This is a genomic window from Arthrobacter sp. J156 (assembly GCF_056172865.1).
Window position 1 is genome coordinate 1,930,905 of the sequence record NZ_CM149650.1, and the last position, 56,505, is coordinate 1,987,409.

Sequence of the window (56,505 nt, forward strand, 5' to 3'; positions counted from 1 at the left end):
GCGGCCTGGGCGCCGGTTCCGGTGCCCCCGGCGGGCTCGGGACGCCGCTCGACGGAGACAAGCTGCGCCTGGCCTCGCGCGCTGCCGGCTCCCGGCTGCTGCCGCGGGCGCTGAAGTCCATGTTCACGGCGGACACGACCGCCTCGGACCTCGTCGCACACGCCGCCCAGGCGCAGGCCCCCGTCACGACGGGACGGCGCATCGCCGTCGTCTCGACGCGCGGCGGCGCCGGCAAGACCACCGCGGCCGCCCTGCTGGGGCGCGTCTACGCGGCCGTCCGCCAGGACACGGCCGCCGTGCTCGACCTCGACCCGGGGCACGGGAGCCTGGCGCTGCGGCTCGGGACCACCGGCGGGGCGGCCGTCGACACGCTCGTCGAGCACGCCACGGGCGGCCGGCTGCCCACGGCCGCGGACCTCTCCGGGCTCCTCGCCCACGCCGCCCCGAACCTCGCCGCGAGCGGACCCCGCGGCGGACTGCTCGGCGGTGCGGCGACGCCGCCCGCGTCGCTGCGCGAGGCCTGTGCGGCCGTGTCCCGCTACTTCCCCGTCACCCTGCTCGACTGCCCGGCGGGCCTCGCCGCACCGGAGACGCAATCGGCCCTGGCCGACGGCCACGCCGCCGTCTTCGTCGTGCCCGCCACGCTGGCCGGGCTCGACGACGCGTTCACCCAGCTCGCCGCCTGGCGCCAGACACCGCAATTGGCGCGGATCCCGCTCAGCGTGCTCGTGCTGCAGGCGGACAAGGCCTCGCCCCTGCGGGCGCTGGACCAGGCCGGGCGGATCTCCCGGCTCGGCTTCGACGCCTTCGCGATCGGCTACGACGCCCACCTGGCCGGCGGTTCGCTCCTGTCCCTGCCGCTCCTCGCGCCGGAGCACCGCGCCGCCGCCGCGGCGCTCGCGGGACGGGTGCTGGAGCAGGCCAACGGGAGGCGCTGAGTCCATGGCGCAGAAGATCATCCACCGTCCCGCCCGCACGTCGCCGCCGCTGCGCGGCTTCCGGCCCTTCACGATCGACGGGCCGCCGGCCGTCGAGGGCGATCCGCCCGGGCTCAACCTCGCTTCGATCGTCCCGATGCTCGGCGGGGCCGTGTCCATGACCGTCATGATGACGTTCCGCAACTCGCCCTTCGCCGCGGTCGGGGCCATGATGATGATCCTCACCGTCGTCATCGCGGTCTTCATGATGTTCAGCCAGCGCGGCAAGCAGCAGAAGACGCGGTCCCAGCTGCGCGACAACTACATGCGCTACCTCGAACGCACGCGCGTCGCCCTGCGCGCCGACGAGCAGGAGGCCGTCCGCGTCGCCGGGATCTCCAGCCCGCCGCCGCAGGCCCTCTTCGACATCGTCCGCACGCCCATGCGGCTCTGGGAACGCCGGCGCGGCAATGAGGACTTCCTCGTGGTCCGTGTCGGCTCGGGAGAGCGCCCGTGCCGGGACATCGCCGTCGCCGACACCTCCGGCTCCACGCAGCAGCAGGACGCCTTTATGGCGGCCGAGGCCGAGATCCTGCGCCGCCGCTACGCCACGAGCCCCGAGCTTCCCCTCACGGTGCCGCTCGACAACGCCGGAAACGTCAGCGTCGTCGGCTCCCGCGGGTTCGTCCTCGCCGTCGCCCGCAACGTCCTCGCCTCCGCGGCCGCGTTCCACTCGCCCGAGGACCTCGGGATCGCCCTGGCCGTCCCGGAGGACCGCCGCGGGGACTGGGAATGGGCGTCCTGGCTGCCGCACCTCGCGGACCAGGCCAACGTCGCCCCGACCGGCCCCGTCCGGCGCGTCGCGGCCGACATGAACGGTCTCGGCGACATCCTCGCCGCCGACCTGCTCCAGCGCGCCAAGATCGCGGTCGAGTCCCGCAAGATCGACGCCTCGCTCGGCCAGGTCCTCTCCCGGCTGCTCGTCGTCTCCGACTCCCACGGCGGCCAGGCCCAGGAGCTGCCCGTCGCCGACACCTCGATCGAGCCGGCCCGCATCGGCGTGAGCGTCCTGCACCTCGTCCACGAGCGCGGACAGGAGCCCTCCGAGGTCTCCGTGCGGATCAGCGAGACCCCCACCGGCTTCGAGATCCAGAACTACCGCCGCGACCCGGTCAACCCGGAGACGACCTCCGGCGCCCTCGACGAGCTCTCCCCCGCCACCGCGGCGGCCCTGGCCCGCGAGCTCGCGCCGCTGCGCCTCTCCGCCGACTCCCTCGAGCACGGGGGCTCCGGCGAGGGCTCGCAGTCCTTCCTCGAGATGCTCGGCCTCTCCCCGAAGCTGGACCGCGCCGACATCGAACGCACGTGGCGCCCCCGCAACGAGTCGGAGTTCCTGCGCGTCCCGCTCGGGCCCGACGACCGCGGCAAGCCGACCGTGCTGGACCTGAAGGAGTCCGCCCAGTTCGGCATGGGACCGCACGGGCTCTGCATCGGCGCGACGGGCTCCGGCAAGTCGGAGATGCTCCGCTCGCTCGTGTTCGGGCTCCTCGCCACCCACTCCCCCGACGTCCTGGCCATGGTGCTCGTGGACTTCAAGGGCGGCGCGACGTTCGCGCCGTTCGAAGGCGCCCCTCAGGTCACCGGCATCATCACGAACCTCTCCGACGACCTCTCGCTCGTCGAACGCGTCTACGCGAGCCTCAACGGCGAGATCCTACGCCGCCAGGAGGTGCTCAAGGCCGCCGGCAACATCGCCAACATCACCGACTACCAGGTGCACCGCAACGAACGCCTGGCCCGCGGCGAGGAGATGGACCCGCTGCCCCACCTCGTGGTCATCATCGACGAATTCGGCGAGCTGCTCACCGCCCGGCCGGACTTCATCGACCTGTTCCTCTCGATCGGCCGGATCGGCCGCTCCATCGGCGTGCACCTGCTCCTGAGCAGCCAGCGCGTCGAGGGCGGCAAGCTGCGCGGCCTCGAGACCTACCTCTCCTACCGGATCGGCCTGCGCACGCTCTCCGAGGGCGAGTCGCGGACCGTCCTGGACACGGGAGACGCCTTCCACCTGCCGCCCGTGCCCGGCTACGGCTACCTCAAGGTGGACACGACCGTCTACACGCGTTTCAAGTCCGGATACGTCTCCGGCGCCCTCGAAGCCGAGGAGACGCCCGAGGAACGAGCCGCCGTGCAGGAGGCGCCCGACGTCGTCCCCGTCCCGTTCTACGCCCTCGAGGCCGAGCCCACGTCCGAAGGCGCCGCGCCGAAGCCCGCGAAGAACGCTCCCGCCCGCCGCACGACGGGCCCCACCGTGATGTCCACGCTCATGGACACGCTGCGCACCTTCCCGCGCTCCGTCCAGGAGATCTGGCTCCCGCCCCTGCCGGCCGCGCTCTCCCTCGACGCCGCCGTCGGCGCCGTCCACCCCGGCGAGCACGGGCTGCGGCTCGAGCACGGCGGGCGGCTGCGCGTGCCGATCGGCCTCCTCGACGACCCCGCCAAGCAGTGGCAGGGGCTGTGGGAGATCGACTTCACCTCCGGCGGCGGCAACCTCCTGGTGGTCGGCGGCCCGCAGTCCGGCCGCTCCACCGTACTGCGCACGCTCGTCGCCTCGATCGCCCTCACGCACACGCCGCAGGAGGCCGCCGTCTACTGCGTGGACCTGCTCGGCTCCGGCCTGCTGCCGCTCGGCGGGCTGCCCCACGTCGGCGGCACCGCGATCCGCACCAACCGCGAGGTCGTCCGCCGCACCGTCGAGGAGCTCGTCGGCATGCTCCTGGTCCGCGAGCGGATCTTCGAGCAGCACCAGATCGACTCGCTCACCACGATGCGGCGCCTGCACGCCGCGGGCCGCCTGCCCGAGCTGCCGAGCGCCGACGTCTTCCTCGTCATCGACGGCTACGGCCAGATCGCCGACGACTTCAACGAGATCCAGGACGGCGTCTACGCCCTCATCATGCGTGGCGGCGGCTACGGCATCCACGTCGTGACGACCCTGAACCGCATGGCCGAGGTTCGGATGGCCCAGCAGGGCTTCTTCGGGAACAAGATCGAGATGGCCCTCTCCGAGCCCTCCGACTCCACGATCGACCGCAAGGTCGCCGCCGGCGTCAGCCCCGAGGCCCCCGGGCGCGGCCTCTCCGACCGCAAGCTCATCGGCCACGTCGCCCTGCCCCGCATCGACGGGGCCTCCACCACCGAGGACATGTCGGAGGGCCTGCGGGAGCTCGTCGCCCAGGTCTCCGAATCCACGCGCGGCGAGGCCATGCGTGTGCGCGTCCTCCCCGGCGCGGTGGGCTTCGACGCCGCCCCACCCTCCCCCGCCCCGGGCGTCTTCCCCCTCGGCCTGCGCGAGGTCGACCTCGGCCCGCAGCTGCTGGACACGACGGCGAAGGAACGGCACCTGATCGTCCTCGGCGACGAGGAGAGCGGCAAGTCCAACATCCTGCGCAACTACATCGAGCTCATGGTCGGCCAGCACAGCGCCGACGACCTCCTCTTCGCGGTCTACGACCCGCGCAAGGGCCTCGACAACGTCGTCCCCGACGACTACCTCGGTGGCTACGCGGGCAGCGCCGCCGTCGCCGAGCAGCTCTCCGCCGCCCTCGTGAAGGAGCTCCAGTTGCGCACCACGGGTGGGGACGGGAAGGAGAAGCCCGGGACCGCGCGGCTCGTGATCGTGGTCGACGACTACGACATCCTCACGGCCTCCGGCGGTTCCCCCATGGGCCGCCTCACGAACTACCTGCCGATGGCCTCGGAGCTGAACCTCAACGTGCTCCTGACCCGCAAGGTCCGCGGTGCGAGCCGCGGGATGTACGAGTCGTTCTTCTCCACGCTGCGCGACTCCGGTTCCTCCGCGCTCATCATGTCCGGCGACCGCTCCGAGGGCGGGCTGATCAACAACATCCGCGCCCGCGCCCTGCCCCCCGGGCGCGGGCAGCTCGTGCAGGTCGGCAAGCCGCTGCAGACCATCCAGAGCTACCTCAACCGGGGCACGGAATAGCCGTCGTCGGGGCGGCGTTGTAGCCGGTATGCCCAGCCCCCTCCCCGCCTCCGCGACGCCCTCCCCCGGGACCGCGGCCCCGGCGTCGTCCTCCCCCGGATCCCCGCGCGGCACGGGAGGCGACGCGGCCGCCGAACGCAGCGCGGGCCTGCTCTTCGGGCTCGGCGCCTACGGCCTCTGGGGGCTGCTGCCGCTGTACTTCCTGACGATCGCCACGGCCTCGCCCGCCGAGATCGTGGCCAACCGCGTCCTCTGGTCGCTCGTCTTCTGCGCCCTCCTGCTCACGCTCACGCGCGCCTGGGCGGACCTCGGCGTGCTGCTGCGCGACAAGGCGTCCATGCTGCGCCTGTCCGCGGCCGCCGTGCTGATCGCCGTGAACTGGCTGACCTACACCTTCGCTGTGCTGGGCGGGCACGCGGTCGAGGCCTCGCTCGGCTACTTCATCACCCCCCTGGTCTCCACCGCGCTCGGCGTGGTCCTGCTCAAGGAGCGGCTCAACCGGCTGCAGTGGACCGCGATGGGGTTCGGCCTCGCGGCCGTGCTCGTGCTGACGTTCGCGTACGGCTCCGTGCCCGTGATCGCCCTGGTGCTGGCCTTCTCGTTCGGGCTCTACGGCTTCGTGAAGAACCGCGTGGGCCGCACCGCGAGCGCCGTGACCGGCCTGACCGTCGAAACCCTGGTCCTGACCCTCCCGGCCCTCGGGTTCATGGCGTTCCTGCTGGCCCAGGGCGGCGCCACGCTCGTCAGCACGGGGCCCGCGCACTTCTGGCTCATGGCGGCCAGCGGCATCATCACGGCCGTGCCGCTGCTGTTCTTCGGCGCCGCGGCACGCCGGCTGCCCCTGACGCTCATCGGGACGCTGCAGTACCTCGCGCCCGTGCTGCAGTTCATCCTGGCCCTGACCGTCTTCGGCGAGCACATGCCGCTCGAGCGCTGGATCGGGTTCGGGCTCGTCTGGGTCGCGATCGTACTGCTCACGGCCGACCTCGCCCGCCGGGCGGGCAGCGGGCGGGCGGAGCGCCGGGCGGCGAGGAAGCTCGCCGCTCCGGCGCCGCAGGCCTGACTACTCCCCGCGCGGCACGACCATCATGGGGACCGGGAGGGCGCGCAGCATCCGGTTGGCCGTGGCCCCGAGGAAGAGCCGGCGCTTCTGCGCGAGCCGGCTGGAGCCGATGACCACGAGGTCCGTGTCCTCCCAGTCGAGCTCCTGGATCGCCTCCTCGTCGTTGCGCCCCTGCCCCACGGTGATCTCCGTCGCGACCCCCTCCGGGAGCGTCCTGGCGGCCTCGACGAGCACCGAGTTGGCGTGCTTGAGGGCCGCGTTGACGTCTTCGCCGTGGCGCGAGGCCGCGGCGTCGAGCGCCACGAGGGAGACGAGCCGCAGGGGGCGGTGGTGCTGGGCCGTCGAGGCGAGCGCCGTGCTCAGCACGGCCTCCCAGCCCTCGCGTTCCCCCACGCCGGCCGTGAGGCGGCTGAACGCGTTGGTGTTGCGGTAGCCGCGTGGGGCGAGCACCACGGGGACGGGGCTGGAGTGCAGGAGGGCGTTGGCGACGGAGCCGATCGTGAAACGGCCGAGGACTCCCGTCCGCGAGGCGCCGACGACGATCCGCGTGGAGCCGAACTCCTCGGCGGCGTCGATCAGGGCCGCGGCGGGCGAGTCCCCTCCCCGGACGTGGAAGCGCACCGGGACGTCGTCCGGAACGGTCTCCAGGACGGTGTTCTTGGCGTTGAGGGCGCGCTGCTCCCCGGATCCGACGCGGCTTCCACGGGCGTGCTCGGAGAGCGCGGGCGAGTCCGGCGGCACGACGTAGACGACGTCGAGGCCGGTCTTCAGGGTCCTGGCCCCGGCGATCCCCAGGGCGAGCGCCTCGGCGCCGCGGTCGTCCGGTCGGTAGCCAACAAGGTAACTCATGCGGTGGGCCTCCTGGGCGGCTGGGCGGCGGCTCCGTTGCCGCCGACGCTGGTGGTGGCTCAGACTTTACAGCCTGTTTCCCGCGGGCGCTCCCCCTCCAACGCACGACGCCGGGGCGCGCCCCCGGGGGTTGCTAGACGTGGGCGCGGATGGCCTGCTCGAGGACGTCGAAGGCGTCGGCGAGGAGCTCGTCGCCGATCACGAGCGGCGGCAACAGGCGCACGACGTTGCCGTAGGTGCCGCACGTGAGGATCAGGACGCCCTGCGCGAGGCAGTCGGCGGCGATCTTCCTGGTCGCGTCGGCGTCCGGCTCGGTCCCTCCGGCCTTGACGAACTCGAGGGCCAGCATGGCGCCGCGCCCGCGCACCTCGCCGAGCCCGGCCAGCTCCTCCTGCAGCGGACGGAAGCGCGCGTAGAACGCCTCCTCGATCTCACGGGCGCGCCCGGCGAGGTCCTGCGCCGCCATGAAGTCGATCGCGGCGAGCGCGCCGGCGACCGCGACGGGGTTGCCGCCGTAGGTGCCGCCGAGGCCGCCCGGGTGGACGGCGTCGAGCAGCTCGGCGCGGCCGGTCACGGCGGAGAGCGGCATGCCGCCGGCGATGCCCTTGGCGAGCGTCATCAGGTCCGGCACCACGCCCTCGTGGTCCACCGCGAACCAGGCGCCCGTGCGGCAGAAGCCGGACTGGACCTCGTCGGCGATGAAGACGATCCCCTGCTCCTTCGCCCATTCGGCGATGCGGGGCAGGAAGCCGGCGGCCGGGACGATGAAGCCGCCCTCGCCCTGGATCGGCTCGATGATGATCGCGGCGATCTGGTCCCCGCCGATCTGCTTCTCCATCGACAGGATGGCGCGCTCGGCGGCCTCCTTGCCGGAGATCGAGGGGTTCTCCTCGCGGTACGGGTAGCTCATCGGCATCCGGTAAATCTCCGGGGCCGTCGGTCCCATGCCGCGCTTGTAGGGGGCGGCCTTGGCCGTGAGCCCCATGGTGAGGTTGGTCCGGCCGTGGTACGCGTGGTCGAACGCGACGACGGCCGTGCGGCCCGTCGCGAGGCGGGCGATCTTCACGGCGTTCTCGACGGCTTCCGCACCAGAGTTGAAGAGCACCGTCTTCTTCGCGTGGGTGCCCGGGGTCAGCTCGGCGATCTTCTCGGCGAGCTCCACGTAGCCCTCGTACGGGGTGACCATAAAGCACGTGTGGGTGAAGCGGGCGGCCTGCGCGGCGACGGCCCCGGCGACCTCCTGGTTGCCGGCGCCGACCGTCGTGACGGCGATGCCGGATCCGAGGTCGGTGAACGAGTTGCCGTCGACGTCGACGATCACGCCGCCGTCCGCGTCCGCGGCGTAGACGGGGGCCGTGGAGGCGACGCCGGCGGCGACGACCCGGGCGCGGCGTTCGGCGAGCGCCTGCGACTTCGGCCCGGGGAACGCCCCGTTGATGCTGCGCTTCTGCTCGAGGCGGTACTGGATGTCCACGACGGTTCCTTTCGGTGGGGGCGTATCTCCGGGCGACGCGGCCGCCCTGGTTCTCCCGGCGACACTACTGCCCGCCCTGTGGCCGGCGCCACGGGGCGCCGCACAACGGAGCCCCGCGCCCGCGGTGCAGCTGCACAGCGGAGGCGGGGCCCCGGCGTCGTCCCCTGCGGCATCCCCCTCCGGGGAATCGTCGTTTCGACCGAGCCTCGACAACCCTGCGCTGGAGAGTGATGCGTGGGGGTGGGCGGGCGGCTAGAGTTCCGGGGCGGTCTCCCCCGGCATGTCCTCGTCGACCTCGGGGTGCCGCGAGAGGTTGTACAGGGCGACGCCGAGGCCGCCCCACAGCGTGAGCATGGAGACGATCATCATCGTGATGGCGATGCCGGTCATCGGGCTTCCTCCTTGTCCTCGGCGGCCCGGATGGCCTCGTATTCGGGATCGTGCTTGTCCTTGGAGCCGGAACCCCACGGGATCAGGGTCAGCAGGACGGCGAGGACCACGAGGCCGATCGACATGCCCCAGCCGAAGGTGTTCAGCATCCACGCCGGGTACCCCGCGTAGGGCTCCGAGACCTTCGCGATGATCTCGTTGACCAGGATGTAGGCGAGGACCACGGGCACCACGCCGGCGACGAGGACCATCCACGTCGTGCGCATCTTCACGGACGAGATCCGGTTCAGGTGCCCGGAGAGCATCGGCAGCTTGCGCAGCACCCACGCCAGGACGACGACCGCGACGAGCGCCCCGGCCAGGATGCCGAACTGGTTCACGAACGCGTCGGAGATGTCCAGGACGAACAACCCCGTCGTGGTCGGTAAGAGGACCAGCGAGATCAGCGCGACCGGGACCGAGACGGCCAGCGACGCCTTCACGCGCGCCCAGCCGAGCTTGTCCTGGACCGCCGCCACGATGACCTCGAGGATCGAGATGAGCGAGGTCAGGCCCGCGAAGACGAGGGAGCCGAAGAACAGCACGCCGATGAGCGAGCCGAGCGGCGCCTGGGAGACGAGCGTCGGGAACGCGATGAAGGCCAGACCGATGCCCGCGACCGCCGTGTCCTCGACCGTGCTGCCCGCCGTGAAGGCCATGAAGCCGATCGCGGCGAAGACGCCGATGCCGGCGAGGATCTCGAAGCCGGAGTTGGAGAACGCCACGACCATGCCGGAGCCCGTCAGGTCGGTCTTGCGCTTGAGGTAGGAGGAGTAGGTGATCATGATGCCGAAGGCCACGGAGAGGGAGAAGAAGATGTGTCCGTAGGCCGCGGCCCACACGCCCGGATGCGCCAGCGCCTCCCAGTCCGGCGTGAAGAAGGCGTTGAGTCCGTCCATCGCGCCCGGAAGGGTGAGCGAGGTGGCCACGAGGACCAGGAACATCACGAGCAGCATCGGCATGAAGATCACGTTGGCGCGGGAGATGCCCTTGCGCACGCCGGCAACCATGATGACGATCGTCAGGATCCACACGGCGAGCAGTGGATAGACGACGCCGGGGACGAAGTCGAAGCCGAGCGCGGGCTCCTCCGGGGCCTGCAGGTACTCGCCGAAGAAGAACGCCTCGGCGTCGTCGCCCCACGCCTTCGTCACCGAGAACCACGTGTACATCGCCGCCCAGCCGATGATCACGGCGTAGTAGATGGCGATCACGCAGCAGACGAGGACCTGCCACCAGCCCAGGACCTCGGCGCCGCGGTTGAGCCGGCGGTAGGCCAGCGGGGCGGAGCCGCGGAACTTGTGGCCCACGGCGTAGTCCAGGAAGAGGAGCGGGATGCCCGCGGAGAGCAGGGCCGCGAGATACGGGATCAGGAACGCCCCGCCGCCGTTCTCGTAGGCGACGTAGGGGAAGCGCCAGATGTTCCCGAGTCCCACGGCGGAGCCGATGGCGGAGATGATGAAGAGTTTGCGCGAGGAGAAGGTCTCACGGGCCGGGCCGGTCTTTCCGCCGGTCGTCCCTTGTGGTGCGGTGCTCATGACCCCACACGGTAGCCCTGTGTAGGGCTTGTCACAACGACGGCGGGCCGGTGCCGTCACAATGCCCTATCGGTTCATTGCGGATGGGGCGGATGCACAAGCGGCGCCCTACGATGGCCCCATGCCCCTGACCCTGCACCGCCTCCTCGCAGCGCCCGGCCTCGGGCTCCGCGCCCTCACGGACCCGGGCGCCCGCGGCGGCGACGCCGTCCAGTGGGCCGCCGTGACCGAGCTCGAGGACCCCACCCCCTTCCTCGGCGGCGGCGAGGTGCTGCTCACCACGGGCCTGCGCCAACGCACCGCGGCCGCCCAGGAGGCGTTCGTCGACCGCATCGCCGCGGCCGGCGTCCTGGCCCTCGGCTACGGGACCGGGCTGACGCACGCGAAGGTCCCGCCCGGCGTCGTCCGGCGCGCGGCCGGGCACGGCCTGCCGGTGTTCGAGGTCCCGTACGCGACCCCGTTCGTGGCGATCACGCGGATGGTCGCCGAGGCGCTCGCCGCGGACCACGTGGGCCGCGTCGAGCGGCTGCTGCGCGACCACCAGCAGTTCGCCGCGGCCCTCCTCGGCGGCGGCCTCGACGCGCTCCTCGGCGCCCTGGCGGAGCGGATCGGCACCCCGCCCGCCCTCGACCTGCACGGCGCCCGCATCCACGGGCCCGGCCGCGCGCCGGAACCGCCCGGGCCCGGCTGGCTGCCCCTGCCGATCGCGACCGGGCTGCCCGACCGCTGCACGCTCTGGATCCCGGACGACGGGGCCGGCGAGGGGCCGCTCGGCTACGCCCGCTCCCTCATCGGCCTCGAGCTCGCCAACCGGGCGCGGCTGCGCGAGTCGCGGCGCGAGGCCGCCGGGCAGGTCCTCGCGGACCTCGTCCACGCGGGCACGGGGGCGCGCGGGAGCGGGAGCGGGGACGCCGAGCTGCGCCTGCAGTCCGTCGGGGTCGCCGCGGCGGGGCGCCACGCCGTCGTCCTCGTCGAGGCGGCCGAGGCCCGCGCCCTGCGCACCCTGCCGCTGCCACCCGGGCTCGGGCCCGCCGTCGGGGCCCTCATCGACGGCCGGCTCGCCGTGCTCCTGGAAGCCGACGACGCCGGGGCCGCCGCGGCCGCGACCGCCGCCTACCTCGACGGGGCCGGGATCGCCGCGCGGGTCGGATACGGGGGCGGGTACGGGCAGGCGTCGGGCCTGCGCTGGAGCTACTTCGAGGCCGCCGAGGCGCTGCGCCACGGGGAGCGGCTCAACCGACCCTCCCGCTTGTCCCTGACGTCGCTGCTGCTCTCGGCGCGCGACGTCCCGATCCACGACCTCGCCGCGGAGGCCATCGGGCCGCTCGAGCGCTTCGACGCCGAACACGGGGCCGGACTCGTCGAGACCCTCACGGGCTACCTCGAGGCCAACGGCAGCGTCGGCGCCGTCGCCGCGGCGCTCGGACTGCACCGCAACACCGTCCGCTACCGGATCCAGCAGATCGCCGAGCTCAGCGGCTACGACCCGACCCAGACCGCGGACCGCGTGCAGCTCTGGCTCGCCCTGTCCGCCCGGGAGCTCTCGTGAACGCCCCCGCCGGCCTCCTGGGCTTCGCCGGGCCCGCGGTGTTCCCCGGCCTCGCGGCCCTGCCCGACATCGGCGGCCTCGCCTTGTGGCTGGACCTGATCGGGATCTTCGCGTTCGCCGTGTCCGGCTCGCTGCTCGCGGCGCGCAAGGGCTTCGACATCGTCGGCTCGCTCGTGCTCGCCAACCTCGCCGGGCTCGGCGGCGGGGTGGTGCGCGACCTCGTGATCGGCCAGGGCGTGCCGACGTCGTTCACGTCGATCGTGTACCTCGCACCGCCCCTGCTCGCCGCGGCCGCCGTGTACCTGGTCTCCTCGCGGCTGAACCGGATCAACCGCTGGATCCTGCACTTCGACGCGGCCGGACTGGCCCTGTTCTGCATCACCGGCACCGAGAAGGCCCTGGCGGCCGGGCTGCCGCCCGTCTCCGCGGCGCTGCTCGGCGTCGCCACCGCATGCGGCGGCGGACTCCTGCGCGACGTCGCCGCCAACGAGGTCCCGCGGCTGTTCGACCACCGCGACATCTACGCCCTGCCGGCCTTCCTCGGGGCCGGGCTGACCGCCTTGGCGGGCACGCTGGGAGTGCTCACCCTCGGCACGGGGGTGGGCATCGGCGTCGTCGTGTACGCCCTGCGCGCCCTGGCCATGCGCTACCGCTGGCGTGCCCCGCTCGCCGCCCGCGGGTGGGCGCGTCCGGGGAGGTCCCGGGACGGCTAGGATTTGAGGCATGGCTGAGATGTTCCTGGAGAAGTTCCGTTCGCTGGTCCCGCAATACCTCGACGACGCGTGGGTCCCCGAGGACGGCCTCACCGGGGAGGAGCTCGACGAGGCGCTCGACGACGCCGGCGTCGACATCCCGCAGGCGCTGCGCGAGTTCTACCTGGCGCTCGGCGGCTGCGAGGACCTCATGGAGGCCTACTACTACTTCTGGGACCCCGAGGAGCTCGAGGTCGAGGACGGCTACCTCCTGTTCATGGAGGACGAGGACGAGAACTTCGTCTGGGGCATCCGCGAGGACCAGGTCGACGTCCCCGACCCCATCGTCCACCGGCGGCACAACGCGCGCGGGACGTGGAAGAGCGAGGAGGGGACGTTCAGCGAGTACGTGCTGGACATGTTCTCGTGGGTCTTCGAGGAACTCGAGCCCGAACTCGGGGACTGACGCGTGGCCGGGGCGCCGGGCGGGCCGCCGCACCCCGCCGCGGGAGGGTGGCCGAGCCACGCGCCCGCGGCGTACGACTGCCCGTTCTGCGAGCTGCTCGCGGGCGGGATCCGCTCGGCGTCGAACCTCTGCGAGCCCGGGGACCTCGTCTACCGTGACGAGGAGGTCGCCGTCATCATGGCGTGCGACGGCTTCGGGGCCCACGGAGGCCACGCGATGGTGATCCCGGTGGCGCATCTGGAGACGCTCTACGAGCTGCCCGATTCCGTCGCCTCGGCGATCATGCTCGCGACGCGGCGCGTGGCCGTGGCGATGAAGCTGGCCTGGAATCCGGACGGGACCTCGACCCGGCAGCATAACGAGCCGGCCGGCAACCAGCACGTGTGGCACTACCACCAGCACGTCTTCCCGCGCTACCACGGCGACGAGCTCTACCGCCAGTTGCGGCACCGCGTTCCAGTGGAGGTGCGGGCGCGCAAGGCGGACGAGCTCCGAGAGGCCCTCACCCGCATCCCCTCACCCCCAGCGCACTTTTAGCTTCAAACATCTGCCCGGGCGCAGGTCAGGGGCCTTTAGCCCGGGCTAAACCGCGCGGGAACGCCGAAAGGTGCGCGACTTCGCCGCCCCCGCGACCGGCCCCTCACCACCGGCCCCGGACCGGGCCAGACGCCGCCGTCGTCCACAGGCCCGGTGGTTCCGGGAGCCCGGCAGGGCACCACGGGCCACGCTGGACGCATGCTCAAACGCCCCAGCCTCCTGACGGTCCTGGGCGCCCGCGGCGGCGCGTCCCGGATCTCCGAACTCGTCAAGGCCGGGATCGAGCGCGCCGACATCGCGGCCGCCCTCGCCGCCGGCCTGGTCGACAAGCCGCGGCGCGGCGTCGTTGCCCTCCCCGGCATGGACCCGCACCGGATCGCGCTCCTGGCCGGCGACTGCCTACTCGACTGCGTCTCGGCCGCCGCGGACCACGGGCTCTGGGTCCTGCGCGAGCCGGACGTGCCCCACGTCTGGTCGGCCCGCGGACGCTTCCCCGACGGCGTCCGCGGCCATCGCGCGGCCCTGCGCGTCCCGCCGTCGTCCTCCCGCCGCGTCTCCGTGCACGACGCCGTGCTGCACGCCCTGCGCTGCCTGCCGCCGCTCGAGGCGCTCGTCGTCGCGGAGTCGGCCGTCGCGCTGGGCAAGGTGCCCCGGCCGTGGCTGGAGGCCCAGCTCCCGGGGAAACGCAACGGCAGGGCCCGCGGGATCGTCGAACGGATCACGCCCGCCTCGGGGTCGCCGCTGGAGACCGTCGCCCGCGAGGTGCTGCTGGCCGCGGGGTTCCGCGTCGAGGTGCAGGCGTCGGTCGCGGGCGTGGGATACGTCGACCTGCTCGTCGAGGGGCGGGTCATCGTCGAGCTGGACGGCTTCGCCTTCCATGCCCTCGACCGGGCCGCGTTCCGCAACGACCGGCGGCGGAACAACGCGGCGATGGCCTCGGGGCTGCCGACCCTGCGCTTCACCTACGAGGACGTGCTGGACGATCCGGCCGGCCTCGTGGCCGCGGTGCTGGCGTGCCTCCGTGCGGCGCGCTGAACGTTGCCGCGCACCTTTCGGCGTTCCTGCGCACGTTTCGCGCGCCGGGAGCGCCCTGACGTGGGCGCCGGCGATCACGTGAAGCTTAAAGTGCGCTGGGGAGGGGACGACGGCGGGGCCCGGCTAGGCTTCGCGCGTCACCACGGCGTCGGCGAAGGCCGCGAGCGAGGCCTTGACGGGCCCGTCCGGCACGGGATCGAGCGCGGCGCGGGCGGCGTCGGACCACTCGCGGGCGACGGCCCAGGCGCGGTTGGTCACGGGGTGCGCCGCGAGCGCCGCGACCGCCTCCGCGAGCGCCTCGTCCGAGGCGAGGTCGCCGTCGACGAGCTCGAGCACCGCCGCCGCGGAGGCGTCCCCGCGCTCGGCGTCGGCCCGCAGGAGCAACACGGGAAGCGTCGGCACGCCCTCGCGCAGGTCGGTGCCCGGCGTCTTGCCCGAGCGCACCTGCGCGCCGGTGACGTCGATGACGTCGTCGGCCAGCTGGAACGCGACGCCGACCTTCTCGCCGTAGTCCCGCAGGACCTCGCGCAGCTCCGGCGCGCCGCCGAAGAGGGCGCCGAAGACGCCGGCTGTGGCCAGGAGCGAGGCGGTCTTGTCGGCGATGACCTGCAGGTAGTGCTCCACGGGGTCGTTGCCGTCGCGCGGGCCGATGGTCTCCTGCAGCTGGCCCAGGCAGAGCCGCTCGAAGGTGCGCGACTGGATCCGCACGGCCTCCGGGCCCAGCTCGGCCCCGATGATGGAGGCCCGCGCGAAGATCAGGTCCCCGGCGAGGATGGCCACGGAATTGCCCCAGACCTCGTGGGCCGTGGGCGCCCCACGGCGGTAGGGCGCGGAGTCCATGACGTCGTCGTGGTAGAGCGTCGCCAGGTGGGTCAGTTCGCACACGGCGGCGGCCTTGACGACCTCGGGCGTGACGCCGTCGCCGAGGAGGGAGGCGAGGATGACCAAGAGCGGTCGGATCCGCTTGCCGCCGGCCTCGACGAGGTGGCGGCTCGTGGCGTCGATGAGCGGATCGGAGTTCGCGACGGCGTCGCGGAGGAGCTTCTCGACGCGGGCCATGCCCTCGGAGATCGCCGGGCCGAACGCAGGGTCCTCGGCGACGGCGCGGAAGCCGGGCGGCAGCTTGATGCCGGCGGCCAGCGCCGCGGTCTCGAGGTTCAGGTCGACCGACTCCGGCACTCCGTGGCCTGCGGTGGTCCAGTTGCTCTGCGATTCAGTCACGGTGTCGGCTTACTTGTCGTCGGGGGCTCTCGGTGGCCTCGTGGCGCCTTCTGATTGCTGGTGGGAGGGGCCAGGCGTTCCAGTACATGGATCACTCTATCCTCAAACCCGCGGCCGTCTTCGTCCGTCAGATTGGCCAGCATCCGCACCACGAAGCGCATCAGGACGGGCACGCTCATGCCAGTGCGGAGGGCGAGCTTCATGATGGCGGGGTTGCCGATGAGGCGGGCGAAGACGCGTCCGAGCGTGAAGTGGCTCCCCCACTTTCCGCGTACGAGCGCCGCGTAGGAGGCGTAGAGCTCGTCGCGGGCGGCCTGCGTGGTGCCGCGGTTGCCGGAGTGCGCCTCGGCGATGAGCTCGGCGGCGTAGCGCGCGGACTCCATCGCGTAGCTGATGCCTTCGCCGTTGAAGGGCGAGACCATGCCGGCGGCGTCGCCGAGCAGGAGCAGGCCGGGCGAGTAGTGCGGGGTGCGGTTGAAGCCCATGGGCAGGGCGGCGCCGCGGATCTGCCCGACCTGGTTCTCCTCGGTGAAGCCCCATTCGGCGGGCATGCCGGCGGTCCAGTCGCGCAGGACCTGCCGGTAGTCGAGCTTGCCGAATTGCTGGGAGGAGTTCAGGATGCCCAGTCCCACGTTGGACGTTCCGTCGCCGACGCCGAAGACCCAGCCGTAGCCGGGCAGCGGGTTGCCGTTGCGGTCGGGCAGCTCGAGCCAGCCCTCCATCCAGTCGTCCTCGTGGCGCGGGGAGGTGAAGTAGGTGCGGTAGGCGACGCCGAGCGGGCGGTCGTCCCGCTTCTCGTAGCCGAGGCTGAGCGCGGTGCGCGTCGAATTGCCGTCGGCGGCGAGGACGACGTCGGCGTGGAAGTCCCGCGTCTGGCCCGTCTTCCGGCCGCGTTCGTCGAGCACCGCAGCGCGGGCCCCGGTGACCCGTCCGGTGGCGTCGCGGAGGGCCTCGGTGACGGAGTGCCGCTCGAGGAGCGTGGCGCCGCCGGCCTCGGCGTGCCGGGCGAGGGCCTCGTCGAAGCCGTAGCGGGTGCGGATGAGCCCGTAGTCGGGGAAGTCGCCGAGCTCGGGCCACGGCAGTTCGAGCGTGCGGCCACCGGCGACGAGCCGCAGGCCGCGGTTGCGCCGCCACCCGTCGGCGGGCTCGTGGGGCAGGCCGAGGAGCCGCATTTCGCGGACGGCGCGGGGCGTGAGCCCGTCGCCGCAGACCTTTTCCCGGGGGAAGGCGGTCTTCTCGAGGACGGTGACCTCGATCCCGGTCTGGGCGAGGTGGCGTGCGGCGGTGGACCCGGCGGGGCCCGCGCCGACAATCAGGACAGACACGTCAGTCGTTCAACTCCGGTCAGTGGACGCGGCGCGAGGCGTTGCGGCGCAGGTAGGCGGAGGCCTGTTCGCGGCGCTCGGCGTCGGCGCCCGCATCGAGGGGCTTGACGGCGCGGTGCACGGCGACGATGCCTCCGGACAGGTTGCGGTACCGGCACTCGTCCCAGCCGGCCTCGTCGATCCACGCGGCGAGGTGGTCCTGGTCCGGCCAGGCGCGGATGGACTCGGCGAGGTAGACGTAGGCGGCGGGGTTGGAGGCGACCTTGGTCGCGATCGTCGGCAGGGCGCGCATGAGGTACTCGGTGTAGACGGTGCGCCAGGGGGCGAAGGTCGGGTGGGAGAACTCGGCGATCACGAGCGTCCCGCCGGGCTTGGTCACGCGGAGCATCTCGCGCAGGGCCTGCTGCGGGTCGTTGACGTTGCGCAGGCCGAAGCTGATGGTCGCGGCGTCGAACGTCTCGTCCGCGAAGGGCAGGGCGGTCGCGTCCCCGGCGACGAAGTCGATGTCGGGGCGGCGGCGCTTGCCAACCTGCAGCATGCCGAGGGAGAAGTCGCAGGCGACGACGTGCACGCCGGCGTCGGCGTAGGGCTCGGACGAGGTCCCGGTGCCGGCCGCGAGGTCGAGCACCTTCTGTCCGGGCTCGGCCCCGACGGCGTCCACCACGATCCGCCTCCAGCGGCGGGTCTGCCCGACCGACAGGATGTCGTTGACGACGTCGTAGCGTGGCGCGACGTCGTCGAACATGGCTTGGACTTCTTCGGGGCGCTTCTGCAGCGATGCTCGGCTCACGCCTGCCATTGTCTCAAACTCCTGCCCCGACGGGAAAAGCCCCTCCGCCGCGGAGTAGGCTGGTGGCACCATGACGACTGATTTCCCGGGTCCTCCCCTGCCGTCGGCCCTGCCTGCGACGGCGCCGCCGGTCGCCGTCCCGACGTTGCGGAGCCTCACGTTCCGCCGCCCCGCGATGGCCGATCACGGTCTCCTGGACTACGTGGTCCGGGACGATTCCCTGGTCTGGGGCCGCCGCGGTGACGGGATGGTGGGCTTCGGCGAGGCGGCCCGCTTCACGTCCTCCGGGCCGGAGCGCTTCGCGCGGGCCCGCGCCTGGTGGGCGGCCGCCTCCGCCGCCGCCTCCGTCGAGGACGGACTCGGCCTCCCGGGCGCGGGTCCCGTGGCCTTCGCCTCCTTCGCCTTCTCCTTCACGAGCTCGCGCGCCTCGCGGCTCGTGGTTCCCGAGATCGTCGTCGGCCGCCGGGACGATGTGAGCTGGCTGACCCTGACGACGGCGGACGCGGACGCCGAGCTGTCCGTCCAGGCCGCCGAGGAGCGCCTCGCGGTGCTGCTCGACGACGTCTCCGAGGAGCGCGAGTTCTCCTCCGGCGGCGGGCGGCTCGTGCCGGGCCAGGTCTCGGAGGCGGCATACAAGGAGCACGTGGCGGCGGGCGTCGCGGCGATCGCCGCGGGGCGGCTGACCAAGCTCGTCCTGGCCCGTGACGCGGTGGCGGAGCTCGACGCGCCGATCGCCGTGGCCCAGGTGCTGCGCGAGCTGGCGCTGCGCTACGCGGACTGCTGGACGTATTCGGTGGACGGCGTCATCGGGTCGACGCCGGAGATGCTGGTCAAGGTGGAGGGCGACACGGCCCGCGCGCGCGTGCTGGCCGGGACGCTGGACCGGGCGGGCGCGCCGGCGGACCCGGGCTACGCGCTCCGGATGCTGGCCGGGGACGAGAAGCAGCGCCACGAGCACCGGCTCGCGATCGATTCACTGACGGCGCAGCTCGGCCCGCTTGTGGACGGCATGGACGCCCCGGTCGAGCCGTTCGTCCTCCAGCTGCCGAACGTCTGGCACCTGGCTTCCGACGTCGAGGCGCACTTGCGCCGGGACGACGCCGGGGCCTCGCCGTCGGCGCTCGACCTCGCCGAGGTGCTGCATCCGACTGCGGCGGTGTGCGGGACGCCCACGAAGGCCGCGGGGGCGCTGATCCGGGAGCTCGAGGGCATGGACCGCGGCCCCTACGCCGGTCCCGTGGGATGGGTCGACGCGCGCGGCAACGGCGAGTTCGGGATCGCCCTGCGCGGTGGCGTGGTCGAGGACCCGAGGACCGTGCGCCTGTACGCGGGCTGCGGCGTCGTGGAGGCCTCGGACCCGGACGCCGAGCTCGCCGAGTCGTGGGCGAAGATGCGCCCGATGCGGGAGGCCCTCGACCTCTGAGCTCCGCGGCCGGTCCGGACGCGGGCCCGGGCCGTCGTGAAACAGTTGTTTACTATTAGACCACCCCTGTAGCCTGTGACGAACATCTCAAGCGGGTGCTGCGCACCGGCTAGAATTGCCCTGCTGTTACAGCCTTGATCCGTTCCATCCCCACGAAGGACAGACGATTTCCATGCAGATCACTCCCCGCTTCACCCGGGCCCTGGCCGTCGCCGCCATCGCCGGCCTCTCCCTGACGGCTTGCGGCGGAGGCGCCGACGAGCCGGCCGCGACCGGCGAGGGCGGCGTCACGCTCCTGAACGCCGGCAAGCTCACCGTGTGCTCGGACATCCCCTACGAGCCGTTCGAGTTCGTCCGCGCCGGCGAGAACGTCGGCTTCGACATGGACATCATCGCCGAGGTCGCCAAGGACCTCGACGCCGAGCTCGACGTCATCGACGACTCCTTCGAGGGCATCCAGTCCGGCCTCTCGCTGAGCAAGTGCGACCTCTCCATCTCCTCGATCTCGATCACCGAGGAGCGCAAGGCCAACATGGACTTCTCCGATCCCTACATGGACGACGACCTGACCCTCATCGCCAAGGACGGCTCCGGCATCACCGACCTCGAGTCCGCCAAGGGCAAGAAGGTCGGTGTCCAGTCCGCCACGACGGGCGCCAAGCACGCCGCGGACAACGGGCTCGACGCCGTGCAGTTCGAGGACGCGGGCCTGCAGGTCCAGGCCCTCAAGGCCGGGACCGTCGACGCCGTCCTGGGCAACGCCTCCGTCCTGGCCTACCAGATCAAGGACGACGCCCAGTTCCAGCGCGTCGAGGACTTCGCCACGGGCGAGCAGCTCGGCATTTCCATCAAGAAGGGCAACACGGCCCTGCTGGAGTCCGTGAACGCGACCCTGGCGCGCATCACGGACGACGGCACGCTCGAGGAGTTCAGCACCACCTGGTTCGGCGAGACCACCGAGTAGTCCCGACCACCGGCGCCGCCCGGCACCCGCGGGTGCCGGGCGGCGCGACACCTCGGCCCAGGCGGCACCGGCACGGCGCCGGGCGCCGCCGACCTGACCGAAAGGCTCACCCCATGGCCCTGACTACCCGTCAACGCGAGCGCACCAGCAAGGCGGTCCAGCTCGGCGTCTTCGTCGTCGTGATCGCCGTCCTGGCCTTCACGATGAACTGGAGGGTCGTCGGCGAGTCGTTCTTCAACTTCCCCCGCATCGCCCCGATGTTCCCGGACATCTTCGTGATCGGCCTGAAGAACACCATCTTCTACACCGTCATCTCCTTCGCCTTCGGGCTCACGCTGGGCCTGGTCCTGGCGCTCATGAAGATGGCGAGCTTCGCCCCGTACCGCTGGATCGCCACCGCGTACATCGAGTTCTTCCGCGGCGTCCCCGCCCTGCTCGTCTTCATCACCTTCGGCCTCGGCGTCCCCGCCGCCTTCCCGGGCACCAACTGGCCCATCCCCGTCGTCGTCATGGTCTCCCTCGGCCTCGTCGCCGCGGCCTACATCGCGGAGACGCTGCGCGCCGGCCTCCAGGCCGTGCCCAAGGGGCAGTACGAGGCCGCGCGCTCGCTCGGCATGCCGGGGTGGCGGGCCATGGTGACCATCATCATCCCGCAGGCCTTCAAGATCGTCCTGCCGCCCCTGACCAACGAGATCATCCTGGTCACGAAGGACACCTCGCTCATCTACGTCCTGGGCCTGCTCGCGAGCCAGTACGAGCTCACGAAGTTCGGCCGCGACGGGATCGCCAGCCTCGGCGCGGGCATCACGCCGCTCGTCGTCGCGGGCGCGATGTACCTCGTGATCACCATCCCGCTGAGCCTGCTGGCCAGGAAGTTCGAAGCGCGCTCCTCGCGCACCAAGCGATAGGCAGGACCACCATGACCACGACCCACACCCATGCGGCCGGCGTCTCCATCACCGGGCTGCACAAGTCCTACGGTTCCAACGAGGTGCTCAAGGGCATCGACCTCAACGTGGAGCCGGGCGAGGTGGTGTGCCTGATCGGCCCGTCCGGTTCCGGCAAATCCACCCTGCTGCGCTGCGTCAACCTGCTCGAGCAGCCCAACGGAGGCTCCATCCACGTCGGCGGCTTCGAGGCCACGGGCGAGGACGTGGACCTGGATGGCATGCGCCGGAAGGTCGGCATGGTCTTCCAGCAGTTCAACCTCTTCCCCCACCTGACCGTGCTGCAGAACTGCACCGTCTCCCCCGTCAAGGTCCTCAAGCGGCCCAAGGCGGAGGCGGAGGCCACGGCCCGGAAGAACCTGGAGGGCGTCGGCCTCGGCGACTTCGGCGCCCGCTACCCGGACCAGCTCTCCGGCGGACAGCAGCAGCGCGTCGCGATCGCCCGCGCCCTGAGCATGGACCCGCAGCTGATGCTCTTCGACGAGCCGACCTCGGCGCTGGACCCCGAGACCGTGGGCGAGGTGCTGGCCATCATGCGCCGGCTCGCCAAGGAGGGCATGACGATGCTCGTGGTCACCCACGAGATGGCGTTCGCCCGCGAGGTCGCAGACCGCGTGGTGTTCATGGACGGCGGCGTCGTCGTCGAGGAGGGGCCGGCGGCCGAGGTCATCGGCAACCCCCAGCAGCCCCGCACGCAGGACTTCCTCAAGCGCGTCCTGGACCCCACCCACGTGGACATCAGGGAGTAGTCCCGGTCCCAGAATCATCAGCGGAGCCTTCCACTACTTCCGGACGCATCCGGAGCAGTGGCGCGCGCGTCTTCACTGGCTCCGTCTCATGGGGCTCGACAGCGTCGAGAGCTACGTCGCCTGGAACCTGCACGAGCCACGACCAGGGGAGTTCGACTTCACGGGCTTCGGCGACCTCGAGCGCTTCCTCCGCGAGGCACACGAGGAGGGCCTCGGCGTCGTCTTCCGCCCCGGCCCCTACATCTGCGCCGAATGGGACAACGGCGGCCTGCCGTCCTGGCTGACGGGGAAGCCGGGGATCCGGATCCGCACCGCCGATCCCGCCTTCCTCGAGGCGGTCGACGCCTGGTTCGACGAGCTGATCCCGCGGATCCTGCCGCACCTGGCCAGCCGCGGCGGCCCCTTCACGATGGTCCAGGTCGAGAACGAGTACGGCTCGTTCGGCAGCGACGCCCGTTACCTGGAGCATCTGCGCGACGGCCTGCTGGCGAGGGGAGTCGACGTCCCGCTGTTCACCTCCGACGGCCCGGCGGACCACATGCTGACGGGCGGGATGGTCGACGGCGCCGCGGCCACCGTGAACTTCGGTTCGCGCGGCGGATCCGTGAACTTCTACATGGCCCACGGCGGCACCAATTTCGGCACGGGCGCCGGAGCCAACTACGATCCCCCGGCGGCCCTTTCCGGCGGACGCTACGAGCCCACCGTCACCTCCTACGACTACGACGCGGCCCTCGACGAGCGCGGCGCGCCGACTGGGAAGTTCCACGCCTTCCGCGACGTCATCGCGCGCTTCCGGGCGGTCCCCGCGCTCGAGGACTTCGACGAACCGCTCCTGCCGGCCGCCGCCACGGCGCCGGCGGGCGCGCTGGTGCCGCTCGCCGACGTGCTCGACGCCGTGGACTCCGGCACGCTGCGGCCCCGACTGGCCACCGGCCACGCCGCGACCGTGGCCTCCCCCTACCCCCTGGGCTTCGAGGAGCTCGGCCTCGACCACGGGATCGTCCGCTACCGTTCCACCCTGCCCGGGCCGCGGCGCGAGTACGACCTGACGATCGACGGCCTCGCCGACCGCGCCCAGCTGCTCGTCGGCGGCGTCCCCGCCCACGTGTTCGAGCGCAACGACCAGGAGCCGTACCCGCTGGCCGTGCCGGCGGAGGGGCTCGAGATCGAGCTCGTCGTCGAATCGATGGGCCGCGTCAACTACGGCCGCCTGACGGGCGAGCGCAAGGGCATCACGGGCGCCGTCCTGCACGAGCGCCAGGAGGTCCACGGCTGGACGATGACGCCGTTGCCGCTTCCGGAGCTGCCCGATCTGGACGCCGTCCGCGGGTCCGCCGCCCCAGGCCGGGACGTGCCGGCCACCGCCGCCTTCCATTCCTTCCACTTCACGGCGGATTCCCCCGCGGACACCTTCCTCGACACCTGGGGCTGGGGCAAGGGCTACGCGTGGGTCAACGGCTTCTGCCTGGGCCGCTACTGGAACGCCGGGCCGCACGAGACCCTCTACGTCCCCTCCCCCGTGGTCCGGGCCGGTGGGAACGAGGTCGTGCTGCTCGAGCTCGACGCCGCCGGGCCGGCCCCGGCGCTCGTGGAGTCCGCGCGGCTCGGCGCGGTCGAGCCGGCGGGAGCCTAGCCCGCCACTTCGGCCGACCGCGCGGCGAGCGCCGCTTCGGCGGCTGCGCGGGCCGCCTCCGCGAGGCGCTCGTGGAGCGCGGGCAGCCCCGCGCGGTCGATCCGCACATCGAGGATCCGGCGCCGCGGCCCGGCCCCGCCGCGCCCGCGCAGGGCGCGCCCGAGCTCGGCCCGCGTCTGGATCCTCTCGTAGCCGAGCCCGTATGCGGCGGCCAGTCCCTCGATCCGGACGTCGTGCGGGGTCGCGAACAGCCGTTCGACGGCGTCGCCGTAGCGCCCGGAGGCCCCGACCCCGCCGTGCTCGAGCAGCGAGAAGATCGCTCCCCCGGCGTCGTTGAGGACCACGATGTCCAGTTCCGGCTCGGGCTCCCCGCGGCCGATCAGCAGCCCGCCGGCGTCGTGCACGAACGTCACGTCGCCCAGCAGGACGGTGGCCGGGCCGCCCGTGGCGAGCGCGATCCCCGTGGCCGTCGCGAGCATCCCGTCGATCCCGGCGAGGCCGCGGTTGGCGTGGACGCGGGCCCCGGGAGCCGCGGCGGGCGTGCCGAGCAGGTCGGCGTCGCGCACGGGGTTCGAAGAGCCCAGGACGAGCGTTCCCCGCGCGGTCTCCCAGACCCCGCGGGCCAGTTCCGGTCCGCTCAGCGGCGCGTCCTCGAGCACGGCGTCCATCTCGCGCAGCGCGGCCGCGGCGGCCTCCTGCCACAGCCCGAGCCACCCCTCGGCTCCCCGGCCGGCGAAGAGCGCCAGGTCGGCCGGGTCCTCGATGAGGCGCTCGGGACGCCGGCCGGGCTCGAACCAGGCCGCGGGCTCGGGCAGGTAGAGCGCGCTCTGCTGGGCGGAGCCGGCCAGCAGCCGGGCGACGGGGCGGCTGAGCGTCGGGCGCCCGAACACCACGACGCGCTCGATCGCCCCGGCGAGCACGGGCAGCAGCAGGCGGTAGGGGCCGATCGCGTTCGGCCCGAAGCGGGCGTTGGAGCTCGGCTCGGCCAGGAGCGGCAGCCCGTGGCGGCGCGCGAAGGCCTCGGCCTCGGGTCCCGCCCCGTGCCCCGCGACGACGACGGTGCGGCGCTCGGCGAGCGCGGGCGCGCCGCCCCCGTCCGGGTTCCCGCCGGCCGGGTCCGACGCCGGATCCCCCTCCGCGGACACGGCTGCCCCGGGGCGGGGCGCCTGCCCGTGATCCGACGCCGGCTCCCCGCCTCCCGGCCCGGCCCCCACGGGGGGCGGGGCGACGACGGCGGGCGCGGCCCCGGCGTCGTCCTGGCTCCGGGCCGCGCCGGAGCCGGGCGCGAGGCGGTCCCCCGGCCCGGGGACGAGGGGGTCGCGGAAGGCGAGGTTGAGGTGGACGGGGCCGCGCGCGGTCGTGTGCAGCGCGACGCCCGCGGGCTGGAACGCTCCGTCGCCGGCGGCCTGCTCGGCGATGCCGTCCGCGGCGAGCAGCACACGGCGGACCGCGGACTCGGGGGCCTCGCCGGCCTCGAGCGACGCCTCCGCCCGCACGAACGCCGCGAAGAGCCCGGGCTGGATGGTGGTCTGGTTGGCGCCCGTACCGCGCAGCTCCTCCGGGCGGTCCGCCGTGAGGACCACGAGCGGGACCCCGGCGTGGTGGGCCTCCATGACGGCCGGCAGCAGTTCGCCGGCCGCGGTGCCGGACGTCGTGCCGACCGCGGCGGGCCGGCCCGTGGCGAGGGCGAGGCCGAGGGCCGTGAAGGCCGCGTCGCGCTCGTCGATGCGCACGTGGAGCACGAGCCGGCCGGCGGCCTCGGCCTCCGCGGCGGCATAGGCGAGCGGGGCGCTGCGCGAGCCGGGGCTGAGCACGAGGTGCCGCAGGCCGGCGTCGTGCAGCCCGGCCAGGACGCGGCGGGCCGTCTCGATCGACGTCGGGCCCGTGTGCCCGGCGGGGACCGGGTTCTCTGCTGCTGTGCTCATGCCGTCCATCCTAGGCTCGTCCTCCCCGGCGCCCTCCGCGCCCGCCACGCCCCGCCCCTGGCGCAACACCCTCCAGGGAATCGTCGGTCCCAGCGCTGGGAACAGCAGTTCCGTGGGTTGTGTTGCGGTCGGGCGGGGCGGGCGAGTGAGGTGGGGCGGGCGAGTGAGGTGGGGCGGGCGGGTTTGGCGTCAGCTGCGGCCGTTGTCCTTGCCGTTGCCGTGGCCGCGGCCCGTGCGGGAGCGTCCGCGGTCGACGTCCCGGCGCTTCCGCCGGTCCTTCGGCCGGCCCTTGCCCTTCCCGCCGGAATCGCGCGTGCTGAAGACCTGGACCACGGAGGGGCGCGGGGCGTAGGCGTCGCCGCGGCGGACCGCATCCGGGGACTCGGCGAAGTCCGGGAAGAGCGAATACGGCTCGGCGAACGTCCCGCCCTCGCCCGGGTGCTGGACCGCGACGAACACGGAGTCGTCCTGATCGTGGATGACCGGCCCGCACGTCTCCGCGCCGGCCGGCACGGCCAGGAACTGCTCGACCCGTCCGCGCCCGCGTCCCTCGAGGGTGACCTTGTGCAGGGCGTCGCAATAGCCGATCGTCCCGGGCTGTCCGTCGGTCGAGATCCAGAGGTTGCCCTTCGAATCGAAGGCCAGGTTGTCCGGGCAGGAGATCGGCGAGACCTTCCCGCGCGGGTACCCGGAGAAGTACGTCGTCGGGTCCTTGGCCGGGTCGCCGGCCACGAACAGGATGTTCCAGGCGAAGTCGAGCGAGGCGGCGTCGTTGCGCCGCTCGGTCAGCTCGATCACGTGGCCGTCCCGGTTGGCCGTGCGCGGATTGGCCTCGTCCACGGGCGCGTTCGCGCCGACGCCGCGGCCCGTGTTGTTGGTCAGCGCGATGTAGAGCCTGCCGGTCACCGGGTTCGGCTCGACGTCCTCCGGGCGGTCCATCTTGGTCGCCCCGATCTGGTCGGCGGCGAGCCGCGTGTAGACGAGGACCTCCTCCACGCCCATGCCGGGCACCTTGGACCGGCCGTTGACCACGAGCGGAAGCCACCGTCCCGAGCCGTCGAAGGCGCCGTCGGACGGGACGCCGGCCCCGCCGTCGATCTCCGCCGCCGGGGAATCCCCCGTGAAGCGGGCCACGTAGAGGTCGCCCTCGGAGAGCAGCGTCATGTTGTGCCGCTTGTTGCCCGGCTTGTACTTGCCCTTCGAGATGAACTTGTAGACGTAGTCGAAGCGCTCGTCGTCCCCCGAGTACGCCACGACGCGGCCGTCGCGGGCGATCCGGATGTTCGCGCCCTCGTGCTTGAAACGGCCGAGCGCCGTGTGCTTCACGGGCGTCGAGGTGGGATCCTGCGGGTCGATCTCCACGATCCAGCCGAAGCGGTTGACCTCGTTCTCGAAGCCCGGGTTCTGCGCCGAGAAGCGCGGGTCGACGTGCTCCCAGCCGCGCTCGGTGGCACCGGCGGAGATCCCGTAGCGGGCATCGGACGCGCTGCCCGTGCCCTGGAAGTACTGGTTGAAGTTCTCCTCGCCGGACAGCACGGTGCCCCACGGCGTCGTGCCGCCGGCGCAGTTGTTCAGGGTGCCCAGGACGCGGCGCCCGCTCGGGTCGGCCGCGGTGCGCAGCAGTTCCGAGCCCGCGGCGGGTCCGTCGACGCGGAACGGCGTGCTGCCCGTGATGCGGCGGTTGCGCCGGCCCCCGCGCACGTAGGACCACGGGGCGCCCGCCTTCTTCCGCACGACCTCGACCACCGAGAAGCCGTGGGCGGCGATCGCGATGCGCCGGACCTCGTCCGGGTTCGCGGCGGCCCAGTCGGCGTCGAACATGATCTCCTCATTGGTGTACTCGTGGTTGCACACGAGCACGCCGGCGCGGCCGGAGCGGTCCGCGAGGATGTTCAGGTAGTCGTTGTTGTAGCCGAACTGTCCGGCCTGCGCGGCGGCGGACTGGCGGTTGACGTCGAAGTCCGGGGTGCGCTTGAAGAGCGGATCGCCCCAGCGGATCACGGGGGCCCAGTCGTAGCCCTTCGGCACGGTCACGGTGTCGACGGTCCGCTCGACCGGCGCGATGGCCGTGAAGCCGAGCCTTCCCCGGCCCTGGCCGAAGCCCCCGAAGTCCGCGGCGGCCTCCGGGGCGGACGCCAGCTCGGTCCCGATGACGACGGCGGACGCGGCCACCGCGCCGGCGCCCAGGAGGGCACGGCGGGACAGGGCGACGTCGACGACGTCCCGGAAGTAGCTGTTTCCGCTGGTGTTGCAGACGTCCTTCGCGCAGGCGTTGCCGCACTTGAAGTGGCAGGTCGCCGCGGAACGGTTGCCCCGCGTGTGGCCGGACATCGGTAGGAGCTTCAGGTCGCTTGGCATGGTGTCCTCCTGGTTGGTGGTTTCCCCCGGGGGCCACACTGCCAGCGGCGTCGAACGGCTCAGTGCCCTGGCGGTGAACTCCCGGGGGCCGCTTCCTTCACCAACAATTCATGGCAGCGGCGTAACCTGTTCAGCCACCACGCGGTGCGCCCGGCGGGGGCGGCATGGCGCTCCAGGAGCTCCGGGTCCGCATCGACGGTGCGCAGGTCGAGGACGCCGCCGCGCGCCGTGTAGGGTTCGGCGGCGACGTCGGCCGCGAACAGCGAGACGGTCCCGAGCCCGCACGCGTACGGCAGCGTGGGCAGGGCGGCGGCGAGGGCCGCGCCGGCCCGCGTGCCCACGGAGGTGTCGAGCGCCGAGGAGACGACGGCGGGCAGCCCCGCCTGTTCCACGACGGCGAGCGCCCGCCGGATCCCGCCGAGCGGGGGCACCTTGACGACGATCAGGTCCGCGGCGCCGGCCCGGGCCACCGCGAGCGGATCCGCCTCCTTCCGCACGGACTCGTCGGCCGCGATGCCCACGTCGAGGCCGCGGCGCGCCATCTCCTCCCGCAGCCGCGCGAGCCCGTCGATCCCGGCGACGGGCTGCTCCGCGTACTGCAGGCCGTAGGGGGCGAGCGCCTCGAGCGCGGCGAGCGCCTCCTCGTGGCTCCAGGCCGCGTTCGCGTCGATCCGCAGGGCCGCGCCCGGCAGGAGCCGGCGCACCTCGGCGACGCGTCCGACGTCGTCCTGCAGGGACTGGCCCGCCTCGGCGACCTTGACCTTGACCGTGTGCGCCGCGTCGAAGGAGGAGAGGACGCGTTCGACGCCGGGCACGGCCACCGCGGGCACGGTCGCGTTGACGGGGACCTCCGTCCGCACGGGGGCCGGGAAGCCCTCCCATCCGGCCTCGAGGGCCGCCGCGAGCCACGCGGCCGCCTCGGCGTGGCCGTATTCGGTGAACGGGGAGAACTCCGCCCAGCCCGCGGGTCCGTCGAGGAGCACGGCCTCGCGGACCTCGACGCCGCGGAAGCGCACCCGCAGGGGCAGGGCCACGACGTGGGCGCGGGCCAGGACGTCCTCGAGCGGGGGGATCGGTGCCATGGGCTTCACTGTAGCCCGCCGTTCCAGCGCTTCCACAGCCTCGTGTGGGACGCTGGTGGCGATGAAAACGCAGAGGATGCCGCGCGTGGGCGGCCGCGGAACGCCGGTGCTGAGGCCCATCTGGTGGATTCTGGGAATGCTGGCCGTCGCCGGGGTTTTTAGCGCCGCCTACTGGGGGTTCGTCCTCACGGCCACGGGACAGCGGGCCGACGAGCTCGCCCTGCGCGGGGCGGCCTACCTCGACGCCGACCTGGCCCGCCGCCCGGCGCTGGCCCTGCTCGGCGACCTCCCGGCCGCCGCCGCGATCCTGCTCGCCGTCGCCGTGCTCGCCGCGGCGATCGCCCGCCGCGACCTCGTGGTCCCGGCGATCGCCCTGGCCGGTTTCGGGGCCGCGGTAGCCAGCACGCAGCTGCTCAAGCACGTGGTCCTGGAGCGCCCGGACAAGAACATCTCCGAGGCGTCCATGAACTCCTTCCCCTCCGGGCACACGACGTTCGCCGCCGCGGCCATGGTCGCCGTCTTCCTGCTGTGCTCCCCGCGGTGGCGCCCGCTCGCCGCCGTGTTCGGCGGCTTCTACGCGGCCGCGGCCGGCGGTGCGACGTTCGTCCTGGGCTGGCACCGCCCCGCCGACATCCTCGCCGCCTACCTCGTCGCCGCCTTCTGGGGGCTGCTGGCCGGACTCGTGATCGTGCTCCGCGAACCGGGCTGGAACACGTGGAACGGTCCGGGGAGCCACTGGGCCGCCGCACGGGCCTGGACCACGCTCCTCTGGGTGCCGGGCGTGCTCGGGATCGCCGGCGCCATCGTCGTCTACTGGCGCGTCTCCGCCGCGCTCGCGCCCGGCAGCGAGGGAAGCCTCCTGGGCCACCTCCTGGCCGGCGTCCTGTTCATCGTGGGCGCCGCGTCGTTCCTGTTCGCCCTCGGATCGGCGTTCTTCTCCTGGCAGACCTCGGCGCGGCGCTAGCGGCCGCGCCGCATGGACGCGGACGGGAACGACGCCGGGGCCCCGCCTACCGCCGTCGGGCCGCCGCGGGCGGGGGCGTGCGCGGGATGAAGTAGCCGAACAGCCCCGCTCCCACGAAGGACAGCGCCGCGACCGCCCACACCCCGGCCGCGAGCGAGGCGAGCCCCGTCACCACGGACAGCACGACGGGCCCCGCCATGACCCCGATGTCCGCGAGCAGGCGCCACAGGCCCAGGAACTGCGGGCGGCCCGCGGCCGGGGAGTGGTCCGCGCCGAGCGTCATGACGATCCCCGAGCCGATCCCGTTGCCGAAGCCGAGCAGCATCGCCACGAGCAGCAGCGACGCCGTTCCCGCCGTGAACGGCAGGAGGGTCAGCGCGACGCCCATGACCGCCAGGCACGGAACGGCCACCCAGACGCGCCCCTTGACGTCCATGACCTTCCCCGCCGGGTAGAACACGAGCATGTCGACGGCGCCGGAGAGGCCGTAGACGAGGGCCGTCGTGGCCGGATCCAGGCCCAGCTGCTCCGCCCACAGCGGGATCACCGCCTGGCGGGTGGCCCGCACCGCGGCGATCACGACCACGCCGAGCCCCAGCGTGCACAGGGTCCTGGCATGGCCGGCTGCGATCGAGCGGATCGTCGGCCGCGCCGGCACTTCCGCCGGGCGGCCCTCGCCGCTCCCGTCCCCCTGCCACTCCCCCGCGCCGGTGGCGGCCGCCGCGGAGGGGGCCACGGCGTCGTACCCGCTGCCCGGCAGCTCCGGGACCCGCACCGACGCCGCCGCGGCGAGCGCCATCGCCGCGAGGCCCACCCAGTAGGCGCCCGGCAGGCCGAGCCACGTCATGGCGGCAGCGCCGGCGAACGGGCCGATGAACACGCCGATGCGCATCGTGCCGCCGAGCATCGACATGGCGCGGGCGCGGTGGCTGACCGGGACGGCCTCGGCGAGGTAGCTCTGCCGGGCCAGGTTGAAGACGGAACCGGCCATGCCGATCATGAGGATGCCCGCCGCGAAGAGCGCCAGCCCGGGCGCCGCGGAGCCGTCCGACGCCGGGGCCCCGCCCGCGCCGGCGACGCCGCCTCCCAGCGCCGGCGCCACGAGCGCCGCCGCCATCCCGAGCGCCGCCCACGCGGCCGCTCCGATCATCGCCGCGCGCTCCCCGAAACGGGCCGTGACGAGGGCCGCCGGGACGTTGGTCATCAGCGAGCCGATGCCGATGAGCGTGATCACGAGCGCCGCGGTCGCGACCGAGGCCCCCAGCCCGCGCGCCGAGAGCGCGACGACCGGCAGGACCGAGCCCATGCCCACCGCGTACAGCAGCGACGGCGCGTAGACCGTCGGGCCGAGCCTCGCGAGGCTGAATCCGCCCTCCGTCACGCCGCCGGGCCCCGCGGGCCGTGCCGCCGGCTCACCGCTGGATGCTGTGGGTGCGGGACGGCCCCGTGTCCTTCATGCGCAGGATCAGGTGTCGCGACTGGATCGGGCCGTACGGCAGCACCGGGATGGCCTTCGTGTAGTCGGTGGAGGACTCGTGGATGGCCGTCGAGCACGTCTTGATGGCCTGGCGCAGCTTGTGGAACTGGGTCCGCACGAAGTCCGGGTCGACGACGTCGCCGTGGCCCGGGACGATGACGGTATAGAGCTCGTCGATCGCGATGATCTTGCCCAGGACCTTCTGCCACTCGTACGGATAGGAGTCCTCGAACGAGGGATGGGCGCCCTCCTCCACGAGGTCGCCGGCGTAGAGGACCTTGCCCGAGCCGACCAGCAGGTCGCCGGAGGTGTGGCCGCGGCCCAGGTGGAAGAGCGTGACCGTGTGGCCGCCGAGGTCGAGGTCCACCGGGGCCTCCTCGACGAGGCGGTCCGGGACGTGCAGCCCCGTGTGCTCTCCCTCGCCCGCAGCCATGGCCGGATCGGCCGCCCGGACCAGGACACGCTGGCGTTCACCGTCGTCCCGCATGGACGCCGCCGCCGCCGCATGCGCCCAGAACTCCTCGACGCCGTGGGCGGCGAAATACGCGTTGCCGTAGAAGTGGTCCGCGTGGGCGTGCGTGTTCACGACCGTCAGCGGCAGCTCGGTGACCTCGCGGACGGCGTCGAGGATGCGCGCGGCCTCCAGCGGCCCGGAGCCGGTGTCGACGAGGACGGCCCGCTCGTCGCCGAGGACCAGCCCGACGTTCATGGCGAAGCCGGGCAGCCGCATCACGTAGCTGCGGTCCCCGACGCGGCGCCACGAGTCCGCGCCCGCCCCGCCGGGCCCTGCCGCGGAGTCCGCGTCCGTCGTCGTCCGGTCCGCGGAAGCCGCTCCGCGGGCGTCGTTGCCGTTCTGCTGCGTCATGGCCTGCCTTTCACGCCGGGGACGCCCGCGGGCGTCCACACTCCTGGCTCCAGCTTACTGATGCGCGGCGGCGTGCGGCCACGGGGCACCGCGGCCGGGGCCTCGGGCGCCGGCCGGGGGGCCGGGCCCCTCAGACGACCTTGATCTCGCCGTAGGGGACGTGCTCGTCGACGAGCGCCTGGGCGTGGTGCGAGCCGAGCCCGCGGACCAGGACCCCGAACTCGTGTTCGTGGACGGATTCCACGAACGCCGGGCGCAGGGCGTGCGCTGTGTGCTCGTCGAGGCTCGCCAGGTACTGCTCGTAGGCGGCGGGTAGTGGTTCCATGGCCCAAGGGTAGGTCCGCACCGCACCCGGCACACTGTGGGGATCCCACAACCGGGGGCCGCCCGCTTTGGCCCCCGCCGCCGCCCCTCTCACCCCTCCCAGCGCACCTTTAACGCCTCCTGCGCACCTTTGGCCGGCCCGGAGGCCCCTGACAAGGGACGCAGGGATTACTTGAAGCAAAAAGTGCGCAGGGGGGTGGGGGTTAGAGCTCCGCGAGCAGGCCTGCCGGGTTCTCGATCGCGTCGGCCACGAAGCGCAGGAAGCCTCCCGCGGTGCCGCCGTCACACACCCGGTGGTCGAACGTGAGCGTCAGCTCGGTGACCTTGCGGACCGCGAGCTGCCCGTCCACGACCCACGGCTTGTCGATGATCCGCCCGACGCCGAGGATCGCGGCCTCGGGGTAGTTGATGATCGCCGCGGAGCCGTCGACCCCGAACACGCCGTAGTTGTTGAGGGTAAACGTGCCGGAGGTGAGGTCCTGCGGGCTCGCCTTGCCGTCCCGGGCCAGGGCCGTGAGCCGCTTGAGCTCGGCGTCGATCCCCCGGGCGCTCAAGGTGTGCGCGTCGCGGATGGACGGGACCATCAGCCCGCGGTCGGTCTGCGCCGCGAAGCCCAGGTTCACGCCGTCGAAGGAGACGATCTCCTGGCTGCCGTCCGCCGCCGTCTCGACGCGCGTATTGAGCTCGGGGTGCCGGGCAAGCCCGGCGAGCGCGAAGCGGGCGATGAACGCGAGCAGCCCGGGCGTGCCGTGCGGGTCGGCCTTCTTCAGCCCGGCCCGCAGGCGCAGCAGCTCGGTCGCGTCGACGTCGACCCAGACGGTCGCCTCGGGGATCTCGGCGCGCGAACGCGTCATGGCGGCGGCGATCGTCTTGCGCACGCCCTTGACGGGGGTGCGGGCGGCGATGCCGAGGCCGGACTTCGCGTCCCGTTCGGCGCCGGAGGGTACGACGCCGGAGCCCAGCCGCGCGCCCGGCCCCGCCGGGGTGCCGCTGGAGAGGGCGCCGGAAGGGACCGCGCCGGCCGCCGGTGCGGCCGGGGAGCCTGCGGGGGCGCCGGGCGCCGCGGCACCGTCGAGGGCCGCCTGGACGTCGGCACGCAGGATCAGCCCGTCGGGCCCGGAACCGGCGAGCGAGCCGAGGTCGACCCCGTGCTCGCGGGCCAGGCGGCGCACGAGCGGGTTCACGACGAGCGGCGCGCGCCGGGCCGGTCCGGCCACCGGAGCGGCCGGCACCGCGGGGGCAGCGGGGCCCACCGATGCGCCGGGCCGCGCCTTGGGCCGGCGCTTGCGGGCGCTGGACCCGGAGCCGCCGGGGGTTCCGTAGCCGATCAGCACGTTGCCGGAGCCGGACTCGGCGGGCTCCTCGACGGGAACGGCGGGCGGCTGGGCGCCGGCACGTTCCTCCTCGCGGTAGGACTGCGCGGTCTCGGCCGGGGCCGAGCCGTTGCCGGACGGGGCGCCGCCGGTGGCGCCGGAGCCGTCCTCGACCGAGATGAGCGGCTTGCCCACGTCCATGGTGTCGCCCGCGGCGCCGAAGAGCTCGTGGACGGTCCCGGCGAAGGGGCTGGGCACCTCGACCATCGACTTGGCGGTCTCCACCTCGGCGATCGGCTGGTCCACGGCCACGGTGTCGCCGACGGCCACGAGCCAGTTCACGAGCTCGGCCTCGGTCAGGCCCTCGCCCAGGTCGGGCAGCAGGAAGGTCTTCACGGCCATCTCTAGTCCTCCCACTGCAGTTCGTCGACGGCGTCGAGGATGCGGTCCACGCTGGGCAGGAAGTAGTGCTCCAGCTTGGGCGCCGGGAACGGGACGTCGAACCCGGTCACGCGCAGCACGGGGGCGGCGAGCGAGTGGAAGCAGCGCTCCTGCACGCGGGCCGTGATCTCGCTCGCGACGGAGGCGAAGCCCGGCGTCTCGGCGATGACGACGGCGCGGCCCGTCTTGCGCACGGACGCGCAGACGGTCTCGTCGTCGAAGGGGACGATCGAGCGCACGTCGACGACCTCGAGCGAGCGCCCCTCCTCGGCGGCCGCGGCCGCGGCGGCGAGGGCGGTCGGCACGGACGGGCCGTACGCGATCAGTGTCGCGTCCGAGCCGGTGCGCGCGATCGCCGCGCGGCCCTCGGCCCGGTGCGTCCCGGCGTCGTACTCCGCGCGCAGCGCGTCCAGGTCCAGGGTCTCCTTGGACCAGTACATCTTCTTCGGCTCGAAGAAGACCACGGGGTCGTCGGAATCGATCGCCTCGCGCAGCATCCGGTAGGCGTCGGCGACCGTCGCGGGCGTGTAGACCTTCAGGCCCGGGGTGTGGGCGTAGTAGGACTCGGAGGAGTCGCAGTGGTGCTCGACGCCGCCGATGCCGCCCGCGTACGGGATGCGGATGACGAGGGGAAGCTTCACGGCGCCGCGCGTGCGGTTGTGCATCTTGGCGACGTGGCTGAAGATCTGCTCGAGCGCGGGGTAGGCGAAGGCGTCGAACTGCATCTCGATCACGGGGCGCATGCCGTTCATGGCCATGCCGATCGCCATGCCGGCGATCCCGGACTCGGCGAGCGGGGTGTCGAAGCAGCGCTGCTCGCCGAAGCGGGCGGTCAGGCCGTCGGTGATGCGGAAGACACCGCCGAGGGTGCCGATGTCCTCGCCGAAGAGGACGACGCCGGCATCGGCCTCGAGCGCGTCGGCGAGGGCCGTGTTCAGGGCCTTGGCGAAGGTCGTGGGCTGCGGGGCCGCGGCGGCGTCGCGGGCCGCCGCGCGGGCGGTCGCGGCGCTGACGTTGCCGTTGGCCTCGGAGGACGTGGTCACGGTGGTCACTGGGCTGCCTCCTCGCGGCTCAGTTCCTCGGCGAGCTTCGCGGACTGCTCGGCCAGCTGGGGAGTGGGGGTGGTGAAGACGTGGCGGAAGAGGTCCAGCGGATCGACCTGGACGTCCTCGTTGAGCCCGTCACGCAGCTGCGTGGCGACGTCCTCCGCGGCGGCGGCGATGCGCTCCTCGTCCTCGGCGGCCAGGAGGTCCCGGTCCCGCAGGTAGGACTTCATGCGGGAGAGCGGGTCCTTGGCGATCCATTCCTGGACCTCGGCGTCCTCGCGGTAGCGCGTCGCGTCGTCGGCGTTGGTGTGGGCCTGCATCCGGTAGGTGTGCGCCTCGACGAGGAGCGGGCCGGATCCGGAGCGGGCCAGGGACACGGCCCGGCCGAGGACGGCCAGGAGCGCCACGAGGTCGTTGCCGTCCACGCGCTCCCCCGCCATGCCGTAGCCGACGGCCTTGTGCGCGAGCGACGGAGCGACCGACTGGTGCGCGAGCGGGACCGAGATGGCGTACTGGTTGTTCTGCACGAAGAAGACGACGGGCAGGTGGAAGACGGCCGCGAAGTTCAGGGCCTCGTGGAAATCGCCCTCGCTCGTGGCGCCGTCACCGCACATGGCCAGGACGACGGTGTCCTCGCCGCGCAGCTTGGCGGCGTGCGCGACGCCGACGGCGTGGAGCAGCTGCGTGGTCAGCGGCGTGCACTGGATGCCGACCTTGTACTGCTTCGGGTCGTAGCCGCCGTGCCAGTCGCCGCGGAAGAGCGTCATGGTCTCCACGGGGTCCACGCCCTTGGCCATGACGGCGACGGAGTCGCGGTAGGTGGGGAACATCCAGTCGCCCTCGCCCAGGCAGAGGGCGGCGGCGACCTGGCAGGCCTCCTGGCCGTGGCTGGAGGGGTAGACGGCCATGCGGCCCTGGCGGACCAGCGCCGAGTTCTGGTCGTTGACGCGGCGGCCGATCACGAGCTGTTCGTAGGCCGCGCGGAGCTCCTCGGCCCCGGGCAGCGGATACTCGTGGCCGGGAGCCGTGCCCTGGTCCTCGACGGGGCGCAGCCGGCCGGCCTCGTCCACCATCTGGATCTGCCCGCGGGCCGGCAGGAGGTAGTCCTCCACCGTGATCCCGAAGTTGCGGCAGGCCTCGTCCACCACGGTTCCGGCCTCCCGGCCGGCTCCGCCCGCGGCGTGGCCGTCGTCCGTGTGCGTCACTGCACTCCCCTGTCCTCGTTGGGCGCCGCGGCCCCGCCTGTGGCGCGGGACACATTCTGCGGCAAGTCTCCCACCAATTATGCGAACGGAGATCGGTTCGTATCCAGCGGAGCCGTGAACCGTGGAATCTTGGCCATGGACTCCCGCAAGGTGTGGACGAATTGCTAATGTGAGACGCGCAACATCCGTTTTCGTCACCCGGGCCGGACGCCGCGACCCGGCCACCCGTCCCCGTCCGAGACCCGAGGAGGAACCATGGACGCCCAACCCGTCCCGCTGGACGACGTCGACCAGCGCATCATCGCCGAACTGACCCGCGACGGCCGCCAGTCGGTGACCGCCGTGGCCCAGAAGGTCCACATCTCCCGCGCCCACGCCTACTCGCGCATCAACCGGCTGCAGGAGGAGCGCGTCATCACGCGCTTCACGGCGGTGGTGGATCCCGTCCGGGCCGGCCTGCGCGCCTCCGCCTACGTGACCCTGAAGCTGCGCCAGCACTCGTGGCGCGAGATGCGCGAGCGCCTCGCGGCGATCCCCGAGGTCCACCACATCGGCCTCGTGGGCGGGAACTTCGACGTCATCCTGCTCGTGCGCGCCAAGGACAACGTGGACCTGCGCCGCGTCATCTTCGACCAGCTGCAGTCGATGCAGGGCGTCCTGGACACACAGACGTTCCTGGTCTTCGAGGACGTCGACACGCGCTGACACCCCCTCCGATATCTGCCTCACCACGACAGGCCCAGCCTGGCTCGACGGCGACCAGGCCAACGTCCGCCGCGATAGGCCTCCACGCGACGGGCCCCGCCCCGCGACATACCCCATGCCCAGTTCACGTCCCCATCCCCGGTCCGCGAGACCACCCAGTTCACGTCATCTCGGCGAGACAGCCGCCGGGCGACGACTTCACGAGGTCTACCCCGTGAACTCGCCAATCAACCGCGCCCTCACCCACAAGACGTGAACTGGGCCCGCGGGCGGCCATGGAACGCAGAATCCGGCTCGGCCCCGGCCACGCGCTAAAGCGACAACACGACGAGACGCGGTTCAGCCCTTGAAGACCGGGCGGCGCTTCTCCTGGAAGGCCTTGAACCCCTCGGCGTAGTCCTGGGTCGCGCAGAGCGCGGCCTGGGCCGCGTTCTCCTGCGCCATCGACTCCCAGAGCCCCAGGCGCTGGTCGCGGATCCCGGCGACGAGCTCCTTCGAAGCCCGGAAGGCCCCCGTGGCCCCGCCGGCCACGCGGGCGACGATCGCGCGCGTGGATTCGAGCAGCTCCTCGGCGGGCATCGCGCGGCTGAAGAGGCCCGCGGCGACGGCTTCCGTGCCGCTGATCAGGTCCGCCGTGTAGATGAGGTCCAGGGTCCGGTGGGTCCCGAGCCGCTCGGTGAAGAGCCAGTGCCCGCCGGAGTCCAGGGTCGCCCCCAGGTTGGCGAACGGGGAGCCGATCTTGGCGTTCCCGGCGACGTAGACGACGTCGCTCGCGATCGCCAGGCCCAGCCCGACGCCGAGGCACGCGCCCTGCACGGCCGCGAACGTGGGCGCGGGGAACGCGGCCATCTTCTGCAGCAGGGGCTGCACGAGCCCGCCGAGGTAGCCCTGCACGTCGTCGTCCGCCGGGACGACGCCGGAGATGTCCCGCCCGGCGCAGAAGCCCCGCCCCTCCCCGCGCAGCAGCAGCGCGCGGACCTCGCCGCGCCCCGCGGCGGCCGCGGCGTCGTCGTACGCCGTCGAGAGGTCCGCGAGGGCCTCCGGGCCGAGGGCGTTCATCTTCTCCGGCGCGTTCAGCACCACTTCGGCCACGCCGGCTGAGATCGTCAGCTCGATCATGTCTTCTCCCCTTGGTCCCGCCCGCTCAGGCGTCGAAGTCGACGGACACGGCGTCCGAGGTCGGGTGCGACTGGCAGGTCAGCACGTAGCCGCGCTCGACCTCGTCCGGTTCCAGCGCGTAGTTCTCCATCATCTGGACGCTCCCGGAGACGACCTTGGCCCGGCACGTCCCGCAGACGCCGCCGGCGCACGCGAACGGCACGTCGGGACGGACCCGCAGGGCGGCGTTGAGGATCGTCTCGCGGGCCGAGACGGGGCTCTTGACCTGCCCCTGGAGCCCGTCGAGACGGAAGCCGATCTCGTAGTTCTCCCCGCCGTCGTCCTCCGCCACCGGGCGGCCGATGTGCCCCTCGGGCTTGCTCGGACGTCCCGTCGTGAAGAGCTCGTAACGGACCTTCTCCGCCGCCACCCCCTGGTCGGAGAGCGTGTCGCGGACCAGCTGGACCAGCTCGAACGGGCCGCAGAGGAACCATTCGTCGACCTGCTCGGTGCGGATGACGTTCTCGAGCAGCGTCGTGAGCTTCTCCGCGTCGATCCGGCCCGAGAGCAGCGGCGAGATGCGCTGCTCGCGGGAGAGCACGTGGTGCAGGGCGAACCGGACGGGATAGCGGTCCTTGAGGTCCGCGAGCTCCTCGAGGAACATGACGTCCATCGCGGCCTTGTTGGCGTAGACCAGGTCGAAGCGCACGCGCTCGTTGGCGGCCAGCACGGTGCGGGCGATCGCGAGGACCGGCGTGATGCCGGAGCCGGCGGCGACGGCCACGAAGGTGTCCTCGGTGTCCGTGTCGATCGATTCCGGATCGTTCAGGCCGGTCATCTTGTGCTTGGAGATGAAGGCGCCGGCGGGGCTCATGACGTCCATCGAGTCGCCGGCCTTGAGCTCCTCGTTGGCCCAGGTGGAGAAGAGGCCGCCGAGGTCGCGCTTGATGGCCACCTTGATCTCGCCCGGCCGCGGCTCGGCGCAGATGGAGTAGCTGCGGCGGACCTCGTGGAGCGCGCCCTCGGCGTCGGGCAGCTCCTTGCGCAGCGCCACGTACTGGCCGGGGAGGTAGTCGTATTCCCCCTCCAGCCCTGCGGGCACCGCGAAGGTCACCTCGATGGCGTCGGCGGTCAGGCGCCGCACCTCGGCGACCTGGAGGGTGTGGAAGGCGGCACGACGGCGGCTGGCCGCCTCGGGCGCGGTGGTTTCGGTCATGAGAGCACCTTGAAGTAGTCGAAGGGCTCCAGGCACTCCTTGCACTGGTACAGCGCCTTGCAGGAGGTGGAGCCGAAGCGGGAGAGTTCCTGGGTCTTCAGCGAATGGCAGCGGGGGCACTTGACGGCCAGGCCGAGCGTCACCGGGCCGCGGTGGCCCGTGCCGGTGGGCGGGGCGATCCCGTACTCGGCGAGCCTGGCCTTGCCCTCCTCGCTCATCCAGTCCGTGGACCAGGCCGGGGAGAGCACCTGCTCGACCCTGATCCGGTCGTGGCCGGCCGCGGCGAAGGCCGTGCCGAGGTCCTGGCGGATGGCGTCCATGGCCGGGCACCCCGAGTAGGTGGGGGTGATCACGACGACGACGGCCCCGTCGTCGTCGAGCCGCACCCCGCGCAGGATCCCGAGGTCCTCGATGCTCAGCACGGGGATCTCCGGGTCCGTCACCTGGGCGGCGATGCGCCGCAGCCCGTCGAGGTCCACGCTCGTGGTCTCAGCCATGGCCGCCGCCTACCAGCTGGCGCCGGGGTGCTTGCGCGCGAGCACCTGCATCTCGGCCAGCAGGTAGCCGAGGTGCTCGGAGTGCTCGCCCTGGCGGCCGCGGCACCATGCCGGCCCCGCGGTGGGCAGTGCGAGTCCGGCCTGCTCGAGGACCGCGGCAAAGCGTGCGTCCCAGGCGTCCTTGAGGCCGGAGGGGCGGACCGCGGCATCGCCGAGCTCGTCGTGCAGCGGCTCGTCGAGGAACAGCTCGCCGGCGTAGGGCCAGAGGTCCTCGAGGGCGTTGCGCATGCGGCGCGCGGACTCCTCGGTCCCCTGGCCGAGGCGCACCGTCCACATCTCGGAGTGGTCCAGATGGTAGTCGACCTCCTTGACGGCCTTGGCGGCGATCGCGGCCAGGGTGGCGTCGGAGGAGTCCAGCAGCGCCGTGTAGAGCAGGTGCTGGTAGATGGAGACCATGAGCTGGCGCACGATCGTCACGGCGAAGTCGCCGTTGGGCTGCTCGACGAGGTGGACGGAGCGGAACTCGTCCTCCTCGCGCCAATAGGCGAGGTCGTCCTCCGTCTTGCCCCAGGCCAGGCCGGCGTAGGAAAGGAACGAGCGGGCGTGGCCGAGCTGGTCGAGGGCGATGTTGCCGAGGGCGATGTCCTCCTCGAGCTCGGGCCCGCGGGAGATCCAGTGGCTCAGCCGCTGGGCCAGGATCAGCGCGTCGTCGCCGAGCCGCACGGCGTAGCGCGCGACGGCGTCGGAGGGCTTCTCCTGCTGGATCTGGATGTCCTCGGGGCGCAGGGCGTTGCCCGGGGTGACGCGGGTCGCGGACGCCATGGAGTCGCCGAAGCTGTCGAGGCTGTGGTCTGCCCCGTGCCCGGAGGCGTGGGTGGTCTCGTGCGCGCTCACAGGTGCTTCACGCCTTCGCTCTTGGTGTAGTACGTCGCGTGGCGGTAGTCCTTGCCCTGCGGCGACTCGAAGAACGCGCCCTTCGCGTCGGGATCGGAGGACACGATGTCCTCCGAGCGCACGACCCAGAGGGACACGCCCTCGTTGCGGCGCGTGTAGAGGTCGCGCGCGTTGCGCACGGCGAGCTCGGCGTCGGGGGCGTGGAGGGAGCCGGCGTGGACGTGGGACAGCCCGCGCGAGGAGCGCACGAAGACCTCCCAGAGGGGCCAGGGGCCGTTGCCGTTCTGCTGTTCGGCCATGCTCAGGCCACCTCTTCCTTGCGTGCGGCCTTGGCGGCGTAGGCGGCGGCCGCCTCGCGCACCCAGGCACCGTTCTCGTGGGCTTCCCGGCGGCGCTGCATGCGCTGGGCGTTGCACGGCCCGTTGCCGGCGATGACGGCCTTGAACTCGTCCCAGTTCAGCTCCTTGTGGATCCACTGGCCCGTCTCCTCGTCGAAGCGCAGCTCGGGATCGGGCAGGGTCAGGCCGAGGACCTTGACCTGCTCGGCGATCATGCCGACGAAGCGCTGGCGCAGGTCGTCGTTGGAGAAGCGCTTGATGTTCCAGGCCATGGACTGCTGGGAGTTCGGGGAGTCGCCGTCCGGCGGGCCGAACATCATCAGGGAGGGCTCGTAGAAGCGGTTCACGGCGTCCTGGGCCATCTTCTTCTGCGCCTCGGTGCCGTGGGCGAGCTCGAGCAGGATCTCGAAGCCCTGGCGCTGGTGGAACGACTCCTCCTTGCAGACGCGCACCATCGCGCGTCCGTAGGGTCCGTAGGAGGCGCGGCAGAGCGGGACCTGGTTGGCGATCGCGGCGCCGTCGACGAGCCAGCCGATCGCGCCCATGTCCGCCCAGGAACGGGCCGGGTAGTTGAAGATCGAGGAGTACTTCGCCTTGCCCGTGAGCAGCTGCTCGTTGAGGACGTGGCGCGGGGTGCCGAGGGTCTCGGCGGCCGAGTACAGGTAGAGCCCGTGGCCGGCCTCGTCCTGCACCTTGGCCATGAGGATGGCCTTGCGCTTCAGGCTCGGGGCGCGGGTGATCCAGTTGGCCTCCGGCTGCATGCCGATGATCTCGGAGTGCGCGTGCTGGGAGATCTGCCGCGTGAGCGTCTTGCGGTAGCCCTCGGGCATCCAGTCGCGCGGCTCGATCCGAGAGTCCTGGGCGATGATCTCGTCGAAGCGCGCCTGGCCGGCCTGCTCCTCGGGCGAGGGCACCGCCGCAAGGTGCCCTCCGGCGTCGTTCTGTGCAGCCATGCTGCCCACCTCACTGTGCTTGGTCCATGGGACGGGTTCGAATTACTGACCGTTCGTTCAGGATATGCAAAGGATGTGGCGTGCGTCAATCGCGCGGCCGGGTTCAGACCCCGGTCTCCGCGGGCAACCGCCCCGAGCGCACGGCCTCCCCCAGCGCGGCGTGGTCCGCCTCGGCGAGGTCCGCGTAGCGCCGCGCCCAGCGGGCGACGGACTCCTCGTAGACGCTGGAGGAGCCCAGGTAGCCGGCGATGAACGCGGCCCCCGGGCTCTGGATGTGGGCGCGGGCCAGCAGGGCGCCGCACACCGCCCCGTACTCCTCGGACTCGCCCGCGGTCAGCCGCTCGAGCGCGAAGGAGCCCTTCATGTCGCGGAACTGGCGGATGTAGTAGTCCCGCCGGCGCCCGTCCTCCCCGGCCACTCCCGCGACCCAGCCGAGCATCGGATCCGATTGCGCCTGCAGGATCCGCTGCGCCGCGACCACGCGCCTCCCCTGGCCGAGGGTCGTGATCTGGCGCTCCACGGCCCACGGGACGTCGGCGACGCGGCCGTGCGTCTGCAGCACGGAGGCGCCGGCCTCCTTGGCCTGCAGGAACAGCGGCTCGCCCTGCGGACCGCGCAGCAGGACGATGAAGCACCGCGTCCCGACGCTGCCCACGCCCACGATCCGCAGCGCGTAGTCGACGAGCTCGTACTGGGCCAGCAGCAGGGCGACGTCCGGGCGCAGCACGGCGCGGTAGTCGCGGAAGAGCCCCTCCATGCGTTCCATGTCCCGCACCCGGGGGTGGCGCACGAGAGGCGGCTGGTCGACGATCCGCTCCCGGCCGCCGTCGGATGCCGTCGCGAGCTTCGCCAGGACCTGTTCCGACGTCCGCCCGCGCGCCTTCCGTGCGGCGGGCCGGGCCATCTTCGGCAGGGCATCGGCCTCGACCTGGAAGTAGTAGCGCTCGAGCGCGCCGAGCGAGGCCAGACGGCCGAGCGAGGTCCGGTAGCTGCGCGCCGCCGCCTCGGCGGCCTCGCGGCAGCGGCCCTCGGAGTGCCCGTTGTTGCGCCCGCTGAGCCACAGGCTGGCCGCGAGCCGCTTGACGTCCCACTCCCACGGCCCCGGATAGGCCTCGTCGAAGTCGTTGAGGTCGAACACGAGGCGGCGCTCGGGCGAGGCGAAGAGGCCGAAGTTGGCCGCGTGGGCGTCGCCGCAGGCCACGACGTGGAAGCCGGTCGCGGTGTCGCGGGCCAGGTCGTGCGCCATGACGGCGGCGGAACCGCGGTAGTACGCGAACGGGGTCTCGAGCATGCGCCCGATCCGGATCGGCACGAGCTCCGGATCGCGCGTGGCGTGCTGGGCCTCGAGGATCTCGACGGGGTCCCGGGGCGGGACGCCGAAGGCGACGTGGGCGCGGCGCGGGACGAGGGCCCGGGCGGCCTTTCCCGCGGCCCGGTCGTCCTCGGCCGCGAAGGCCCTACTGGGCAAGGACCTTCGCCTTCTCCGCCTGGAACTCCCCGTCCTCGAAGCGCTGCTGCTGGCGGCGCTCCACGCGCCCCACGACGGCGCCCGCGACGGCCGCCCTGCCCGCAGTCCTGAAGAGTCCCATGGCTTGTCCCCTCGCCTGATCGACGACCGGCGCCCGTCCCCCTCCTGGCCGGATGAGTCAACCGTAGACCCGGCCCGGGGCCGAGTCCATGGCCCGGGACATTCCCGCGCGCGGCGCATCCGTGGCCCGCAACACGGCCGTGGGGTACGCTCCACCGCATGGAATTGTTCGAGAACGAAGCCCTGGAAACCTGGCTCGCAGACAGCGGCGACGCGCTGTGGACCTACGTCATGATCCCGGTGATCCTCGCCGTCGGACTGTCCTTCACCGTCAGGACCGGAGTCGTGCAGTTCCGCATGATCCCCAACATGCTCAAGACGCTCACCGACAAGGCCCTCGTCGACGAGGACGGCAACAAGAAATCGATCTCCGCATTCCAGGCCTTCACGGTCTCGGCGGCGTCCCGCGTCGGCGTCGGCAACGTGGCCGGTGTCGCCACGGCCATCGCCGTCGGCGGACCCGGCGCGGTGTTCTGGATGTGGACCATGGCCTTCATCGGCGGCGCTTCGAGCTTCATCGAGTCGACCCTCGGCCAGCTCTACAAAGTCCGGACAAAGGACGGATACCGCGGCGGACCCGCCTACTACATGGAGCGCGGCCTCAAGGCCCGCTGGATGGGCATCCTCTTCGCCATCATCCTCATCGTCTGCTTCCCGTTCGCCTTCAGCTCGCTGCAGGCCAATACGATCGCGCAGTCCGTCTCCGGCGCCATGGGCCAGGAGGCCAACGCCTCGATCGCGATCGTCGTCGGCCTCGCACTGGCCGTGTTGACGGCCCTCGTGGTCTTCGGAGGCATCCGCCGCATCGCGACCGTCACCGAATCCCTGGTTCCCTCAATGGCCGTCCTGTACATCCTCCTGGGCCTCGTGATCGTCGGCGTCAACGTCCAAGAGCTGCCCCGTGTCGTCGGCCTGATCTTCACCGAGGCCTTCAACTTCCAGTCGGCCATCGGCGGCGGGCTCGGAACGGTCATCCTCCAGGGCATCAAGCGCGGCATGTTCTCCAACGAGGCCGGTCTCGGCTCCGCGCCGAACGCAGGCGCGACCGCCTCGGTGACCCACCCGGTCAAGCAGGGACTGGTCCAGACCCTCGGCGTCTACTTCGACACCTTCATCGTCTGCTCCGTTACCGCGTTCATCATCCTGGTCTCCGTCCCCGATCCGGTCGGGGAATCACGGGGCATCGCCCTGACACAGACCGCCGTCACCTCCTCGCTCGGAAACTGGGCTTCCATCCTCCTCGCGGTCATCATCTTCCTGCTCGCCTTCAGTTCCATCATCGGCAACTACTACTACGGCGAATCGAACGTGGGCTTCATGACGGACAATCCGACCGTCATGGGCGTCTACCGGTCACTGGCCACGGCCGCCGTGTTCATCGGATCGATCGCCACCGTCAATGCGATCTGGAACTTTGCCGACGGCATCATGGGCCTCATGGCGCTCGTGAACCTCATCGCCATCTCACTGCTCGCGAAACCGGCCCTGAAGCTGCTCAAGCACTACATGGCCCAGTACCGGGACGGGAAGGACCCCGTCTTCGTCGCGAGCGACCTGCCGGAACTGCACGGCGTCGAGTGCTGGGAACGCGAGGACGTCACGACCCACGCAGTCCCCATCGTCAAGCCGCGGCGCGGCTAGCGCCTGCTCCGCCGTTCCGCCAGCAGGCCCCGTCCCCTGCCGGAACCGGGCAGCTCCGCTAGATCCACCCCTGCTCCCACGCCTGTTCCACGGCCTCCTGCCGCGTGGCCGCGCCGAGCTTGGACATGGCCGAGGAGACGTGGTTCCGCACCGTCCCGGCCGCGAGGTGCAGGCGGCCCGAGACCTCCTGCACGGTCCCTCCACGGCGGACCTCCCGCAGCACGTCCAGCTCGCGGGCCGTGAGCGGGCAGGCCTCGCCCGAGAGCGCGCTCGCGGCGATGTCCGGGTCCACGTAGCGGCGGCCCGCCGCGACGTCGCGGATGACGACGGCGAGGCGCCCGGCCGGCGTCGACTTGGGGACGAAACCGGAGACCCTGCTCGCGAGCGCCCGGCGCAGCACGCCGGGTCGGGCGTGGCGCGTGACGATCACGGTGCGCGTCGCGACGCTCCGGGCGATCTCCTCCGCGGCGTAGATCCCGTCGGTCGGCGGCATCTCCAGATCCAGCACGCACACGTCGGGGCGGAGCTCGCGGGCCAGCCGGACGGCATCGGCCCCGTTGTCCGTGCTCGCGACGACCTCGATGTCCTCCTCGAGCCCCAGGAGCGCTTCGAGCGCGCCGCGGATCAGGTGCTCGTCGTCGGCGAGGAGGATCCTGATCATGCCGCCTCCTCCCCGCCCGCCGGGCCGGCCGGGAGGAGGGCCCGGACGGTGAACGACCCGCCGTCGGCGGCGGCCTCGAAGCGGCCGCCGCGCTCCTCGAAGCGCCGCGCGAGCCCGCTCAGCCCGGTCCCGGGCGCCGCCCCCTGCCCGGCCGGAGCGTTCCCCACTGGAGCGTTCCCCGCCGACCCCGCCCCCGGCGGGTCCGCGTCCGACGGCGTGGGCCGGGCTACGCCGTCGTTCGCGATCTCGAGGAGCCAGCCGCCCGCTTCCGGACGCAGCGCGATGGAGGCCCGGGAGGCGTCGGCGTGGCGGAGGATGTTGGTCGTGGCCTCGCGCACCACGAGCCCGAGCAGCTTCTGCTCGGCCGTACCGAGGCCCCGCGACTCGACCGAGTCCGCGCACCGGATCCCGGCGGCCGCGAGCACGTCGGCGGCGTTGCGCACCTCGTCGGCGAAGCTGATCTGCCGGTAGCCGTAGACGAGGGCGCGCGTGTCCTCGAGCGCCGTGCGGGCGAGTTCCTGGGCCTGCTCGATCTGCTGCCGCGCCTCGTCCGGCCGCGTCGGGAGCAGTCGCGCGGCGAGCTCCGTCTTCAGCGCGATGACCTGCAGGTGGTGGCCCTGGATGTCGTGCAGGTCCGCGGCGAAGCGCAGCCGCTCGCGCGCCACGGCGAGCTGGGAGGACTCGTGGCGGCTGGCCTCGAGCCGGACCACGACCTGCCACCACCAGACGCTGCCGATGACCATGAGCGGGACGAACAGGGCGTAGACGCCCATCATGACGAGCGAGCGGTCCTCCGGAAGCCGCACGGCCGCCGGCCCCGCCACGAGCCCCGCCAACGGCGCGTGGACCACGAGCAGCCCGAGGCCGACGACGAGGAGCAGGTACCGGGCGCGGGGCGCGAGCAGCGCGGCCGCGCAGCAGCAGGCGAGCCACCAGGGGATCGCCGCGAAGAGCGCGAGCGGCGCGTGGAACAGCCCCAGGATCCAGAGGGCGGCCGGCGGCAGGAAGAGCGCCGCGACGGGCCACGAGCCGGGCAGCCCCTGGCCGAGGCCCGCCCGCAGGAACCAGCAGAAGCGGACCGTGGTGAGCGTCGAGAGGATCAGCAGGACGGCGGCGGCCCAGACGGGCCCGTCGCCGGAGGCGCCCGCGGCATCCGCTCCGAGGAGCGCCAGAAGCGTGAGGGAGTTCGCGACGGCCACGAGGAACACGATCGAGACGAGCGTGTAGATCCACGTCGCCCGCACGCCGCGGACCGGTTCCGAGGCGGGATGCCCGGCGGCGGCCGGCGCGGTGTCCTTGAGCGCGTTCATGCCCTCCAGCCTAGGACCATGACGGTTGTCATGCCCGGGCCGTGACGGCACCCCCGACGGGCGGTGACTCCCGGGCACTGGCCGCGGCGGGTCGGCGCTTGGGAGGCTGGAAGCACCAGCCCGGGCCGCACGGCCCGCCCCGCCGGCGCCGAGCCGGCGCCGCCCGCTCCAGGCCTGACGGCCGTGAAAGGAACCCCCGATGATCGAATGGCTCCAGACCCTCGCCGACGGCACCTCCCCGGCCCTGCAGTGGCTCGTGATCATGTTCGCCGGCGCCATCCCGTTCGTCGAGTCCTACTTCGGCTCCGTCCTCGGTGTGCTGGCCGGCGTCTCCGTCCCGCTCGCGATCGCCGCCGCGGTGGTCGGCAACTGGCTCTCGATGTTCCTGCTCGTGGCCTTCGGCGACAAGATCAACGCGCGCCGCAAGCCCAAGGAGCCCACGCGGCGCCAGGAGCGGTTCCGGGCGATGTTCAACAAGTACGGCGTGGCGGGCGTGAGCCTGCTCGGCCAGACGATCCTGCCGAGCCAGATCACCTCGCTCGCCATGGTCGCCCTCGGCACGCCGCGCCAGGCCGTCGTCTTCTGGCAGACCATCTCGATCATCCTGTGGGGCACCGCGTTCGGCCTGCTCGCCGCGGGCGGCGTGAACCTGATGCAGGGCTGACGCGGGCCGGGAGGGCGCTCAGCCGCCGGGCGCCGGGACCGGGGCAGTGATCCGCTCCGGCAGCCGGTAGTCGGCCTGCCGCACCATGCGCAGCCCGCCGGGCCCGCGCATGGCGGAGGCGCCCGCGGAGTCGAACTCGAAGGACAGCTCCTCGCCGTACCCTCCGAAGCCGTTGGGGTCCTGCGAGCGCAGCGTCGAGCCGTCGACGAACTCGAGCGGCAGGATGTGCTCCGGGTCCAGCGGCGCGGCGAGCGGCAGCGCGTAGAGCCGGCCGCCCAGCAGGACGACGTCCTGCACGCCCCACAGCCCCGCGAAGCGGCCCGTGAACCTCTCCAGCGCCTCGGCGGGGACGTCGGAGTACGACGCCGGGGCCTCCTTGAGCGCGAGCGCCGCCAGGGCGAACACCGCCTCGCCCCACGGAGCGGCCGGCCCGTCGACGGCGTTGGCCAGGACGCTGAGAACGATCCCGGTTCCCGGGCACGCCCACGTGCGCGTGATGTGGCCGGGGTAGCCGCCGCTGTGGCCGAAGGTCGGCGTGCCGTGGACGTCCTGGAGGATCAGCCCCAGCCCGTAGCCGCGGCCGGGCAGCCCCGAGTCCTCGACGCGGCGGCGCATTCGCCGCTTCGAGCGTTCGGAGAGCAGGGGACGCCGACCCGGGCCGGCGTCCGGGCCGGCGCCAGCGGCTCCCGCCGTTTCCACGCCTCCGGAGCCCTCCGCGGCGGGGTCCGACGCAGGCAGGAGCGCGGAGAAGAAGCGGACGAGGTCCGCGGCGGTCGAGTAGAAGCCGGTGGCCGCGTCGAGCGCGCCCGTGTCGACGTGGTCCACGGGCACGCGCTGCCCGAGCGCGTAGGGCTCGCCGGCCGCGGCGAGCGAGGCGTATCCCGTGGCGAGGCCGCCGTGGTCCGGTCCGCGCGCGGAGCGTGGATCCAGGTCCGGCCCGGTGTCGGCGAGTCCGAGTCGGTCCACGATGTGCTCGCGGACGTAGGAGCGGTAGTCCGTGCCGGAGGCGGCGGCGATGGCGAGCCCCAGGAGCCCGTAGCCGATGTTGGTGTACTTGAAGTGCTCGTACTCCCCCGCGATCCGCCCCGCCGCCGCGGCCGCGACGAGCGCGGCCCGGTCCGGGAAGGCGCGGTGCAGTTGCCAGAAGTCTGCGTCCGCGCCGTCGCGGACGATCCCCGTGGAGTGGGAGAGCAGGTCCCCGAGCAGGAGCCCGCCCGCGTCCGTCCCGGCGAGCTCCGGCACGTGCTCCGCGACGGCGTCGTCGAGCCGGAGGGCCCCGGCCTCGACGAGCTGCAGGACGGCGACGGCCGTGAAGGTCTTCGAGTGGGAGGCCACGCGGAAGAGGTGGCCGGTCTCGAGCGGGATGCGGCCGCCCAGGTCGGCGAAGCCCACGGCGAAGCCGCCCAGCGGCTCGCCGTCGAGCGCGGCGGCCACCTGGACGCCGGGTTGGCGCGCCCAGGCGCGCTGGAACCCGAGGTAGCGGGGCGCGTAGTCCAGGACCGAGCGCCAGGCCCCGGCGATGGTCTGCGTGGCGCCGGCGCCCGGGCCGGCGGGGGAACGGGACGCGGAAGACATGCGCCCATCCTCGCACTTCCGGGCGGCGGCACGCGGACACGCTCCGGGCGAACAGGCCGCGCGCGCCGGCCGGCATGGAGTTCAATGGGTGGCATGAGCGAATCCAGTGCAGTGCCGCAGCCGCCCGTGGCCCGGAAGGCCCCCGTCGAGCGGACCCACCACGGCGAGACCTTCGTGGACGACTACGAGTGGCTCCGCGAGAAGGAATCCCCGGAGGTCGTCGAGCATCTCAAGGCCGAGCACGCCTACATGGAGGCCGTCACGGCCCACCAGCAGGATCTGCGCGACGCCGTGTTCAACGAGATCAAGGAGCGCACGGAGGAGACCGACCTCTCCGTTCCGGCCCGGAAGCGCGGCTGGTGGTACTTCACGCGCACGGACGAGGGCCGGCAGTACACGGTCCAGTGCCGGGTCGCCGCCGCCGACTCGGGCGACCCCGTGGCCGACTGGACGCCGCCAGTCGTCGAACCGGGCGTCCCGTTCGAGGGCGAGCAGGTCCTCCTGGACGGCAACGCGGAGGCCGAGGGCAAGCCGTTCTTCTCCCTCGGCGGCCTCGCCGTGACCGAGGACGGGACCCTGCTGGCCTACGCGCAGGACAACGCCGGCGACGAGCGCTTCACCCTGCGCTTCAAGGACCTGGACAGCGGGGAGCTCCTCGCCGACGAGATCGAGAACGTCTTCTACGGGCTCGCCTTCTCCCCCGACGGGACGCGGATCTACTACACCGTGGTGGACGACTCCTGGCGCCCCCACCAGGTCAAGGTCCACGTCCTCGGCACGCCCGCCGAACAGGACGAGGTGGTGTTCCAGGAGGACGACCCGGGAATGTGGACGGGGTTCGACCTCGCTCCGGACCGCCGCGAGCTGCTCATCTCGGTCGGGAACTCCGAGTACTCGGAGACGCACTCGCTCGACCTCGTGGACCCGCAGTCCGCGCCCCGGCTCCTGCTCTCCCGCGACGAGCGGATCCTGCACGGGATGGACCCGCTCGACACCCCGGACGGGCGTGCCTACCTCCTCACGCACAACCGCGACGCCGTGAACAACATGGTCTCGCTCGTCCCCTCGGCGGAGTTCGCCAAGCCGCTCGCCGAGCAGGAATGGGCGACCGTGCTGCCCCACCGCGACGACGTCAAGGTGGAGGGAACCGCCGTGACGCGCACGCACGTCGTGGTCTCCGTCCGGCAGGACACGACCGAGCGCGTCCTCGTGCTCCCGGCCGCCGGGCTCGGCACGACCGGGCAGGGACCGGCCGCGGAGCCGTCCTTCGACGAAGAGCTCTACACGTGCTCGCTCGCCAACGCCGAGTACGATTCCCCGCTCATCCGCCTGTCCTACACGAGCTACCTCGTCCCGCCGCGCGTCTACGACTACGCGCTGGCCGACGGGACGCTGACCCTGCGCAAGGAGACCCCCGTCAAGGGCGGCTACGATCCCTCCGCCTACGTCGCCGAGCGCGACTGGGCCGTTGCGGCCGACGGCACGCGGATCCCGGTCAGCATCGTGCGGCGGGCCGGGGTGGAAGCGGACGGCACCAACCCGGCGCTCGTCTACGGCTACGGCAGCTACGAGATCAGCATGGACCCCGCCTTCGCGATCCCGCGCCTGAGCCTGCTGGACCGCGGCGTCGTGTTCGTCGTCGCGCACGTCCGGGGCGGCGGCGAGCTGGGCCGGCCGTGGTACGAGGACGGCAAGAAGCTCGCCAAGAAGAACACCTTCACCGACTTCATCGCCGTCACGGAACACGTCGTCGCCCGCGGCTGGGCCGATCCGCGGCGCGTCGCCGCCATGGGCGGCTCGGCGGGCGGACTGCTCATGGGCGCGGTTGTGAACCTGGCCCCGCACCTCTACCGGGCCGTCGTGGCCCAGGTGCCGTTCGTGGACGCGCTGACCACCATCCTCGACCCGGAGCTGCCGCTGTCCGCCCTCGAGTGGGAGGAATGGGGCAACCCCATCACCGACCCGGACGTCTACGCGTACATGAAGTCCTACACGCCGTACGAGAACATCGCGTCCGTCCCCTACCCGCGGATCGCCGCCGTCACGAGCTTCAACGACACCCGCGTGCTCTACGTGGAACCGGCCAAGTGGGTGCAGCGGCTGCGCGAGGAGACCACGGGAAGCGAGCCCGTGGTGCTGAAGATCGAGATGGACGGGGGGCACGGCGGGGCCTCCGGCCGCTACGAGGGCTGGAAGGACCGGGCCTGGGACTACGCGTTCGTCCTCGACGCGCTCGGGGCCGTCGAGCGGATCTGAGCACGGCACACGCCGCCTGAACGGGCCCGGACGCGCGCGTCCGGGCCCCTTCACGTAGCCACCGCGACTTGACTTGGATCACCTTTCGGGATTACCTAATGATCGTTCGGTAATTATTGATCGGAGGCCCGGATGACCGGAACACACGCTGATTCCACGCTCCAGGAGGAGTCCGCCGGCACCGCCGCGGTCCACCCGATCCTCGAGAACGACCACGCCTCCGAATGGATGGGCATCGAGGTGCTCCGCGTCGCCGACGGGCACGCCACCATCACGATGACCCTGCGCCGCGAGATGCTCAACGGCTTCGGCATCGCCCACGGCGGCATGGTCTTCGCGTTCGCCGACACCGCGTTCGCGCTGGCCTGCAACCCCCACACCGGCTCGGAGGACACCATCACCGTCGCCTCCGGCGTGGACATCAACTTCCTCAAGCCGGGCATCCCCGGCCGGACCCTCACGGCCGTCGCCGACCGCCGCGCCGCCGCCGGCCGCAGCGGGATCTACGACATCAGCATCCTGCAGTCCGTTCCGGGAGGCGACGACGAGCTCATCGCCGAGTTCCGCGGCCGTTCCCGGACCGTCCCCAAGCGCTAGGCCGGGGCCACCAGCACCCCGGCACCGGGTGGCGCCCGAGGAGGACCAGCCTCCGGCGTCGCAGTCCCCCGGACCCACCACACCACCCGCCACAGCACGCAAAGGCCCCCGCGATGACGCAGACCGTCCCCGAGACCGAGCTTCCCAATCCCCTGGATCCGGAAGAGACCATGAGCCGCGATCAGATCGAGTCGATCCAGCTCGCGCGGCTGCAGGAGACCCTCGCCTACGCCTACGACCGCGTCCCCCTCTACCGGGAGAAGTACGACGCCGCCGGGGTCCACCCCTCCGACCTCAAGGAGCTCGCCGACCTCGCCCTGTTCCCCTTCACCGAGAAGGAGGACCTGCGCCGGACCTACCCGTTCGGCATGTTCGCCGTGCCCCAGCACGAGGTCGCCCGCATCCACGCCTCCTCCGGCACCACGGGCCGCGCGACCGTCGTCGGATACACGCGCTCCGACCTCGACGACTGGGCCAAGCTCGGCGCCCGCTGCCTGCGCCTCTCCGGGGTCAAGCCCGGCTGGAAGGTCCACAACGCCTACGGCTACGGGCTGTTCACCGGCGGCCTCGGCGCCCACGCGGCCGCCGAACGCCTCGGCGCCACCGTGATCCCCATGTCCGGGGGCCAGACGGAGAAGCAGATCACCCTGATCCAGGACTTCGCGCCCGACGCGATCCTGTGCACGCCGACCTACCTGCTCACGATCGGCGACGCCATGCAGCGCGCCGGGATCGACCCCCGCTCGACCTCCCTCAAGACCGCCGTGCTCGGCGCCGAGCCGTGGACCGAGGAGATGCGCCACGAGCTCGAGGTCATGTTCGACCTCGACGCGTGCGACATCTACGGACTGAGCGAGGTCATGGGCCCCGGCGTCGCCGGCGAGTCGAACCAGACCAAGGACGGCAGCCACATCTGGGAGGACCACTTCCGCCCCGAGATCATCGACGCGTTCGACGAGTCCAAGGTCCTCGGCGACGGCGAGCACGGCGAGCTCGTGTTCACCTCGCTGACCAAGAAGGCGCTGCCCATCATCCGCTACCGGACGCACGACCTCACGCGGCTGCTCCCCGGCACCGCCCGCGCCGGGCACCGCCGCATGGGCCGCATCACGGGCCGCAGCGACGACATGATCATCCTGCGCGGCGTGAACCTCTTCCCGACCCAGATCGAGGAGCTCGCGCTCAAGGTCGACGGGCTCTCGCCGCACTTCCAGCTCGAGATCACCCGGCCGAACCGCATGGACGAGCTCGCGGTGAAGATCGAGCGCCGCGACGACTGCACGTCCGAGCGGGCCGGCGAGGCCGCCCGGGAGCTGCAGAAGCTCATCAAGATCCACGTCGGCTCGAGCTGCCGGATCGACGTCGTGGACCCCGAATCGCTCCCGCGCTCCGTGGGCAAGCTCAAGCGCATCTACGACCTGCGCGACAAGTAGCCCGGCGGTTCGTGGAAGAATCGACGCCATGCCCCGATCCCTTGAGCAGCCCGCCGCGAAACGCGGTCGGCCCGGCTACGACCAGGACTCCGTCCTGAACGTCGCCGTCCAGGTCTTCAACAAGTACGGCTACGACGCCACCTCGATGGGCACGCTCGCGCACAACCTGGGGATCTCGAAGTCGGCGATCTACCACCACGTGCCGTCCAAGGGCGAGCTCCTGCGGCTCGCCCTGGACCAGGCCCTCGTTCCCCTCGAGGCGATCGGCGAGGACGAGCGCGCGCTGACCGGCACGGCCGAGGAGCGGCTCGAGTTCATCCTGCGCTCCACGATCCGCGTGCTGATCGAGCGCCGTCCGTTCGTGACCCTGCTGCTGCGCCTGCGCGGCAACACCGAGATCGAGCGCACGGCGCTCGATCGGCGCCGCGCGGTGGACCGCCAGGTCGCCGAGCTCGTGGTGAAGGCCCAGGAGGAGGGATCGCTGCGCCGGGACATCGACCCGCGGACGATCTCCCGCTTGTTGTTCGGCACCATCAACTCCGTCGTGGAGTGGTACCGGCCCGGCGGCCCCGTCACGGCCGCGGAGGTGGAGGAGAACGCGATCCGGATGATGCTGGACGGCGTTCACAGCCGCAACCGGTAGGATCGTTCCGCCCCTTTCCCCGCTCCCCAAGGCAGTCGGTTTTCCGTGGATCAGCTCTTCTTCGACCTCTTCGGGCAGGTGCCCGGCACCAGCACCGCCATGATCGTGTCCCTCTCCGCCCTGAGCACCGTGCTCTCCGGGCTGGCGCTCGTGCTGCTCGCCGTCCGCAGCGACCTGGGCTGGTGGGCGAAGGTCCTGTCCGTCTTCGCCGGCCCCCTGACCATCGCCCTGCTTTACACCTACGCGGACCTCGTCCACGCGCTGCCGCTCATGGCCGTCGCCGCCTACGGCCTGTGGCGTTTCTCCAAGTATCCGACGGCGGGCCGCTTCGGCCGCGACGTCCGCGTCCGGGGTGCGTCCGCGCGCGCCGTCGCGTGGGGCGTCGCGCTGGTCCTGGCGTTCACTGCACTGGGCCTGGGGCAGATGCTCACGAGCGGGCTCGCGTTGTCCCCGGCCGCGTGGGGGCTGTGGGCCAACGCGGCGCTCGGCGCCGTCGTGACGGCCGGATTCGTCGGCATCGCGCACGGGATCCGTGCCGCGTGGCTCGCCGTGGCGGCCGCCTCGGCCGGATTCATCGCCCTCTTCTTCGCCAACCAGCCCGCCCTGGCCACGCTCGGCGCCCTCGTGCTGCAGCTCTTCGCCGCCCTCTACGGCTGGTGGGCCTGGCGCCCGGCCCCGGCCGAGGCGGCCCCGGCCGCCGCGGACGAGGCCTACCCGCCGAGCCCCTACACCACTTGACCCCCGCCTTTCTGCGCATCAGGATCCACTCAGCTGCTGTCTTGAGCGCGGCTCGCGGGGGACGACGGCGGGGCGTGACGCCGCGCACGTCTGTGAACCCTGCGCGTCACGTGCGACTGCGCGGTAGCGCCCGGCGTCGGGTACCTTGAACGCTGGCGGCACCGTGCGTCCCGGCCCGGTGCGCCCCAGGGATTCGAATTTCAATGGCGAAAGTAGATGACTCCATGACTGACACCGCGACCGCGCCCACCGAGTCCGGCACCGACGCCGGCCTGAAGTCCGCCGGCCACGTCATCGTCGACACCCTCGTGGCCCACGGCGTCAAGCGCAGCTACGTGGTTCCCGGCGAGAGCTACCTCGATGTGCTCGACGGCCTCCACGACTCCCCCATCGACACGATCGTCTGCCGCCACGAGGGCGGCGCCGCCTACATGGCCGAGGCGGACGGCAAGATGAACCAGCTCCCCGGCATCGCGATGGTCACGCGCGGCCCGGGCGCCGCGAACGCCCACGTCGGCCTGCACACGGCCTGGCAGGACTCGACGCCGATGGTGCTGTTCGTGGGCCTGATCCCGTTCGAGCACCGCGAGAAGGAGGCCTTCCAGGAGTTCGATCCGAAGGCCTGGTTCGGCACGGGCGCCAAGCGCGTCATGATCCTGGACCACGCCGAGCGGGCGTCCGAGGTCGTGGCGGAGGCGATGTTCGCGGCGATGTCCGGCCGGCCCGGCCCCGTCGTCGTCGGCCTGCCCGAGGACATCATCAAGCACCGGGTCTCGGCGGAGATCCACCCGCAGATCCCGGTCGCGGCGGGCGGCATGACCGTCACGGACTGGAAGGCGCTCAACGACGCCCTCAAGGAGGCGGACAAGCCGCTGTTCATCTTCGGCGGCAACGACTGGACCACCGAGGGCGCCGCGGAGTTCACGCAGTGGCTCGAGGAGCACGACCTCCCGGCGGCCGCGGAGTGGCGTTGCGAGGGCACCGTCCCCTTCGATTCGCCGTCCTACGTGGGCCCGATCGGCTACGGCCGCCCGAAGCCCACCTACGACCTGCTCGAGGAGACGGACCTGCTCGTGTTCGTCGGCACG

Annotated in this window: 50 protein-coding genes (2 of these 50 running past the window's edge); 23 read left to right on the top strand and 27 right to left on the bottom strand. The window is 72.5% G+C overall.

Going from position 1 to position 56,505, the window contains the following annotated elements:
* The 3 genes in view from AC0QR5_RS08780 to rarD are tightly spaced (at most 28 nt apart) and all read left to right on the top strand, a layout consistent with a single transcriptional unit that may run on beyond the window.
* Positions 1-938: the 3' portion of a nucleotide-binding protein gene (locus AC0QR5_RS08780; RefSeq protein ID WP_329861529.1), read on the top strand. 217 nt of this gene lie to the left of the window's left edge; only the last 938 of its 1,155 coding nucleotides appear in the window; its start codon lies beyond the left edge, outside the window; the stop codon is at positions 936-938.
* Between the two features lie 4 nt (positions 939-942).
* Positions 943-4,923 (top strand): type VII secretion protein EccCa, encoded by a 3,981-nt coding sequence (gene eccCa / locus AC0QR5_RS08785; RefSeq protein ID WP_329861531.1) that lies wholly within the window; start codon positions 943-945, stop codon positions 4,921-4,923.
* 28 nt (positions 4,924-4,951) lie between these two features.
* A complete protein-coding gene (rarD, locus tag AC0QR5_RS08790) occupies positions 4,952-5,986 on the top strand; it encodes an EamA family transporter RarD (protein ID WP_329861532.1) in 1,035 nt (344 codons plus the stop codon).
* Here the strand turns inward: rarD and AC0QR5_RS08795 are convergent, their stop codons facing one another.
* The 4 genes from AC0QR5_RS08795 to AC0QR5_RS08810 all read right to left on the bottom strand — a co-directional run bounded on the left by AC0QR5_RS08795 (position 5,987) and on the right by AC0QR5_RS08810 (position 10,276).
* Positions 5,987-6,835, bottom strand: coding sequence for a universal stress protein (locus AC0QR5_RS08795; RefSeq protein ID WP_329861534.1), 849 nt, complete (start codon positions 6,833-6,835; stop codon positions 5,987-5,989).
* A gap of 133 nt (positions 6,836-6,968) precedes the next feature.
* Positions 6,969-8,309, bottom strand: a complete 1,341-nt coding sequence (gene gabT / locus AC0QR5_RS08800; RefSeq protein ID WP_329861536.1) for a 4-aminobutyrate--2-oxoglutarate transaminase — start codon at positions 8,307-8,309, stop codon at positions 6,969-6,971.
* Between the two features lie 252 nt (positions 8,310-8,561).
* Complete coding sequence (locus AC0QR5_RS08805) at positions 8,562-8,699, bottom strand: methionine/alanine import family NSS transporter small subunit (RefSeq protein WP_329861538.1); 138 nt, start codon at positions 8,697-8,699, stop codon at positions 8,562-8,564.
* Positions 8,696-10,276, bottom strand: coding sequence for a sodium-dependent transporter (locus tag AC0QR5_RS08810; RefSeq protein WP_329861540.1), 1,581 nt, complete (start codon positions 10,274-10,276; stop codon positions 8,696-8,698). The genes AC0QR5_RS08805 and AC0QR5_RS08810 overlap by 4 nt, the downstream gene beginning before the upstream one ends.
* 121 nt (positions 10,277-10,397) lie before the next feature.
* Here AC0QR5_RS08810 and AC0QR5_RS08815 point away from each other — a divergent pair, with 121 nt between their 5' ends.
* From AC0QR5_RS08815 to AC0QR5_RS08835, 5 genes are all read left to right on the top strand, one after another.
* A complete protein-coding gene (locus AC0QR5_RS08815) occupies positions 10,398-11,825 on the top strand; it encodes a PucR family transcriptional regulator (RefSeq protein ID WP_329861541.1) in 1,428 nt (475 codons plus the stop codon).
* A 59-nt stretch (positions 11,826-11,884) separates the two neighbouring features.
* A complete protein-coding gene (locus AC0QR5_RS08820; RefSeq protein ID WP_329861551.1) occupies positions 11,885-12,538 on the top strand; it encodes a trimeric intracellular cation channel family protein in 654 nt (217 codons plus the stop codon).
* Positions 12,539-12,548: 10 nt separating this feature from the next.
* Complete coding sequence (locus tag AC0QR5_RS08825; protein WP_329861542.1) at positions 12,549-12,983, top strand: SMI1/KNR4 family protein; 435 nt, start codon at positions 12,549-12,551, stop codon at positions 12,981-12,983.
* A 3-nt stretch (positions 12,984-12,986) separates the two neighbouring features.
* Positions 12,987-13,520: an HIT family protein gene (locus tag AC0QR5_RS08830; protein WP_329861543.1), complete on the top strand. Its 534-nt coding sequence runs from the start codon at positions 12,987-12,989 to the stop codon at positions 13,518-13,520.
* A 198-nt stretch (positions 13,521-13,718) separates the two neighbouring features.
* Positions 13,719-14,555 carry an endonuclease domain-containing protein gene (locus tag AC0QR5_RS08835; protein WP_329861544.1) on the top strand — a complete coding sequence of 279 codons (837 nt, stop codon included), beginning with the start codon at positions 13,719-13,721 and terminating at the stop codon, positions 14,553-14,555.
* Positions 14,556-14,678: 123 nt separating this feature from the next.
* On the opposite strand, the gene AC0QR5_RS08840 is transcribed toward AC0QR5_RS08835, so the two are convergent.
* Genes AC0QR5_RS08840 through AC0QR5_RS08850 form a run of 3 tightly spaced genes read right to left on the bottom strand, consistent with a single transcriptional unit; the run spans position 14,679 to position 17,891 of the window.
* Positions 14,679-15,776, bottom strand: a complete 1,098-nt coding sequence (locus AC0QR5_RS08840; RefSeq protein ID WP_329861545.1) for a polyprenyl synthetase family protein — start codon at positions 15,774-15,776, stop codon at positions 14,679-14,681.
* A complete protein-coding gene (locus tag AC0QR5_RS08845; RefSeq protein ID WP_329861547.1) occupies positions 15,773-17,101 on the bottom strand; it encodes a geranylgeranyl reductase family protein in 1,329 nt (442 codons plus the stop codon). The genes AC0QR5_RS08840 and AC0QR5_RS08845 overlap by 4 nt, the downstream gene beginning before the upstream one ends.
* Positions 17,102-17,120: 19 nt before the next feature.
* A complete protein-coding gene (locus AC0QR5_RS08850) occupies positions 17,121-17,891 on the bottom strand; it encodes a demethylmenaquinone methyltransferase (RefSeq protein WP_329861548.1) in 771 nt (256 codons plus the stop codon).
* 70 nt (positions 17,892-17,961) lie between these two features.
* On the opposite strand from AC0QR5_RS08850, the gene AC0QR5_RS08855 reads away from it, so the two are divergent.
* From AC0QR5_RS08855 to AC0QR5_RS08875, 5 genes are all read left to right on the top strand, one after another.
* Entirely contained in the window at positions 17,962-19,314 is a 1,353-nt protein-coding gene (locus AC0QR5_RS08855) for an isochorismate synthase (RefSeq protein WP_329861549.1), read from the top strand.
* A gap of 172 nt (positions 19,315-19,486) precedes the next feature.
* Entirely contained in the window at positions 19,487-20,278 is a 792-nt protein-coding gene (locus tag AC0QR5_RS08860; protein ID WP_329861550.1) for an ABC transporter substrate-binding protein, read from the top strand.
* A gap of 113 nt (positions 20,279-20,391) precedes the next feature.
* On the top strand, positions 20,392-21,186 hold the full coding sequence (locus AC0QR5_RS08865; protein WP_329861552.1) for an amino acid ABC transporter permease: 795 nt from the start codon (positions 20,392-20,394) through the stop codon (positions 21,184-21,186).
* Positions 21,187-21,197: 11 nt separating this feature from the next.
* Positions 21,198-21,974, top strand: a complete 777-nt coding sequence (locus tag AC0QR5_RS08870) for an amino acid ABC transporter ATP-binding protein (RefSeq protein ID WP_329861554.1) — start codon at positions 21,198-21,200, stop codon at positions 21,972-21,974.
* A gap of 13 nt (positions 21,975-21,987) precedes the next feature.
* A complete protein-coding gene (locus AC0QR5_RS08875) occupies positions 21,988-23,610 on the top strand; it encodes a beta-galactosidase (protein ID WP_329861593.1) in 1,623 nt (540 codons plus the stop codon).
* Here AC0QR5_RS08875 and menD read toward each other — a convergent pair.
* The 3 genes from menD to AC0QR5_RS08890 all read right to left on the bottom strand — a co-directional run bounded on the left by menD (position 23,607) and on the right by AC0QR5_RS08890 (position 28,975).
* Positions 23,607-25,544, bottom strand: coding sequence for a 2-succinyl-5-enolpyruvyl-6-hydroxy-3-cyclohexene-1-carboxylic-acid synthase (gene menD, locus AC0QR5_RS08880; RefSeq protein ID WP_475372458.1), 1,938 nt, complete (start codon positions 25,542-25,544; stop codon positions 23,607-23,609). The two genes, AC0QR5_RS08875 and menD, sit on opposite strands and share 4 nt — an antisense overlap.
* A gap of 180 nt (positions 25,545-25,724) precedes the next feature.
* Positions 25,725-27,893, bottom strand: a complete 2,169-nt coding sequence (locus AC0QR5_RS08885; RefSeq protein ID WP_329861556.1) for a PhoX family protein — start codon at positions 27,891-27,893, stop codon at positions 25,725-25,727.
* Positions 27,894-27,952: 59 nt separating this feature from the next.
* Positions 27,953-28,975 (bottom strand): o-succinylbenzoate synthase, encoded by a 1,023-nt coding sequence (locus AC0QR5_RS08890; protein WP_329861558.1) that lies wholly within the window; start codon positions 28,973-28,975, stop codon positions 27,953-27,955.
* 61 nt (positions 28,976-29,036) lie between these two features.
* Between AC0QR5_RS08890 and AC0QR5_RS08895 the strand changes: the two genes are divergently transcribed.
* The gene (locus tag AC0QR5_RS08895) at positions 29,037-29,939 is read left to right on the top strand and encodes a phosphatase PAP2 family protein (RefSeq protein WP_329861559.1); all 903 of its coding nucleotides are present in this window, start codon (positions 29,037-29,039) and stop codon (positions 29,937-29,939) included.
* Between the two features lie 46 nt (positions 29,940-29,985).
* Here the strand turns inward: AC0QR5_RS08895 and AC0QR5_RS08900 are convergent, their stop codons facing one another.
* From AC0QR5_RS08900 to AC0QR5_RS08925, 6 genes are all read right to left on the bottom strand, one after another.
* On the bottom strand, positions 29,986-31,320 hold the full coding sequence (locus tag AC0QR5_RS08900; protein ID WP_329861560.1) for an MFS transporter: 1,335 nt from the start codon (positions 31,318-31,320) through the stop codon (positions 29,986-29,988).
* 31 nt (positions 31,321-31,351) lie between these two features.
* Positions 31,352-32,281 carry an MBL fold metallo-hydrolase gene (locus AC0QR5_RS08905; protein WP_329861561.1) on the bottom strand — a complete coding sequence of 310 codons (930 nt, stop codon included), beginning with the start codon at positions 32,279-32,281 and terminating at the stop codon, positions 31,352-31,354.
* 130 nt (positions 32,282-32,411) lie between these two features.
* Positions 32,412-32,606 carry a hypothetical protein gene (locus tag AC0QR5_RS08910; protein ID WP_329861563.1) on the bottom strand — a complete coding sequence of 65 codons (195 nt, stop codon included), beginning with the start codon at positions 32,604-32,606 and terminating at the stop codon, positions 32,412-32,414.
* Between the two features lie 202 nt (positions 32,607-32,808).
* Complete coding sequence (locus tag AC0QR5_RS08915) at positions 32,809-34,320, bottom strand: dihydrolipoamide acetyltransferase family protein (RefSeq protein ID WP_329861565.1); 1,512 nt, start codon at positions 34,318-34,320, stop codon at positions 32,809-32,811.
* 2 nt (positions 34,321-34,322) lie between these two features.
* Positions 34,323-35,411: an alpha-ketoacid dehydrogenase subunit beta gene (locus AC0QR5_RS08920; protein ID WP_329861567.1), complete on the bottom strand. Its 1,089-nt coding sequence runs from the start codon at positions 35,409-35,411 to the stop codon at positions 34,323-34,325.
* Entirely contained in the window at positions 35,408-36,610 is a 1,203-nt protein-coding gene (locus AC0QR5_RS08925) for a thiamine pyrophosphate-dependent enzyme (RefSeq protein WP_430633039.1), read from the bottom strand. The genes AC0QR5_RS08920 and AC0QR5_RS08925 overlap by 4 nt, the downstream gene beginning before the upstream one ends.
* Before the next feature lie 255 nt (positions 36,611-36,865).
* Here AC0QR5_RS08925 and AC0QR5_RS08930 point away from each other — a divergent pair, with 255 nt between their 5' ends.
* The gene (locus tag AC0QR5_RS08930) at positions 36,866-37,315 is read left to right on the top strand and encodes an Lrp/AsnC family transcriptional regulator (RefSeq protein WP_329861569.1); all 450 of its coding nucleotides are present in this window, start codon (positions 36,866-36,868) and stop codon (positions 37,313-37,315) included.
* A gap of 339 nt (positions 37,316-37,654) precedes the next feature.
* On the opposite strand, the gene AC0QR5_RS08935 is transcribed toward AC0QR5_RS08930, so the two are convergent.
* The 8 genes from AC0QR5_RS08935 to AC0QR5_RS08970 all read right to left on the bottom strand — a co-directional run bounded on the left by AC0QR5_RS08935 (position 37,655) and on the right by AC0QR5_RS08970 (position 43,900).
* The gene (locus AC0QR5_RS08935) at positions 37,655-38,434 is read right to left on the bottom strand and encodes an enoyl-CoA hydratase/isomerase family protein (protein ID WP_329861570.1); all 780 of its coding nucleotides are present in this window, start codon (positions 38,432-38,434) and stop codon (positions 37,655-37,657) included.
* A gap of 25 nt (positions 38,435-38,459) precedes the next feature.
* Entirely contained in the window at positions 38,460-39,629 is a 1,170-nt protein-coding gene (paaE, locus tag AC0QR5_RS08940; protein WP_329861571.1) for a 1,2-phenylacetyl-CoA epoxidase subunit PaaE, read from the bottom strand.
* Positions 39,626-40,126 carry a 1,2-phenylacetyl-CoA epoxidase subunit PaaD gene (paaD, locus tag AC0QR5_RS08945; RefSeq protein ID WP_329861573.1) on the bottom strand — a complete coding sequence of 167 codons (501 nt, stop codon included), beginning with the start codon at positions 40,124-40,126 and terminating at the stop codon, positions 39,626-39,628. The genes paaE and paaD overlap by 4 nt, the downstream gene beginning before the upstream one ends.
* A 9-nt stretch (positions 40,127-40,135) precedes the next feature.
* Complete coding sequence (gene paaC / locus AC0QR5_RS08950; RefSeq protein ID WP_430633035.1) at positions 40,136-41,020, bottom strand: 1,2-phenylacetyl-CoA epoxidase subunit PaaC; 885 nt, start codon at positions 41,018-41,020, stop codon at positions 40,136-40,138.
* Positions 41,017-41,319: a 1,2-phenylacetyl-CoA epoxidase subunit PaaB gene (gene paaB / locus AC0QR5_RS08955; protein WP_329861574.1), complete on the bottom strand. Its 303-nt coding sequence runs from the start codon at positions 41,317-41,319 to the stop codon at positions 41,017-41,019. Before paaB ends, paaC begins: the two co-directional genes overlap by 4 nt.
* 2 nt (positions 41,320-41,321) lie before the next feature.
* Complete coding sequence (gene paaA, locus AC0QR5_RS08960) at positions 41,322-42,311, bottom strand: 1,2-phenylacetyl-CoA epoxidase subunit PaaA (RefSeq protein ID WP_329861575.1); 990 nt, start codon at positions 42,309-42,311, stop codon at positions 41,322-41,324.
* Between the two features lie 103 nt (positions 42,312-42,414).
* The gene (locus AC0QR5_RS08965) at positions 42,415-43,779 is read right to left on the bottom strand and encodes a DUF2252 domain-containing protein (protein WP_329861577.1); all 1,365 of its coding nucleotides are present in this window, start codon (positions 43,777-43,779) and stop codon (positions 42,415-42,417) included.
* Positions 43,769-43,900, bottom strand: a complete 132-nt coding sequence (locus AC0QR5_RS08970) for a hypothetical protein (protein WP_329861578.1) — start codon at positions 43,898-43,900, stop codon at positions 43,769-43,771. Before AC0QR5_RS08970 ends, AC0QR5_RS08965 begins: the two co-directional genes overlap by 11 nt.
* Before the next feature lie 158 nt (positions 43,901-44,058).
* On the opposite strand from AC0QR5_RS08970, the gene AC0QR5_RS08975 reads away from it, so the two are divergent.
* Positions 44,059-45,540: an alanine/glycine:cation symporter family protein gene (locus tag AC0QR5_RS08975; RefSeq protein WP_329861579.1), complete on the top strand. Its 1,482-nt coding sequence runs from the start codon at positions 44,059-44,061 to the stop codon at positions 45,538-45,540.
* A 58-nt stretch (positions 45,541-45,598) separates the two neighbouring features.
* Here the strand turns inward: AC0QR5_RS08975 and AC0QR5_RS08980 are convergent, their stop codons facing one another.
* Both AC0QR5_RS08980 and AC0QR5_RS08985 read right to left on the bottom strand, forming a co-directional pair.
* Positions 45,599-46,201, bottom strand: a complete 603-nt coding sequence (locus tag AC0QR5_RS08980; protein WP_329861580.1) for a response regulator transcription factor — start codon at positions 46,199-46,201, stop codon at positions 45,599-45,601.
* Positions 46,198-47,511 (bottom strand): sensor histidine kinase, encoded by a 1,314-nt coding sequence (locus AC0QR5_RS08985; protein ID WP_329861581.1) that lies wholly within the window; start codon positions 47,509-47,511, stop codon positions 46,198-46,200. Before AC0QR5_RS08985 ends, AC0QR5_RS08980 begins: the two co-directional genes overlap by 4 nt.
* A 199-nt stretch (positions 47,512-47,710) precedes the next feature.
* Between AC0QR5_RS08985 and AC0QR5_RS08990 the strand changes: the two genes are divergently transcribed.
* Positions 47,711-48,175 carry a hypothetical protein gene (locus tag AC0QR5_RS08990; RefSeq protein ID WP_329861582.1) on the top strand — a complete coding sequence of 155 codons (465 nt, stop codon included), beginning with the start codon at positions 47,711-47,713 and terminating at the stop codon, positions 48,173-48,175.
* Between the two features lie 18 nt (positions 48,176-48,193).
* Here AC0QR5_RS08990 and AC0QR5_RS08995 read toward each other — a convergent pair whose 3' ends face one another.
* Positions 48,194-49,750 (bottom strand): serine hydrolase domain-containing protein, encoded by a 1,557-nt coding sequence (locus tag AC0QR5_RS08995; protein WP_329861584.1) that lies wholly within the window; start codon positions 49,748-49,750, stop codon positions 48,194-48,196.
* Positions 49,751-49,843: 93 nt separating this feature from the next.
* Here AC0QR5_RS08995 and AC0QR5_RS09000 point away from each other — a divergent pair, with 93 nt between their 5' ends.
* The 6 genes from AC0QR5_RS09000 to AC0QR5_RS09025 form a co-directional block, all read left to right on the top strand.
* A complete protein-coding gene (locus AC0QR5_RS09000) occupies positions 49,844-52,006 on the top strand; it encodes a S9 family peptidase (protein ID WP_329861585.1) in 2,163 nt (720 codons plus the stop codon).
* Between the two features lie 132 nt (positions 52,007-52,138).
* A complete protein-coding gene (gene paaI / locus AC0QR5_RS09005; protein WP_329861586.1) occupies positions 52,139-52,603 on the top strand; it encodes a hydroxyphenylacetyl-CoA thioesterase PaaI in 465 nt (154 codons plus the stop codon).
* Between the two features lie 113 nt (positions 52,604-52,716).
* Entirely contained in the window at positions 52,717-54,036 is a 1,320-nt protein-coding gene (locus AC0QR5_RS09010; RefSeq protein ID WP_329861588.1) for a phenylacetate--CoA ligase family protein, read from the top strand.
* 28 nt (positions 54,037-54,064) lie between these two features.
* A complete protein-coding gene (locus AC0QR5_RS09015; protein ID WP_329861589.1) occupies positions 54,065-54,679 on the top strand; it encodes a TetR/AcrR family transcriptional regulator in 615 nt (204 codons plus the stop codon).
* A gap of 45 nt (positions 54,680-54,724) precedes the next feature.
* The gene (locus AC0QR5_RS09020) at positions 54,725-55,417 is read left to right on the top strand and encodes a nicotinamide mononucleotide transporter (RefSeq protein WP_329861591.1); all 693 of its coding nucleotides are present in this window, start codon (positions 54,725-54,727) and stop codon (positions 55,415-55,417) included.
* Between the two features lie 224 nt (positions 55,418-55,641).
* Positions 55,642-56,505 carry the 5' portion of a thiamine pyrophosphate-dependent enzyme gene (locus AC0QR5_RS09025; RefSeq protein WP_329861592.1) on the top strand. 813 nt of this gene lie beyond the right edge of the window, so only the first 864 of its 1,677 coding nucleotides appear in the window; the start codon lies at positions 55,642-55,644; its stop codon lies beyond the right edge, outside the window.

Coding starts and splice junctions, on each gene's coding strand:
- AC0QR5_RS08870 (WP_329861554.1), top strand. CDS start 21,198: ATGACCACGACCCACACCCATGCGGCCGGCGTCTCCATCACCGGGCTG.
- rarD (WP_329861532.1), top strand. CDS start 4,952: ATGCCCAGCCCCCTCCCCGCCTCCGCGACGCCCTCCCCCGGGACCGCG.
- AC0QR5_RS08975 (WP_329861579.1), top strand. CDS start 44,059: ATGGAATTGTTCGAGAACGAAGCCCTGGAAACCTGGCTCGCAGACAGC.
- eccCa (WP_329861531.1), top strand. CDS start 943: ATGGCGCAGAAGATCATCCACCGTCCCGCCCGCACGTCGCCGCCGCTG.
- AC0QR5_RS08985 (WP_329861581.1), bottom strand. CDS start 47,511: ATGAACGCGCTCAAGGACACCGCGCCGGCCGCCGCCGGGCATCCCGCC.
- AC0QR5_RS08805 (WP_329861538.1), bottom strand. CDS start 8,699: ATGACCGGCATCGCCATCACGATGATGATCGTCTCCATGCTCACGCTG.
- AC0QR5_RS08890 (WP_329861558.1), bottom strand. CDS start 28,975: ATGGCACCGATCCCCCCGCTCGAGGACGTCCTGGCCCGCGCCCACGTC.
- AC0QR5_RS09000 (WP_329861585.1), top strand. CDS start 49,844: ATGAGCGAATCCAGTGCAGTGCCGCAGCCGCCCGTGGCCCGGAAGGCC.
- paaE (WP_329861571.1), bottom strand. CDS start 39,629: ATGACCGAAACCACCGCGCCCGAGGCGGCCAGCCGCCGTCGTGCCGCC.
- AC0QR5_RS08815 (WP_329861541.1), top strand. CDS start 10,398: ATGCCCCTGACCCTGCACCGCCTCCTCGCAGCGCCCGGCCTCGGGCTC.
- AC0QR5_RS08910 (WP_329861563.1), bottom strand. CDS start 32,606: ATGGAACCACTACCCGCCGCCTACGAGCAGTACCTGGCGAGCCTCGAC.
- AC0QR5_RS08930 (WP_329861569.1), top strand. CDS start 36,866: ATGGACGCCCAACCCGTCCCGCTGGACGACGTCGACCAGCGCATCATC.
- paaB (WP_329861574.1), bottom strand. CDS start 41,319: ATGGCCGAACAGCAGAACGGCAACGGCCCCTGGCCCCTCTGGGAGGTC.
- AC0QR5_RS09010 (WP_329861588.1), top strand. CDS start 52,717: ATGACGCAGACCGTCCCCGAGACCGAGCTTCCCAATCCCCTGGATCCG.
- AC0QR5_RS08860 (WP_329861550.1), top strand. CDS start 19,487: ATGCAGATCACTCCCCGCTTCACCCGGGCCCTGGCCGTCGCCGCCATC.
- AC0QR5_RS08970 (WP_329861578.1), bottom strand. CDS start 43,900: ATGGGACTCTTCAGGACTGCGGGCAGGGCGGCCGTCGCGGGCGCCGTC.
- AC0QR5_RS08795 (WP_329861534.1), bottom strand. CDS start 6,835: ATGAGTTACCTTGTTGGCTACCGACCGGACGACCGCGGCGCCGAGGCG.
- AC0QR5_RS08810 (WP_329861540.1), bottom strand. CDS start 10,276: ATGAGCACCGCACCACAAGGGACGACCGGCGGAAAGACCGGCCCGGCC.
- AC0QR5_RS08835 (WP_329861544.1), top strand. CDS start 13,719: ATGCTCAAACGCCCCAGCCTCCTGACGGTCCTGGGCGCCCGCGGCGGC.
- AC0QR5_RS08995 (WP_329861584.1), bottom strand. CDS start 49,750: ATGTCTTCCGCGTCCCGTTCCCCCGCCGGCCCGGGCGCCGGCGCCACG.
- AC0QR5_RS08990 (WP_329861582.1), top strand. CDS start 47,711: ATGATCGAATGGCTCCAGACCCTCGCCGACGGCACCTCCCCGGCCCTG.
- AC0QR5_RS09015 (WP_329861589.1), top strand. CDS start 54,065: ATGCCCCGATCCCTTGAGCAGCCCGCCGCGAAACGCGGTCGGCCCGGC.
- menD (WP_475372458.1), bottom strand. CDS start 25,544: ATGGACGGCATGAGCACAGCAGCAGAGAACCCGGTCCCCGCCGGGCAC.
- AC0QR5_RS08905 (WP_329861561.1), bottom strand. CDS start 32,281: ATGACGCAGCAGAACGGCAACGACGCCCGCGGAGCGGCTTCCGCGGAC.
- AC0QR5_RS08825 (WP_329861542.1), top strand. CDS start 12,549: ATGGCTGAGATGTTCCTGGAGAAGTTCCGTTCGCTGGTCCCGCAATAC.
- AC0QR5_RS08855 (WP_329861549.1), top strand. CDS start 17,962: ATGACGACTGATTTCCCGGGTCCTCCCCTGCCGTCGGCCCTGCCTGCG.
- AC0QR5_RS08865 (WP_329861552.1), top strand. CDS start 20,392: ATGGCCCTGACTACCCGTCAACGCGAGCGCACCAGCAAGGCGGTCCAG.
- AC0QR5_RS08980 (WP_329861580.1), bottom strand. CDS start 46,201: ATGATCAGGATCCTCCTCGCCGACGACGAGCACCTGATCCGCGGCGCG.
- paaA (WP_329861575.1), bottom strand. CDS start 42,311: ATGGCTGCACAGAACGACGCCGGAGGGCACCTTGCGGCGGTGCCCTCG.
- AC0QR5_RS08915 (WP_329861565.1), bottom strand. CDS start 34,320: ATGGCCGTGAAGACCTTCCTGCTGCCCGACCTGGGCGAGGGCCTGACC.
- paaI (WP_329861586.1), top strand. CDS start 52,139: ATGACCGGAACACACGCTGATTCCACGCTCCAGGAGGAGTCCGCCGGC.
- AC0QR5_RS08895 (WP_329861559.1), top strand. CDS start 29,037: ATGAAAACGCAGAGGATGCCGCGCGTGGGCGGCCGCGGAACGCCGGTG.
- paaD (WP_329861573.1), bottom strand. CDS start 40,126: ATGGCTGAGACCACGAGCGTGGACCTCGACGGGCTGCGGCGCATCGCC.
- AC0QR5_RS08885 (WP_329861556.1), bottom strand. CDS start 27,893: ATGCCAAGCGACCTGAAGCTCCTACCGATGTCCGGCCACACGCGGGGC.
- AC0QR5_RS08935 (WP_329861570.1), bottom strand. CDS start 38,434: ATGATCGAGCTGACGATCTCAGCCGGCGTGGCCGAAGTGGTGCTGAAC.